The sequence below is a fragment of the Pontiella sulfatireligans genome (assembly GCF_900890705.1).
GTDB classification, from domain to species: domain Bacteria; phylum Verrucomicrobiota; class Kiritimatiellia; order Kiritimatiellales; family Pontiellaceae; genus Pontiella; species Pontiella sulfatireligans.
This window is the reverse complement of sequence record NZ_CAAHFH010000002.1, coordinates 57,672-115,342: the sequence shown is the minus strand read 5'-3', so window position 1 is coordinate 115,342 and position 57,671 is coordinate 57,672. Positions and strand designations below refer to the sequence as shown.

At 54.9% G+C, this 57,671-nt stretch carries 39 protein-coding genes and 1 tRNA gene (2 of these 40 cut by a window edge); 33 read left to right on the top strand and 7 right to left on the bottom strand.

Annotation, left to right across the window (positions count from 1 at the left end):
- Window positions 1–713, bottom strand: partial view of a transposase family protein gene (locus SCARR_RS13660; RefSeq protein ID WP_136062244.1) — the 5' portion only. The gene continues 4 nt to the left of window position 1, outside the view; the window shows 713 of its 717 coding nt (coding positions 1–713); it begins with the start codon at window positions 711–713; its stop codon lies off the left edge, out of view.
- A 51-nt stretch (window positions 714–764) separates the two neighbouring features.
- On the opposite strand from SCARR_RS13660, the gene SCARR_RS13655 reads away from it, so the two are divergent.
- From SCARR_RS13655 to miaB, 5 genes are all read left to right on the top strand, one after another.
- Window positions 765–1,046: a hypothetical protein gene (locus SCARR_RS13655; protein WP_136062243.1), complete on the top strand. Its 282-nt coding sequence runs from the start codon at window positions 765–767 to the stop codon at window positions 1,044–1,046.
- A 94-nt stretch (window positions 1,047–1,140) separates the two neighbouring features.
- Window positions 1,141–1,488 (top strand): hypothetical protein, encoded by a 348-nt coding sequence (locus SCARR_RS13650; protein ID WP_136062242.1) that lies wholly within the window; start codon window positions 1,141–1,143, stop codon window positions 1,486–1,488.
- 13 nt (window positions 1,489–1,501) lie between these two features.
- Window positions 1,502–2,722, top strand: coding sequence for an aminotransferase class I/II-fold pyridoxal phosphate-dependent enzyme (locus tag SCARR_RS13645; RefSeq protein WP_136062241.1), 1,221 nt, complete (start codon window positions 1,502–1,504; stop codon window positions 2,720–2,722).
- A 174-nt stretch (window positions 2,723–2,896) separates the two neighbouring features.
- On the top strand, window positions 2,897–3,562 hold the full coding sequence (locus tag SCARR_RS13640; RefSeq protein ID WP_168433300.1) for a ferredoxin--NADP reductase: 666 nt from the start codon (window positions 2,897–2,899) through the stop codon (window positions 3,560–3,562).
- Between the two features lie 87 nt (window positions 3,563–3,649).
- A complete protein-coding gene (gene miaB / locus SCARR_RS13635; protein WP_136062239.1) occupies window positions 3,650–4,987 on the top strand; it encodes a tRNA (N6-isopentenyl adenosine(37)-C2)-methylthiotransferase MiaB in 1,338 nt (445 codons plus the stop codon).
- 50 nt (window positions 4,988–5,037) lie between these two features.
- On the opposite strand, the gene SCARR_RS13630 is transcribed toward miaB, so the two are convergent.
- Window positions 5,038–5,430, bottom strand: coding sequence for a histone H1-like repetitive region-containing protein (locus SCARR_RS13630; protein ID WP_136062238.1), 393 nt, complete (start codon window positions 5,428–5,430; stop codon window positions 5,038–5,040).
- 197 nt (window positions 5,431–5,627) lie between these two features.
- On the opposite strand from SCARR_RS13630, the gene SCARR_RS13625 reads away from it, so the two are divergent.
- Together SCARR_RS13625 and SCARR_RS13620 are read left to right on the top strand one after the other, a co-directional pair.
- Complete coding sequence (locus SCARR_RS13625; protein WP_168433299.1) at window positions 5,628–6,293, top strand: CDP-alcohol phosphatidyltransferase family protein; 666 nt, start codon at window positions 5,628–5,630, stop codon at window positions 6,291–6,293.
- Complete coding sequence (locus SCARR_RS13620; RefSeq protein ID WP_136062236.1) at window positions 6,280–7,977, top strand: YiiX/YebB-like N1pC/P60 family cysteine hydrolase; 1,698 nt, start codon at window positions 6,280–6,282, stop codon at window positions 7,975–7,977. Before SCARR_RS13625 ends, SCARR_RS13620 begins: the two co-directional genes overlap by 14 nt.
- Window positions 7,978–8,045: 68 nt before the next feature.
- Here the strand turns inward: SCARR_RS13620 and SCARR_RS13615 are convergent, their stop codons facing one another.
- Window positions 8,046–8,603, bottom strand: a complete 558-nt coding sequence (locus SCARR_RS13615; RefSeq protein ID WP_136062235.1) for a hypothetical protein — start codon at window positions 8,601–8,603, stop codon at window positions 8,046–8,048.
- 544 nt (window positions 8,604–9,147) lie between these two features.
- Between SCARR_RS13615 and SCARR_RS13610 the strand changes: the two genes are divergently transcribed.
- Window positions 9,148–9,771, top strand: coding sequence for an RNA polymerase sigma factor (locus SCARR_RS13610; protein ID WP_168433298.1), 624 nt, complete (start codon window positions 9,148–9,150; stop codon window positions 9,769–9,771).
- Window positions 9,764–11,737 carry a serine/threonine-protein kinase gene (locus SCARR_RS13605; RefSeq protein ID WP_168433297.1) on the top strand — a complete coding sequence of 658 codons (1,974 nt, stop codon included), beginning with the start codon at window positions 9,764–9,766 and terminating at the stop codon, window positions 11,735–11,737. Before SCARR_RS13610 ends, SCARR_RS13605 begins: the two co-directional genes overlap by 8 nt.
- Window positions 11,738–11,830: 93 nt before the next feature.
- Here the strand turns inward: SCARR_RS13605 and SCARR_RS13600 are convergent, their stop codons facing one another.
- Window positions 11,831–12,718 (bottom strand): PEP-CTERM sorting domain-containing protein, encoded by an 888-nt coding sequence (locus tag SCARR_RS13600; protein ID WP_136062232.1) that lies wholly within the window; start codon window positions 12,716–12,718, stop codon window positions 11,831–11,833.
- A gap of 161 nt (window positions 12,719–12,879) precedes the next feature.
- Window positions 12,880–16,131, bottom strand: a complete 3,252-nt coding sequence (locus SCARR_RS13595; RefSeq protein ID WP_136062231.1) for a fibronectin type III domain-containing protein — start codon at window positions 16,129–16,131, stop codon at window positions 12,880–12,882.
- 233 nt (window positions 16,132–16,364) lie between these two features.
- On the opposite strand from SCARR_RS13595, the gene SCARR_RS13590 reads away from it, so the two are divergent.
- From SCARR_RS13590 to SCARR_RS13495, 20 genes are all read left to right on the top strand, one after another.
- Entirely contained in the window at window positions 16,365–20,198 is a 3,834-nt protein-coding gene (locus tag SCARR_RS13590) for a putative Ig domain-containing protein (protein WP_136062230.1), read from the top strand.
- Between the two features lie 173 nt (window positions 20,199–20,371).
- Window positions 20,372–21,877, top strand: coding sequence for a sulfatase (locus tag SCARR_RS13585; RefSeq protein WP_222846311.1), 1,506 nt, complete (start codon window positions 20,372–20,374; stop codon window positions 21,875–21,877).
- Window positions 21,874–23,517, top strand: coding sequence for a hypothetical protein (locus SCARR_RS13580; protein ID WP_136062229.1), 1,644 nt, complete (start codon window positions 21,874–21,876; stop codon window positions 23,515–23,517). Before SCARR_RS13585 ends, SCARR_RS13580 begins: the two co-directional genes overlap by 4 nt.
- A complete protein-coding gene (locus tag SCARR_RS13575) occupies window positions 23,514–24,320 on the top strand; it encodes a carboxylesterase family protein (protein ID WP_136062228.1) in 807 nt (268 codons plus the stop codon). Before SCARR_RS13580 ends, SCARR_RS13575 begins: the two co-directional genes overlap by 4 nt.
- Window positions 24,317–25,699, top strand: coding sequence for an arylsulfatase (locus SCARR_RS13570; RefSeq protein ID WP_136062227.1), 1,383 nt, complete (start codon window positions 24,317–24,319; stop codon window positions 25,697–25,699). The genes SCARR_RS13575 and SCARR_RS13570 overlap by 4 nt, the downstream gene beginning before the upstream one ends.
- Window positions 25,696–27,783, top strand: coding sequence for an alpha-galactosidase (locus SCARR_RS13565; protein ID WP_136062226.1), 2,088 nt, complete (start codon window positions 25,696–25,698; stop codon window positions 27,781–27,783). The genes SCARR_RS13570 and SCARR_RS13565 overlap by 4 nt, the downstream gene beginning before the upstream one ends.
- Entirely contained in the window at window positions 27,780–29,207 is a 1,428-nt protein-coding gene (locus SCARR_RS13560; protein ID WP_136062225.1) for a Gfo/Idh/MocA family protein, read from the top strand. The genes SCARR_RS13565 and SCARR_RS13560 overlap by 4 nt, the downstream gene beginning before the upstream one ends.
- Window positions 29,208–29,227: 20 nt before the next feature.
- Entirely contained in the window at window positions 29,228–30,277 is a 1,050-nt protein-coding gene (locus SCARR_RS13555; protein WP_168433296.1) for a 3-keto-disaccharide hydrolase, read from the top strand.
- 13 nt (window positions 30,278–30,290) lie between these two features.
- Window positions 30,291–33,776, top strand: coding sequence for a glycoside hydrolase family protein (locus tag SCARR_RS13550; protein ID WP_136062223.1), 3,486 nt, complete (start codon window positions 30,291–30,293; stop codon window positions 33,774–33,776).
- Window positions 33,769–35,151 (top strand): sulfatase family protein, encoded by a 1,383-nt coding sequence (locus SCARR_RS13545; RefSeq protein WP_246044495.1) that lies wholly within the window; start codon window positions 33,769–33,771, stop codon window positions 35,149–35,151. The genes SCARR_RS13550 and SCARR_RS13545 overlap by 8 nt, the downstream gene beginning before the upstream one ends.
- On the top strand, window positions 35,148–36,452 hold the full coding sequence (locus tag SCARR_RS13540) for a sulfatase-like hydrolase/transferase (protein ID WP_222846309.1): 1,305 nt from the start codon (window positions 35,148–35,150) through the stop codon (window positions 36,450–36,452). Before SCARR_RS13545 ends, SCARR_RS13540 begins: the two co-directional genes overlap by 4 nt.
- Before the next feature lie 165 nt (window positions 36,453–36,617).
- Complete coding sequence (locus SCARR_RS13535) at window positions 36,618–38,159, top strand: arylsulfatase (protein ID WP_136062222.1); 1,542 nt, start codon at window positions 36,618–36,620, stop codon at window positions 38,157–38,159.
- Entirely contained in the window at window positions 38,160–39,551 is a 1,392-nt protein-coding gene (locus SCARR_RS13530; protein WP_136062221.1) for a hypothetical protein, read from the top strand.
- 53 nt (window positions 39,552–39,604) lie between these two features.
- A complete protein-coding gene (locus tag SCARR_RS13525) occupies window positions 39,605–40,363 on the top strand; it encodes an SGNH/GDSL hydrolase family protein (protein WP_136062220.1) in 759 nt (252 codons plus the stop codon).
- Window positions 40,360–41,817 (top strand): sulfatase family protein, encoded by a 1,458-nt coding sequence (locus SCARR_RS13520; RefSeq protein ID WP_136062219.1) that lies wholly within the window; start codon window positions 40,360–40,362, stop codon window positions 41,815–41,817. The genes SCARR_RS13525 and SCARR_RS13520 overlap by 4 nt, the downstream gene beginning before the upstream one ends.
- A gap of 147 nt (window positions 41,818–41,964) precedes the next feature.
- Window positions 41,965–43,428, top strand: a complete 1,464-nt coding sequence (locus tag SCARR_RS13515; RefSeq protein ID WP_136062218.1) for an arylsulfatase — start codon at window positions 41,965–41,967, stop codon at window positions 43,426–43,428.
- Window positions 43,425–45,254, top strand: coding sequence for a glycoside hydrolase family 36 protein (locus SCARR_RS13510; RefSeq protein ID WP_136062217.1), 1,830 nt, complete (start codon window positions 43,425–43,427; stop codon window positions 45,252–45,254). The genes SCARR_RS13515 and SCARR_RS13510 overlap by 4 nt, the downstream gene beginning before the upstream one ends.
- Before the next feature lie 11 nt (window positions 45,255–45,265).
- Complete coding sequence (locus SCARR_RS13505; protein ID WP_136062216.1) at window positions 45,266–46,783, top strand: sulfatase family protein; 1,518 nt, start codon at window positions 45,266–45,268, stop codon at window positions 46,781–46,783.
- Between the two features lie 17 nt (window positions 46,784–46,800).
- On the top strand, window positions 46,801–47,877 hold the full coding sequence (locus SCARR_RS13500; RefSeq protein WP_222846308.1) for an aldose epimerase family protein: 1,077 nt from the start codon (window positions 46,801–46,803) through the stop codon (window positions 47,875–47,877).
- 18 nt (window positions 47,878–47,895) lie between these two features.
- Window positions 47,896–49,476 (top strand): sulfatase family protein, encoded by a 1,581-nt coding sequence (locus SCARR_RS13495; protein WP_136062214.1) that lies wholly within the window; start codon window positions 47,896–47,898, stop codon window positions 49,474–49,476.
- A 609-nt stretch (window positions 49,477–50,085) separates the two neighbouring features.
- On the opposite strand, the gene SCARR_RS13490 is transcribed toward SCARR_RS13495, so the two are convergent.
- Window positions 50,086–50,162, bottom strand: a tRNA-Pro gene (locus tag SCARR_RS13490).
- Between the two features lie 292 nt (window positions 50,163–50,454).
- Here SCARR_RS13490 and SCARR_RS13485 point away from each other — a divergent pair.
- Window positions 50,455–50,697 carry a hypothetical protein gene (locus SCARR_RS13485; RefSeq protein ID WP_136062213.1) on the top strand — a complete coding sequence of 81 codons (243 nt, stop codon included), beginning with the start codon at window positions 50,455–50,457 and terminating at the stop codon, window positions 50,695–50,697.
- 68 nt (window positions 50,698–50,765) lie between these two features.
- Here SCARR_RS13485 and SCARR_RS13480 read toward each other — a convergent pair whose 3' ends face one another.
- Complete coding sequence (locus SCARR_RS13480) at window positions 50,766–52,502, bottom strand: hypothetical protein (protein WP_136062212.1); 1,737 nt, start codon at window positions 52,500–52,502, stop codon at window positions 50,766–50,768.
- Window positions 52,503–53,050: 548 nt separating this feature from the next.
- Here SCARR_RS13480 and SCARR_RS13475 point away from each other — a divergent pair.
- The 3 genes from SCARR_RS13475 to SCARR_RS13465 form a co-directional block, all read left to right on the top strand.
- A complete protein-coding gene (locus SCARR_RS13475; RefSeq protein WP_136062211.1) occupies window positions 53,051–53,695 on the top strand; it encodes a hypothetical protein in 645 nt (214 codons plus the stop codon).
- Window positions 53,692–56,772, top strand: a complete 3,081-nt coding sequence (locus SCARR_RS13470) for a chondroitinase family polysaccharide lyase (RefSeq protein WP_136062210.1) — start codon at window positions 53,692–53,694, stop codon at window positions 56,770–56,772. The genes SCARR_RS13475 and SCARR_RS13470 overlap by 4 nt, the downstream gene beginning before the upstream one ends.
- Window positions 56,773–57,331: 559 nt before the next feature.
- Window positions 57,332–57,671 carry the 5' end (the start) of a glycoside hydrolase family 27 protein gene (locus tag SCARR_RS13465; RefSeq protein WP_136062209.1) on the top strand. 1,031 nt of this gene lie beyond the right edge of the window, so 340 of the gene's 1,371 nt are visible here — the first part of the coding sequence; the start codon lies at window positions 57,332–57,334; its stop codon lies beyond the right edge, outside the window.

Here is a 57,671-nt window from a genome sequence, read left to right as displayed (position 1 = left end):
CGCCCCGAAAAACCCGTTGGTTGTTGCCAGGCGGGCATTGGGCTGGTGGTCGATCCAATGCCGAGCCGGCGGCCGGTTTCCCCGCAAAAGGCGCTCACGAGCTGGAGCCCGCGCGACCCGTGCGGCGCCTCCTGCAGTTTTTCGGGGTCGGTTTTGCTCAGCAGACGGAAGAAGGAGGTTTCGCCGGGGGCAGGAATCTCGCCGGTCTTCCGGTCCGCCGGAACCCGAGCGCGCAACTGCCCCTGGCCCATGTCCCGAGCGTATTCGGCCAGATCACGCTGCCCGCTGCTCATTCCGGCGAGCGATGCGCAGAAGACCAGCGTGCACAACCCCGAGAGGGTGTATGGCCAGTTGTGCCCCTTGCGATCGTCCTCCATGCCCGCAAAGTGTTCGCGGATGGAGCGCGGTTCGGCCGCCTTGGCACGGCAGCGGAGCTTTTCCTCCAAGCTCGTCGCCGGCCCAGGGTTCGGGCATCTGTTCTGCACACAGAAGCCGGAGCGCGTCCGGACGGAGCGCCCGGACATAGAGCTGCTTGGAACTGTTGTGTTTGGTGTAGTATTCCCTGCGGGCTCGGGCATGCCCCTTGGTTGTCCCAGCGCCTTGTAGGCCGAGCCGCGGAAAAGCTGGGGATCGACGAAGTTTTCCGCAACGAGGATGCTGTGGCCATAGGCCTCGTTCCAGTCGTTGCCGAGTCGCTGAAGGCACCGTTTCATGGCGCGCCCGGCGGTCACGCCCTACCTTTGGTCTTTCAACGGGGCAACCGTTTGCGGCAGGTTTTTCGGCATGTTGCGCGGAATCATAGGTTTGGCGGTGATCCGCAACCCTTCGAAAACTCGCCGGTGGTGTATGTGCCGTGGCTGGCGGGCATGGCGCCGGACGGACACGGCGTCTGGCCGGGGTGGTGCCGGCGGCACGGCACCTCCGCCGAGGTCAATCCCGATGATGACAATTATCTGAGCTGGCAGGAGGCCATCTGCGGCACCGACCTGACCATCGGCCAAACGACCACCTCCGCCTTTTTCCGGGTGGAGGTCAGCCTTCCTTAGGGAATTATTCTGCCTTCTTGCCTTGACTCGATAGGCGGATTTCCAATGATTGGGCGTTTTGTTGAATTTTCAATTGTGGGACAAGGAGAATGCCATGCTGTCAGGCGGCGGAGTGATTAAATCGGCCATGAGCAAGCGGGGTTTCAAGCATCGGCGCACGGAGGATCAGTTTACGATCCGGGGCGAATATGCGCGGAACCTGCAGTTTGTTTATTCAAAGGAGTATAACACCAAGGGTGGCCTTGTGGTCGATCTGATCTATTTTGCAGTGGATGTTCTGGTGGGAAAGCTGGTGATCGGCCTCTATCGGGAAAACCCCGACATTGAGAATGGAATCTATGTGAATTCATCGCATGCGCTCGATCTGCAAAAGTTCAATGTTGAAGAGGTGAACCGCGCGCTCGAGAAGTTGATAACCCCTGTAAGAGACCGTTTTAAATAAGGAGAAATAACGAATGAATCATGAACAGCTTTTCGCCGACCGCATCGGCGGCGCGAAATTCGGCAAATCGACCGAAATCTACAAGTTTGAAAAGATCAAGCGCGCGAAAGCCAAGGCGCGCACGCTGCATCCCGATCTTGAGATCCTCGACTTCGGCGTGGGCGAGCCCGACCAGATTGCGCCGGCGCCGATCCGCGAAGCGCTGAAGGAGGAGGTCGACAAGGCCGGAAACCGCGGCTATGCCGACAACGGCATTCCCGAATTCAAACAGGCGGCCGCGACCTATATGAAGAAATTTTTCGGCGTTGAGCTGGATACGGCGACGGAAATCAACCACAGCATCGGAACCAAGCCGGCGCTGGCCATGCTGCCGCTCGCTTTCGTTAACCCGGGCGATGTGGTCTTCCAGACTGTGCCGGGCTATCCGGTGATGGCGACGCACTCGAAATATCTGGGTGCTGAAGTGGTCGATATTCCGTTGCTGGAGGAAAATGCATTTCTTCCTGACCTTGGGAAAATCGATCCGGCATTGGCCGACCGCTGCAAGCTGTTCTACATCAACTATCCGAACAACCCGACCGGTGCGGTTGCAACGCCCGAGTTTTACGACGAGCTGATCGCTTTCGCGAAGAAGCACAACATTCTGATTGTTCAGGATGCGCCGTATGCCACGCTGGTCTATGACGGCGAGCGCACCTCGCTGCTGCAGCGCCCGGGAGCAAAGGACTGCTGCATCGAGCTCCACTCGATGTCGAAGGCCTACAATATGACCGGATGGCGCTTGGCATTCTTCTGCGGCGCCGAGTGGGCGGTCAGCGCGTTGGCGATGATTAAAGACAACTGCGACAGCGGCCAGTTTAAAGCGATCCAGAAAGCCGCTTGCGCCGGCATTGCCGACGAAAGCCTGGCCGAAGGCATCCGCGTTCATTACGAAGTGCGCCTGCGCCGGCTTGTGGAAGTGCTCCGCGAAGTCGGGTTCGACGCCCGCATGCCGGGAGGAACCTTCTTCCTCTACACCAAGGCGCCGAAAGGGGCAGGGGACATCGTGTTCGCCAATGCCGAGGAAGCGTCGCTCTACCTGATTGAAAACTTCGGCATCTCCACTGTGCCGTGGGACAACACCGGCCCGTTCATCCGTTTCGGCGCGGTGTTCGAATCCGCCGGCGACGCCGACGACGAGCGCGTGCTCGGCGAACTGGCCAGCCGTCTGAAGACCGCGGGACTAAAGTTCTAGTTTTTCACGGCTGGAAAATGAAAAGGAGCGCTTCGCAAGAGGCGCTTTTTTCGTATAGGGTATTGAACGTCGAGTTCGGTTGACTTTCCATGGGCTGGAAATTATAAACCGATCCCTTTGCGAAGCAGACCGATTTGGTGCTGTATGCGTTAACGCTGAATGGATGGGCAAGTCATGGGTATTTTGAGTACGAAGAAAAAACGGAAAACCTGCAAAGTGCTGGAAGTGCGGAGGCTGACGGATTCAACGGCGGTGCTTCGTTTTGAACGTGCTGGACTGGAGTTTGAGCCGGGGCAGTACATTCGCGTCGGGTTGGACGGCGATCCGGAAATTCGCGACTACTCCGTTTATTCAGGCTCGAGTGTCGACTATGTCGAGGTGCTGGTGCGTCGCGTTGAGGACGGTTTGGTTTCCAAACAGTTGTGCGATGTTGAAGTCGGCGAAGAGGTGAGCATCGGCGGGCCCTACGGCCACTTTAAGCTGATCGAGGGGTTGCGCGGCAAGCCGTTGCTGTTCATTGCAACCGGAACCGGCATTTCGCCCTACCACAGTTTTGTGCAATCCTATCCTGAACTCGAATACCGCCTCATCCACGGCACCGCCAAGCTGGACGAAGCCTACGAGTTCGACTTCTACGGCGAAAACTTTTTCCACTGCGTTTCGCGCGAGGATGGCGGGGGCTTCAAGGGGCGCGTCACGGAATATCTCCAAACCTTGGATGTGCCTCCTGAAACCAACGCTTTTTTGTGCGGCAACTGCGATATGATCTATGAAGCCTTCGACATGCTGCAGGACAAAGGCCTGCCCACCGCGCAAATCCACACCGAAGTTTATTTTTGATGGCCACAAAAGAGCGCAAAGAAAGCTAAGGAATAGTCTTTGTGTTCTCTGCGTTCTTTCGTGGCTGATTCCCTGCTGGAGTTTTTTATGAAATGTTGCATTGTTACATTAGGATGCCAGATGAACCAGTCGGATTCCGAGCGGATCCGCAGCGTGATCGAGGGCATGGGCTTTGAAATGACTGAGATCGAAGAGGACGCCTCTTTGATCGGCGTCGTGGCTTGTTCGGTGCGCCAGAAGGCGATCGACAAGGTCTACAGCAAGATCCAGAAATGGAACCAGTGGAAGAATGAGAAACCACTCATCACGTTTGTGTCCGGCTGCATTCTGCCGGCCGACGAAGTGAAGTTTATCAAACTCTTCGATCTCGTTTTCCGCATGAATGAACTGCTCGAGCTTCCGGACATGCTGCACCAATCCGGCGTGGCCTCTGAGTTTTCGACGCGCCATCCGCTCAACGACATTGAACGCGAAGACGAGCGCACCGATTTCTGGCAGGTCGAACCGACCTATAGTTCCGACTTCGAAGCCTTTGTTCCCATCCAAAACGGGTGTGATAAATTCTGCTCCTATTGCGCTGTGCCGTTCACCCGCGGCCGCGAAGTGTCGCGCGCCAGCGCCGACATCCTCGCGGAGGTCGAACGGCTGATTGAAAACGACGTAAAGGCGATCACGCTGCTGGGACAGAACGTGAATTCCTATGGCCTTGATAAAAAGGGCGAGGAGCTTTCCTTTGCCGCGCTGCTGCGCGCCGTCGGCGAGATTGGCAGCAAGAGCGGCAAGGAGTTATGGGTCTACTTCACTTCGCCGCATCCGCGCGACATGACGCGCGACGTTATCGAAGCCATCGCCGACTATAAATGCCTCGCCAAGCAAATTCATTTGCCGGTGCAGAGCGGCGACGAAAAACTGTTGCGCCGCATGAATCGCAACTACAGCATTGAAGACTATCTCAAGATTGTCGACGACATCCGCGAACTGCTGCCGACCGCCACCATCTTCACCGACATCATCGTCGGCTTCAGCGGCGAGACCGACGAACAGTTGGAACGCTCGGCCGAGCTGATGGAGCAGGTGAAGTTTAATATGGCCTATGTTGCCAAATATTCCCCGCGCGCTGGCGCACGTGCATCGCGGTGGGAAGACGACATTACGCCGCAGCAAAAGAGCGAACGGTTGGCCAAGCTCAGCGAGGTGCTGAAGCGCACTTCGCTTGCGCACAACGAAGCGATGGTCGGCAAGACCTTCCGTGTGCTTGTTGAGCGGGCCGACAAGCGCATGGAAGGCGCGCTCGCCTCGCGGACCGAGGGCAAGCTTCCTGTGCGGGTCCTCGACGCTTCGAATGATTTAGTCGGCACCTTCCAAGATGTCGAAATCACCTCCGCCTCTGCGCTGTCGCTCGCCGGCAAGCTGGCCGGGGCATAAAAAAAGCCGTCCCTGAGGACGACCTTTTTAACGCTTCTCGTCTTGGGCGGTTAGCCTTTAACCATGGCGTTTATTTCTGCTTCAGCTTGACCCCAGTAAGATGTAGGATCTTTCTGGAAACCGTTGTTCACTGCCGCAAAGTAGGCCGCCTGCTCGATCATGTTATAAACCTGCTCGGCGGTGTATTTGGGTTTTGCAGCGGCTTTCTTTTTCGCCGGAGCTTTTTTGGCAACGGCTTTCTTGGCCGGAGCTTTTTTAGCGGGGGCTTTCTTCGCTACGGCTTTTTTCGCCGGAGCTTTCTTTGCAACAGCCTTCTTGGCCGGAGCTTTTTTAGCAACCGCTTTTTTGGCGGGGGCTTTCTTCGCTGCGGCTTTTTTCGCCGGAGCTTTTTTGGCAACGGCTTTCTTGGCCGGTGCTTTTTTTACAGTTTTTTTTGCTGCCATTTTTTAATCTCCTGGTTTCATCTTCCCACGTAGTTTCGAACGTGTTGCGGGTAGAAGTAGCCACTTCGTAGCGGCTTGTAAACACTTCCTTGAATAAATTTGCATGCAGGTTGGGAGACGTTGTTTAATAATAACGCTTGATTTATTAAAAAGCGGTTTGCTTTGGGCGATGGACGAATCGTGGAATGGGGGAAAGAATGGCGTTTCATGGAGACAAAAAAGAGGGCACTTGGCTACTGGCCACTGCAGAGAACCGACTGAAAGACTGGCTGGTTCCGAAAGTGCCGAAGGGGGTGGAAACCTACCATCTGACAATGACCACGCTGCTGTGGTGCGCGATGATTATTCTCTTCAGTTTTCTTGCCCGCCACTGGATCCATTTTCTTTGGGTGGTATCCTTTGCGATCATCGGCCAATACATCACCGATCTGCTCGACGGCGAGGTGGGGCGGCGGCGCAATACCGGTCTGGTCAAGTGGGGCTACTACATGGACCACTTTCTCGACTATCTATTTCTCTGTTCGATTCTTATCGGCTACGGCTTGATGGTGGAGGATCACAATAAATATCTGCTTTTCTACATCCTCGCGCTCTTTGGAGCGTTCATGGTCAATTCGTTCCTGTCGTTTGCTGCAACCGGCGCGTTCAAAATTGCCTACATGGGCATTGGCCCCACGGAAGTGCGTTTGATCTTCATTATTGCGAACACGTTGATCATTTTCTTTGACGGCAAGTTTGAGATCGCCCAGATGCTTCCGTTCGTGCTGGCCGGCGCCACCTTTGCGCTGTTCGTTACGGTCTACCAGACGCAGCAGATGCTGTGGAAAATCGACATGGAGAGCAAACGCAATGCTGAGAAATAAACGGCTCCTGCTCGTTACGCTTGTTCTGGTGCTGGCAGCGGTTGTCGTGCTCGGCATGAAGGTGGCCTATCCGCTGCATCGGCTGGCGGCCTTCATCCTTCTGGGGCTGGGCTGGATTCCGCTCATCGCATCCTACCGCATCAACCGCCGGCTGCTGCATGTGCAGAAGGCTATCATCAAAAAGAAGACGCGCCCGTTTTTGCCGCACGTCATTGTTGCGCTGATCCTGCTCGTCGCCTTCTACGTTACGTGGGCGCTTTTCCCGGTTGAAAAAAGCCCGCTCACGGACATGGCGCCGGACCAGCTGCGCAGCGAAATCATCTCGGATCTCGACAGCTACTTCATGTTGCGCAAGACCGCCGATGACCTGGTTGCTGCGTTTGTCGAAAATGGCTTGCTTGTCCGTAAGGTGGGCGACCTCTCGAAGGAGGAGCGCGGAACCATCCGGTCGCTTTGGCGCGACGGCGCGATGGCCTTTCTGGAATTTGATCTCCTCAAGGGAAAATACCGCGGCTTCTATCAGATCGACTATGTCGCCGAGCCAGCGCTGCACGCAGATGCCTTTCTGCTCGCCTACATGGCCTTTGTCACGCAGTACAACGCCTGCCTTCAGCTCGTCGGACTGCTCGATGGCGGCGAGTTCATGGGAACCCTGCTTAACGAAGAGGGCGAGGGGATTCCCCCCGACAGCTATTTTTTCATGAAGCAGCGCCTGACCCACCCGAACGTGGTGCTGCGCCTGAATGCGGCCGCGGCCTATTTCGAGCTCGTGAAAAAAGACATTACGCTTGATGCCGAAATCATCGCCGACTTTAAAGCGCGCCGGAAAACCTTCATTCAATCGTTGGGCGAGAATGCGGAGCTCTTCGTTGAAAATCCGCTCTCGATTCTGGAGCGCGCCGCCTTCGAGACCATGCTGCCGGTGCAGAAGAATGTGGCGGTTCAGATGAGCTGCATCCGCACCGCCAAGCGCGACTATCTGATCACGCCCGAAATCCTCGCCCGCCATCAGTCCAAGCTGGAACCCGGCGACATCCTGATCCAACGGCGCAACTGGCACATGACCAATATTGGAATTCCGGGCTTTTGGCCGCACGTGGCGCTTTATGTCGGAACTCCTGAAGAGCTGGATGCATACTTCAACGAGCTGGGATTCCAACCTCTGGAAACCATTAAGGCGCTGTATCCCGAGGTTTCTGGAATGATGGAGCAAAATGATCTGGATGGATTTCCGGTCCGGGTTATTGAAGCCATTCGCCCGGGCGTGGTTTTCCAATCATTGGAAACCAGCGCACGCTGCGATTATCTTGGAGTCATTCGGACGAACGTGACGAAGGCTGAAAAGTTCAAAGCGTTGATGGGGGCCTTCTCGCATTACGCCAAACCCTATGACCTTAACTTTGATTTCACCACCGACAACGCGCTGGTTTGCTCCGAGCTGGTTTATAAAGGCTACAAGGCTGCCGGCGGCCTTCCGCTGCATCCCGAAATCATCAACGGCCGGCGGCTGCTGCCTCCCAACCGGTTGGCGGAGCAGGCCGTTGAAGAGATGGGCGAGGGCGGGGCGTTTTCGTTTGTTCTGTTCCTCGATGCCATCGAAAAGTCCGACACCGTCGTCGAGCGCGGCGCCGATGCCTTCAAGGCCAGTTGGAAACGCCCGAAATGGGACGTGATGCAGGAGTAGCCTACGGGTTGCTGGTGCATGGCTCTTCATGGGCCGGTCGCGGCCGATGGAAGGGATGGATAACGGGGCTAGTCTTCGTCGGAAGTGATGGCCGATAGCGTTTCGCGGGCCGAACGGCTGAGGCGGCCCGTTTGGCAAAATTCTTCGATCACTTCAAAGGCGGCCTGAGCTTCTTCAAGCCGTTGGAAAAGTCCGTCGACATCCACCTTCTCCAAATCCGCAGGATCCATGATTTCGACGAGATGCCATCCTCCGAGCGCTTGATGCCCAACGTGGTTCATCAGCTTGCCGAGCATGGTTGAGGCGTAGCGTGTTTCATCATCCGGCAGCCGCGACAGCAGCTGGTCGCAAAAATAGATGTAGCAAATGGGCGGTCGTCCGTATTCCAGCGAGCATCCGTGCAGGTCGAGCCAGCCGTAGCGGTCGTCCATGTCGGCGGCTTTGACGCCTTGCCGTTCCAATAGCAGCGAAAGGAATGCGCTGCTGGTCGCCTCCTCGCAAATATCCGCCCGGCAGCAGCATGCCGTGCACATGCCGCATGCATCGCTGAACAGCTGCGCCATCAGCTGGCGGACGGCGCCCTCTAGCTCGGCATAGGGTTCGAGTAATTCGTTGATCTTTTGCATAGGGAAACAGAGTACACAGCAAGATGACGTTCCGCAATCCAAACGGCAGAGATGGCTTGGTCGCGCGGAATTGATCATCGCGGCTAACTTTGCGATTGAAAACCCGGAGTTTGGCACTTGACCTTAAACACCGCTGCTTTGGGGGAGCGCCTAAATAGGTCGGTTATGACCGACTATAAAGGGAAAAGAAAAGAGGGTCGGGGCGGAGAGATTTGAACTCCTGACCTATTGCTCCCCATCCGTCAACCCGGAAGCCCCATAGACCATATGGCTGTCGTGGGGGAAGTGTAAGTCGGCCTGTATCCCGAGAGTAAGTGCAGATTTTATCTGCCTATTGTTTAGACTGGCCTATCTGCATTCGTATTTATAGAAGCCACTTGAGAAAGTATTGGTGCATGCGTTCTTGCCGACGGGGATCAGGTATTCCGCTGCGATGTTAATATCTCTGTAGAGGAGTTCTCGGGAAAAGGGAACATGTAATCATGGCGGCGGTTGTTGAAACCGCCGCGGTTTGTTGTGCAAAAGGAGTGCGGATTTGTTAGAAATGATGGATCAATCAGGAGGTGCCGTGGGTGAAGAATGGAATACTCGAAAATCGTTGCTGAGGCGGGCAAAGGATCCGTCCGATGAGGAGGCGTGGACGGATTTTGTGGGCTACTATGAAAACTTTATCTACCACATTCTGCGACGGATGGAGCTGAATACGGAAGAGTGCGATGATTTGGTGCAGGACATCCTGCTCAAGCTTTGGAAAAACCTGAAAACCTACGATGCGGAAAAGGGTCGTTTTCGAACCTGGTTGGGCCGGGTGGTGCGACATGCGGCGTATGACTATTTTGATAAGGTAAAAACCCGGCGCAAACTATTGGAAGAAGAACGCGCCATGGTCGAAATCATTCGTGCCACCCCGGCCTCGGATGTGGAACGGTTGATTGAAGAAGAGTGGATGCAGTATATGACCAGTTTTGCCCTCGAACGGCTGCACAATATCTTTTCCGGGGAAGCCATTAATGTTTTTTCACTGAGCCTCGATGGACTGCCTGCGGATGAGATTGCGAAACAATTGAACCTGACACGAGACTCGGTTTATACGCTGAAGAACCGGGTGAAAGCCCGTTTCATCAAGGAAGTGCGCGCGGTGATGGATGAGGTGGAATACAATGGCTGAAAACGATCATCCTGAAGTTCCGATTGATCCGCGGGTGAAGGAATTCTACCGGCTGGCGGAGGAATATGACCAGGTCGATGCCAGGGAGCTGAATCCGTCTTTGCATAGTTTGAAAATGGTTTCCCAGCGGTATCAGACGGCTGAGCTGATTGCCGAGGGCGGCATGAAGGAAATCTTCAAGGTGTATGATGCGCGTGCAAAACGCCATCTGGCCATGGCGATGCTGCGCAGCGATGCACCGGAGGATCTTTTCGATCCGTTTATTCATGAAGCCTGGTTGACGGCCTTGCTGGCGCACCCGAACATCATCACCATTCACGACATCGGGGTGAATGCGCAGGGGAAACCGTATTTCACGATGGATCTGAAAGAGGGCGACTCGTTAAGGGAGCTGATTGAGAAGCTGCATCGTGGCGACCGGGAGACGCTTAAGCGCTATCCATTGGAAGCCCTGCTGCAGATTTTTATCAAGATTTGTGATGCCATTTCGTACGCTCATTCCATCAATGTGCTGCATCTGGATCTGAAGCCGGCCAATATCCAGATTGGGGATTTTGGTCAGGTGTTGGTCTGCGACTGGGGCATGGGCAAGGTTTTGGGTAAAACGGGGGAGCTTGAACTGGATCGCCAGTTGCTGAACCCGGATCTGCTCAGTTCGGTTACGCTCTATGGCGAATTGAAGGGTACGCCCGGCAACATGGCACCCGAGCAGGTGTTGAACCAGCAAGAACTCGATGTCCGCACGGATGTTTATGGATTGGGTTGCATTCTCTATTCGCTGTTGACCTATTTGCGCCCGCTGTCCGGAACTACCGAGGAAATCCTGCAAAAAACGAAAGATGGCGCAATTGTTCCGCCGGACAAGCGGACGCCGGAACGCGTGATTCCCAAGGCGCTGGATGCAGTGGCCATGAAGGCGCTGGCAACAGATCCGGCCAAGCGCTATGCATCCGTTGCGGCACTGCGCAAGGAAGTGCACCGCTATCTCACCGGCTTTGCCACCGAGGCGGAAAATGCAGGGGTATTCACACAAATGAACCTGTTTTACCGCCGGAACAAACGCTTCTGCATCACCGTTTCATGCTTGGTTCTCATAGGCTTGGCAGGCGCAGTCTGGGCGTTCATTCAATTGAGTCATAAGGAGCAGGCGGCCACTGGCGCGCGTCTCGATGCTGAGCGGATGCTGGCGCTCTACGAGGCAGGACAGGATGAGCTTAATGTGCTGGGTTCACGCTATGATGATTCGGTAACAACCATCGTCCGCCGCTATCAGCAGGCCGGCAATTTTATGCAGGCTGAAAAGGTTCTGCGTGTCGCGTTGGACGAAGATGCTGATAATCCTACCTACTTATATGAAATGGGGCTTCACTTTTTCACCATGCAGCGGTTTAACGCCGCACGGGCTTATTTCAACCGTTCGGGTATCGAGGATGATGTGGTCGAGGTGACTAGGGAATATGCCGCACTCAAGGCGGATGCTGAGTTGCTTACGCCGGAACAGCTGGTTGCCGTTTTCCCGCGTTTGACGCTTAACATTCCACTGGAGCTCAGGATGGTGCTCTACGATCAGCGCGAGCGCTTAAACCTGTCGGGCCGTGCGAAAATTGTGAAGGGCTATCTACAGGTTTTGAATCCCGATTGGACCGATCCTGTGTTTGAATATGATCCCGAAAAAGGTTCACTTAAACTGGGCGGTTCCGGACTCCAGAAAGTCGGCTCCACCAGTAGTGTGCTGGCTGGACTTCAACCGCGTTATCTGGATTTGAGCGGCACCGAAATTGAGAATCTGCAGTTCGAGTCAGGGTATCCGATCGAAGTGCTGGACATCAGCCATACCCGGTTTAAAAACAAAAGGTCGCTGCGACGCATGATCCACCTCCGGGAGTTGACGGTTTCCCGCGAGCAATACGATAACATGAATCTTTCTCAGTTCTCTGACCGGATCAGGATCATCGTGAAAGACTAGGTTCGGGCTTGAACCGGGCAATAATACGGATCTTCTAAAAGAAAACCCCGCCACATGGACGGGGTTCAAAAGGCCTTTCATGAAGCTCGAAGACTAGATCAGGAAGCGTCTGCGGATAATCAAGGCCACCGCGCCGGCAAAGCCGATTAAACCCAGCGTCGCCGGTTCCGGAATCGTTTGGTTGACCCAAACCGTGGTATCGCTTCCATCGAAATCGGTATGGAGATAGGATCCGCTTCCGTTGTCCCAGGTCTTTAGGCCAACCGCTGTGTCTACCATGTCTCCGTTGGCCCAGGTGATATTACCGGCCGCAATGCCTGCGTTAATGTCGGCCCAGTCGTCTCCGCTAAGCATCATAACCGCATCGTTTTCGATGTTCAGCGTGTCGGTGGTATTCCCAAAAATCAACGAACCATCAACGGACAGGCTGCCGCCAAGTAGATCCACTGAACTTGCAGCTAAACCGACGGCTCCCACAAGCAGATTGCCCGCTGCTGAAACGGTTCCACCGTTGATTGCCAAAATGGCCCAATCTTGAGCACCGACCTTAATCGCGCCGTCCACAGTTAATCCGCCACTATTCACGGTAACAGAACTTCCTCCGAAGCCTGCTTTGGTGCCAATGTTCATTACGTTGCCGTTGGCGGTAGTCAGGCTTCCTCCGTTCAACACCAAATGTCCGCGATTATTCCCGCCGATGGTGGCGCTTCCATAAAGAAGTTTTAGAAAACCTCCAGAGTTTATCGTCAAGGTTGTTTCAGCGCCGCGGCCTGTCTGCAACCCACCGGTATCCCCTACAACGGAATTGATCGATACGTCATGCTTTAGACGCGCATTGCTGTTCGTATCCGGTTGGCCATCTCCCGGCCACACGCCGGCGGCGGTCCAGTTTCCGGCTTCAACTGTGTCGAAGTTATCCAATGCCTGGGTCATTGTTGTTGCCATCGCCATGGCGAGGCTGATTGCTATTCCCTTTTTCATGCTGTTTTCCCTTTGGTTAATAACATTACAAAGAAAGGTACGGCCCGTTTGGGTTGATCTAAACAGGGGGAGCCGTTTTTTTTCGGATTGATTATTTTTGTATACTAACCCAAAAAAACCCCGCCGGTGAGACGGGGTTTTCGTGGGTAGCGGATTAAGGATTACTCAATATTGAGCTTGATGAACTTCACGGCGTCTGCGGTCGGGATCATGTTGGTCACGATCTCGAGGTTGGGCTTGTTGGTCCAGGTACCGCCCGCCGTAATGGTGTAGTCACCTTCCTTATCGGTGAAGTCCGGCAGGTAGAGTAGATTCGCATCTTCCGTCAGGAAGTAGTCCGGCCGGTCGGCGGATTTCAGGCGCGGATAGATGTAGACCAGGTTTGTGCCGACAACCTGAACGTCGTCATAATCCCGCACGCCCTGAATGTTGGGGAGGATCGGGTTCCCGTCGAAACCCCATTCCCAGACGTTGTTTCTGCCGTCGTGGTCATAGTCGTTGGTCCGGGCCGCATCGGCATTATAGATGCCGAAGCCGTCTGTCCAAAGATCATACTTGCTAGGCGCTGAACCCGTCTTCACAACCACGGTCAGCGGACGGTGGTTTATGCTGCCGTTGTCGAGGAAAAGACCGACTGCGTCCACACTGGTAAAGGACGGCGTAACGATCGGATTGTCTGTTCCGCTCATCAGGTTGGTGGAGGAGAGCGTCGCCAACGTCAGCTCGCGCCAGTCAACCGCGGTCATGTCCTCGATGAAGAGCTCAGTGATGTTGCCATCGAGCCCGTCGCTCACATACCATTTTCCGCTGACACTGTCGCGGAAGGCTGCACGATATTGATTATTAACGGCAGCGGTCATCTCATACTGATATTCCGCGGCTGTCATGTCGATCGGTGCGGCTGCTTTCATATACAGCAACTGGGAGCTGGGACCAACAGGCGTGCCGTTGGCATTAATCCGGTTGTCGAAGTATGCCGGCCGCATGCGCAGTGTTTTAAAGGCCGGTGTAACGCCCTCTACGTCAGACTTCTTCTGGATAATCCCGTAGATCGCGGTGCCGCTGTAGTCGCCGGGGCCTTCTGACGGAGCCAGAATAGCGCCGTCCGTGTAGGTTCCGAGTACATTCAGGATGCCGTTGGTGACCTGGATGCTGGTTAACGGGATGTTGGCATCGGACGAAACCACACCCACACTGTTCCATGACAGTACTTCGGAAAAACCGAGTGAGCGGATAATCAATTGATCAGATGCTGCGCTGTCGCCTATGCCGTCATACTTGGCCACAACGGCATAGAAGTAGGTTCGCAGATCGGTCAGGCCGGTATCCTCGTAGCTGTTGCCCACAACATTGTCCAGGAAGGTCAATGAATCGGCATCCGTATCGGACCGGTAGATGTCGAAGCTGTCGGCTTCGAACCCGCCCAGCCATTCAAGGGTCACAGAAAGGTCACCCAAAGTGCCGGTCAGATCGTAGGGGGGAGCTGTCGGCGTTTGGCTGGCATTGGTGTGCGTGACAGAAAGGGCGTCCACATTGACATGGATGATGCCGTTGGTGGCTCCGCCAGCGGCCGTGATCCCGTCGGCTTCTTTGCTGTGGCCCATGCCGAAACGCACGCTTTCTGCAATATAGGCTTCGGTCGGCTGATTGTTATCCGAGGAGTCGGTGTACTGATAGATGCCACTGTAGGTGTTTGTTCCGATGGTGGCACTTACAACCGCCGAATAGGTGTTGGCGATAGCGGTTTTGCGGATGCTCCAGTTCAGCGTGATCCATTCGGTATTGAAAACCGGTGCGTTGGATTCATTTGCATTGTTCCATTCCGGATCCCATCCAAGAACCGAGCGTTTAAGCTCTAGCATCGTATTCTGGGTTGAGTTGTATCCGTTAAGGCCGAAGTCGATATCTGCGTCACCTTGCATGCGCACGTCGATTAATACGTCCTTAAGACCATTCGGATCAAGGGTGGTCGATGAGTCCGAAGTCAGACCGAAGTCGAAGATCTGACCACGGTCAATCACCGCAACCGTCTGGATGTTCGTGACGGCACCGACGATGTTGGTCTCGTAGAGCCCGTCGTTCGGCGTGGCTTCAAGTCGGAACTGGACGGTGCCGCTCCATTGGTTGGCCGCTCCGTTTTCGGTCAGTTTATTGTAGTACACCTGTCTGTCCAGGGCGTTGGAAAACTCATTGGAGTAGGTTTTCGTTTCGGCAAATCCATCGCCCGAAGAGATGACGTTGAAGGCCTTTTCGCCGGTGTCGGCAATGGCTTTCCAGCGGTCCTGTCCGGCCAGATCGCCATCGGTGTAGCCATCTGCCGTGTCAAAGGTGGTATCGAGGAAGAGGCCGGTGACCGGGGCGTCGGGTTCCGCCAATACGGGATCCGAGTCGGCGGTAATCCCTCCGTTGATCGAGGTAACCTTATAATAGTAAACATTTCCGTTGATGACCGTGGCGTCCGCGAAACCGTTGGTGGTAATGCCGGAGCCACCTGCGACTGCGCTGTAGGTGCCGTCAATGGTATCGGAACGTTTGACATCGTAGCTGCTGGCTTCAACGACATCAGCCCAGCTGAGGTTGACGACGGCGTCGCCGGCTTCGGATGTTACGGGAGTGGGATACAGCTTTACGGGCTGCGAGCTGGATTTAATGACGCTGAGGTCATCGATGGTGATGTTGATGGAGTTTGTTCCGCCGAACTCGGCAAACTGGGGACGACCCATAACCGTGTGGAGGCCTGAGCTAGCATAGGCTTCCGTTTTGACCATGGAGACGCCCGAGCCGGTAAAGTTGGTTGGGTTGTCTAGGTTTTCCATGGAGCAGGTCATGGTATAGGTGTCGCTGACGGTGGTTTTGCGCAGCTTCCACGAGAGGCGCCATTGATCGGTCACGAGGTTGGTCGCGGCGGGATTCCATCCCAAAGTGGCGGCATCGATGGTCAGCATGGAGTCTCCATCTGCATCGTTAATCGAAATATCGCCTGAATTGCTCGTGTTAAAGCGCAACGGAAGATCTCCGGCACCCGTGCCGAGACCGTTGGTAGAAGAGGTTGAGAGACCGATGCGGAATGCATCCCCGGATCCGATGTCAGGGACGGGCACGCTGAGGGTAAAGTCCATCACGCCGTCCCACTCATCACTGGTCGCATTGCCGAGACCGGTTGTGCTGCGGTAGACATAGTTGCCGCCGTTGGTGCTGAGCGTTGTTGAAACCGTATCGGCAAAGCCGCTTCCGGCTGCATCGGTCACATCAAACGCATTGACTCCCGTATTGGGCATCGCGATCCAGCTTTGCTGGCCCGCAAGGTCGCCGTCGGTGTAGGGGGTTGTGAAGCCCGTATTCACGATGGTCTGCGCCATCGATACGGACAGTGAAGCTGCCAGAGCCAGCAGCATGAATAGTCTCTTTTTCATGGTGTTTTCCTCCATAATCCAGCAGTTGCTACCCTAATGGATGCCATGAATGGCACACCGATCTTCTCCGTAAATCGGTTCGCTTTTGCTGAAGGGTTGATAACAGGTACGGATACATAAGAGGCTTCTAAACAGCAGTTGATTTTTTTTATATGTGGAGGTGGAGAATCAGGGTGTTTAGATTCAACGAAACGGGCCGTATGGTTACTAAATACACAAACAAGAGGCGATGTATGCGATTTGTTCTTAATTCAACTGTATATCTGATCATTTGCGTTTTTGTGACGCTGAAAGCGGAGGGCGAACTGGGGCTGGCAAGGGAATCCTATGGCGTTTGGGATCGGTCGGCGGCGTTCACGGTTGCTGAATATCCGTTCACCCGTGGGCGGGAATATTCGGCGAACTGGGTTGATATTAACCCGGCACGGAGCAACTTTACCTGGTCGGCGCTGGATGTCGTGCTGCAGGAGGCCTACGACCAGAACCAAAAGTTTTTCATCAAGATACAGCCGATTGCAGGATCGACGGGAACCAGCATGCCGCCCTGGATGCTGGACCCGCTGGGCCCATTGCCCTCGGGTTACGACCCGAACGTCGTGGACGGAACCGTTCCTTCCTGTACCGACGGGCAATTTATCTATGGCTATTATCTGGATGCGGACCTTCAAATCTATTTGAGCGAGATGGTGCAGAGTCTGGCCGACCATGTCCGCAACGACATCCCGCCGCACCTGCAGGATATCATTGGCTTTGTGCGCGTGGATACGGCGCATACCGGCGATGAAGCGCCCTATGAAGAGCCGCAGATCATCGCCGCTGACTATCCTGACTATGTAATTTCCGATTCGCAGTGGCTGACCTACCGGACGAACATTTTCGAAGCGTACCGCGCGGCGTTTCAGGACGGGCCGGGGCCTAAGATTCCGTTGCTTTTCCAGGATATTGAGGTCAGCAAATTTCCGAACGAGTGGAATTGGGTAACCAATAATGTGACGGCGGGTTTCGGCGCAAAATATGCCGGTCTGGTGCGCGGGCATCATTTGTCGCGTTCGCAGGATGTAACGGATACGTTCAAGGAGCACGCCGTGGATTCCGATTTGGGACTGTTTTCCCGGAACGAGATGGACGGAACCTGGGACTGGCCCTTTTTCCAGCTCAATTACCGGTTGAGCATGTACTGGTGCGCTGTCGAGCAGCTGCATCCCGGCCTGAGCGTCTGGGATGTGACCAAGAACTGCCTCGAAACGGCGTATACCAGCAACATTGTCTTTGCTTTTGAATTCTTCAACACCTGGGCGGCGGAGCTCGATCCGCCGACGGCCCGCGGCGGATTCTGCATTCTGCATGAAGGGCTCGATTCATCCGATATCGTTAAATTTCCCGAAGGGATTTATGGCAATGCCAGTCAGAGCAACACCAACCGCTACATTGCAATTTGCGCCTCCAATGCCGCGCATGGCGCGCAAATGGACGATCCGTATGCAGCCACGCGCGGACAGGTTTGGCAGCGCCCCAATCAAACCGGTTTCAACGATTCCGGATGGGAAATCGTGTCGGGCAACTATGAACGCTTCATCACCCAGATTGATCCGGACGCTACCAGCATCGGCCGTTTCCGAATCAACGGGCCGCTGACGACGGCTTCGCATCCCTACGACCGCTTTGCCCGCAGCTTTGACTCCGCGAATGGGAAAAACACGATGTATTTCGACCTTCATGATGAATTGCTGCCCAACCCGGGGCAACGCCTGCAGCTCTCGGTGATCTATCTCGACCGCGGCACCGGCCAGTTTGAGCTGCAATACGATGCCGTCGGCGACAGCGGAAAGACCGCCTTCACGGTTACCAAGACCGGTTCCAACACCTGGAAGACTAATTCGGTGATCGTGACCGATTGGGTCTGCGGAAACAATGGTCCAAACGGGGCCGACCTGATGCTGCTGAATGTGGATGCCGACGACGATATTTTCCACATGTTGGAAGTGGTTAAGCTCGCCTATGTAAACATCGGCACCGTGGGGCAGGGAACCGTCAGCGCCCGCAATGACGGCATGGTCTATTCCGACCCGGTCAGCACGACCCTTTCGGAAGGCCTGATGCTTGAACTGAAGCCCTCCCCGGCCCTCGGCTGGGAATTCACCGGCTGGAGCGGCGACCTGAGCGGAACAAACAATCGCCCGTTCCTGTTCCCGACTGAAGATACCCGCGTTACCGCGAATTTTGCCTTTGTACCCGGCTCCGCTTCTGCAACCGATGATTTTGAATCCGGGGACTGGAACGGGGGAAGCGGCTGGGACGGCGACTGGACCGCTGTTCCCACAGCGACACCCGGATCCATTGTTCAGTTGAACGTTGCTGGCTCGATCACCCGTTCGCTCGACAGCCCGCTTACCAACGCGACCCTCTCGTTTGATTGGGATGTCGACCGGATTGTAACCGGTGAAGCGGGTCAGGCCTGGGTCTTCAACGGCACATGGCACCTGGTCTGGAGCGAAAACATCAAGGGGGGCGACTCCGGAAGCAGCCCGGAACTGGCATCAACGAATATTAACCTGAGTGCCTATGGCAGCATATCGCAAGTCCGTTTTGAGTTAACTGGAAATCAGACGACCGACCGGTTCTGGATCGATAATGTGCAGGTGACCGGAGCCGTAGACGTCGGGGCGAATCAACCCATGTTCAGCAGCGATCCGATAACCAATTCCGCGGCATCCATCGGGGATTCCTGCTCCGGCTCCGTGGCCGATCAGGCCAGTGATCCGAATAGCGATCCAATGATCTTCTCGATTGTTTCCGGCGCGGCGTGGCTGAACATGGCTACCAACGGGACACTCTCCGGCACACCGGGTCCTGGGGATTCAGGCCTGAACAATTGGATTATACAGGTTGCCGATGACGTGGACGGCTCCGACAGCGCCATTCTGCTGATTGATGTAGGCTCGAGCGGAAGTTCCAGCAACACGGCGCCGTATTTTACCACGGACCCCATCAACACACCAAACGCCGAAGACAATGCGGCCTATAGCGGCACGCTCGCCGGTGCCGCGAAAGACGATGATGTCGGGGATATGCTTTCTTATTCCAGAATTTCCGGACCGGACTGGTTGGTCGTGGCAGCGGATGGCGCGCTTTCCGGGACTCCGGATAGGACTGATGTCGGCACGAATACCTTTATGATCAAAGTGGAGGACAATGCTCTGGCATCCGACACCGCGACGCTGAAAATCATGGTAGATCCGACGGCAGGGGGCGGGCTGGCCAGCGACGATTTTGAGTCGGGAACGTGGACCGGCGGAACCGGTTGGGCCGTTGGCTGGAGCACCAATGGAGGTGCGGTGGTGGAAACAGACAACGACTTGAACAGTATTGCGGCGCATCTGACCAAGAATGGCCAGATCACGCGCACGCTGGATCCGCCGCAGGTCGACAGCAGGCTGACGTTTGATTGGAAGCTGAAGAGCCTGGACAACCCAAGTGAATATGCGCAGGCAGAAGTCTACGATGGTGCATGGCATATCGTCTGGACCAATACCAGTGTCGTTTTGATGCTGGGGGCTGAGGACATCGATCTGGGCTCCTATGGGGCGGTTTCACAAGTCCGCTTCACGGTGTTTGCCGGAGGCGTAGCCGACCATTTCCACATCGATAATTTGGTGGTTTCCGGATCTGCGCCCGCCCCGTATTCCGTCTGGTCGAACCAGTACAGCCTCGTTCAGGGGCCGGCAGGGAACGATGACGGCGATGCGCTCAACAACCTCTATGAATTCGGACTCGGCGGCAATCCAACCAATCCTTCCGACCTCGGTTATCTTCCAACCCTTGGAAAAATGAGCGGGGGAGGGAGCAACTGGTTTGAATATATCCATGTCCGGCAAACCGACCCCGACAGCGGCCTGCTCTACTATCTTGAGCTTTCCGACAACCTCGCTTCCAATCTCTGGACAACCAACGGCTACACCGTCGTTGGCAGCGGCTCGTTCACCAACGGTTTTGATGCTGTAACGAACCGCATCTCGACGGAGACCAAGGATGAGCAATTTATTCGGCTGATCATTGAATCGCTATAAATCAGGCATTCGACCCCTACTGATTACGCCCGGTTGGGGATAGTTTGAACGTTGGGCTCATATCTCTTGCACTTATTAAAAACTGAGGCGTTTAGATATGCCCGCCAGAACCGTACTTCTTATCCGGAGACAGACTTTTTTCCGCAGTTTTCTTTTAACGAGTGAGGTTTTGTATGAATCGGCGCAGTTTTTTATCCACCATGATGGTGTCCAGCGCGGGGGTGGCGCTGGCGCAGCAATTGAAGAGCAAGGGTTATAATATTCTGTTTATCGCCATCGACGACCTGAACGACTGGGTGGGTTGCCTGGGCGGCAACCCCCAGGCCATCACCCCTAATCTCGACCGCTATGCCAGGGAGCACGGCATGGTAATGAACAAAGCCTATTGCCCGGCGACCGTTTGCGGCCCAACACGCTCGGCCCTGTTGACCGGTAAACACGCCACGCATACCGGTGTTTATGGCAACGGCCAGAACTTGAGACATGCACCGAAGGCGAAGGATCTGGAAACGCTGCCGGAATATTTCGGAAACCGTGGCTATCATACGCTTTCCTCCGGCAAGATTTTCCATAAGCACGGCGATAAAGATGGCCTGGATGAAGGGCAGTGGGCGTTCCATGAACACATTCATGCGGGCGGCTCGAATGGTAAAACCCTGTGGGAAGAGAAACCCGAGGTTGAAGGAATCAAGGCGGGCGGCTCTCCATTCGCGTGGGGGGCGGTCGAGGGGCCGACGGAGAAAACCAAGGACTATGTCACGTGCAAGTGGGCCGCGGATCAGCTGGAGCGCGATTTTGACGGAAAGCCCTTCTTTTTGGCGGTGGGGGTTTCCAAGCCGCATCTGGCGTGGTATGTGCCCCAAGAGTTTTTCGATCTCTATCCGCTCGATAAAATCGAGCAGGTGCCGCTGAAGTATGACGATCTGGACGATATCGTGCGGGCGGACGGCAGTCCGATCTTCAAGCCGGGCGGCCGCTTCCTGCTGGCCGAGAAAACGGGCATGCATAAAAACGCCCAGCGCGCCTATCTCGCCTGCGTCAGCTATGCGGATCATTGCCTCGGCGTACTCTTCGATGCCCTCGCAAAAAGCAAGTATGCCGACAACACCATCGTGATGATCTGGGGCGACCACGGCTGGCACCTCAGCGAAAAAAGCCATTACGGCAAAACGGAACTCTGGGAGGAATCCTGCCGCGTTCCCTTCATTGTCAACGTTCCGGGACTGACGCCTGCGAACGTCAAATGTGAGGGCGTTGTGAACCTGATCGACATGTATCCGACGCTCATCGAACTCTGCGGGCTGTCGCCGAACAAGGAGAACGATGGCCGCAGCTTTGCAAAACTGTTGGCGAATCCGTCCATGGGGTGGAACGAGCCGACCCTGACCACCTATCAATATAAAAACCATTCGCTCACCGACGGACGCTATCGCTACACCTGGTATGGCGGAAAAGCGGACGGAGCGGAAGAACTCTACGATCACTCCACGGATCCGATGGAACACACCAATCTGGCCTCTAATCCGGAGTATAAGGAAGTCATCGAACGTCTTAAAAAATATCTGCCTACGCATCATGAGCCCGACAGTCCGAAGAATCCGGATAACGATCTGAAAAAGGGTCCGAAAAAATCGAAGGAAGAGAAGCGGGCTGAAAGAAAGAAGCAAAAGGCATCATGAAACATTCGTTCCTCATTTTGCTAGGTCTGTCGGTCTCCATGGTCGCGGCGCACGCAAGGGAAGGTCTCGGCATTTCCAGCTGGGCCGGGTGGAAACCGGGGCAGATTTCGCGGGCGGACTGCCCCGAGCTGCGCAGCGTGCCCCTGATTCTTAAATGGAATGAGCTGGAGCCGAAGCCGGGGAAATATAAGTTCGATAAACAGCTCGGTGAGCCGCTCATGGTGGCGAAGGCAGACGATCTGTATATAACCCTCATGATCTGGGTGGGGCCGGCCTGCCCGGATTGGATCTATGAACAAGGCGTACCGCTGGTCATTACCGATCGCAAAGTCAATGCGCTGGGTCAAAAGACCGACGGGCAGAAAACATATCCATACTACCTTCATCCGGAATACAAGAACCGCTTCATGGGGCTGATCGATGCCTTCGGGGAGTATGTGAATGATCTTTCCCCGGAGTTGCGCGAGCGCATTGTGTTTGTGCAGTGTGCCGAAGGTTCCACCGGCGACGGCCAGCCCTACAAGGGCAATGCGCTCGAAGCGAAATATGATATCTCCAAGGACGTTTGGAACGACTTCCGGCTCGAGACCTGGAAGCGCTACCGGAATGCCGTTCCGGGCATTCCCGTTCTGGTTAATTCGGACGCCAACGGCGGTCTTGAAACGGAATGGCTGCTGGAAAACATGGACGTGATCGCCCTCAAGCACGGGATGTTCAGTCACGGCTATCATGTGAGCGACAACGTCGAGCGGCTCGCAAACTTCCAAACCTTGGAAGGCGCTGTGAAGGAGCGCGGAAAGTCAGTGCTGACACGCGGGGAGATGGATGGCGAGCTCTTTGTGATGGGCTGGTCGAAAGGCAATATTCCGCGGGCGCTCTACTGGTCGGGGTTGTTCGCTTCGCACTGCCGTCTCGATATCTGGAATGTTCCGCGCGAGGCATTGAAAGATCCGGCCAATTGGCCGGCATGCAAAATATTCAATAAATATGCAGGCCACACCGACCCGGCCACCGCACCCGCCGCTTTCTGTGCGTTGCGCGACGGATTGGATGCGTCGGATTTTGCGCGTTTTCCGGCTGAGCAGTTTGGGGGCAAGCCCGGCAAAAAAAGTGATCAGGAACGCTATCTGAAAATTGCCGAAGCCTATTCCAAACAGGGTGCCCGCATGGACGATCCGGAAAAGGCGACCGGCGGCGGCATGCTCAACCGCAAGCGCAGCGGATCGAACGACGTAGGCTGGGGCATTTGGCCGGGCAACTATTGCCGCTTCCTGACGCAGGTTGAGCCGGGCTCCGGCGACGTCGGCCGCTGGAACATTGATGATTCTATCTATGGCCGCTTTGCCCGCGCCTTCGACCACAAAGCCGGAAAGACACAAATGCGGTTCATGCTCGATAACGCCTTTAATGCAGCGTCCGCCAACGTGAAGGTAACCTATCTGGACAAGGGGTGCGGGGAATGGTCACTGCTCGCAGGTCAAAAAAATGCGTTAAACGTCCAGAACACAGACAGTGGCTTGTGGAAAGAAGTACTGGTTACGGTTTCCGGACCCGAGCTGAGCAAAGCAAATCTGAAGCTGCGCCATGAAAAAGGCGACGACACCACGTTCCATATGATTGAGATTGAGAGGATAAAATGAAAACACGATTTAAACTGTTTGTGGCAGCGGGGCTGTTGCCGATTTTTTTTGGAGGGGGACAGGGTGCGTTCGCCGAAAAAACGGAGATCGAATCCTGGGCCATCGAATTGCATGAGGCGCATACGTTCAAAGAGCTGTCGTACCGATTGCTGAAGCCGCTAAATTTCGACGCGTCCCAGCACTATCCGGTCATCGTTTCGCTGCATGGGGGCGGGGGCAGAGGATCGGATAATGTAAAGCAGCTTCGCAAATGGAATCAGTTTCTGGCGGAAGAGCAGACGCGCAAAGACTACCCCTGCTATGTGCTGGCCCCTCAATCATCAGCACACTGGGATGCGCCGGAGTTCGCTAAGATCAAAGCCATCATTGCCGGCCTGCCGTCGGTTGATATGGATCGGATCTACATTCTGGGGCACTCGATGGGCGGGCATGGCACGTATAAGCTGACTCAGCTCGATCCCGCATATTTTGCCGCGGCGGCCCCGTCGGCCGGCAGCGGTTTGGCGACGACGCCGCGCTTTGTGGATGTCGAAAAGATTAAGGATATGCCGTTCTGGATCTTCCACGGGGACAAGGACCCGAAATGTCCCATCGAATTCGATCGAAAAATATTTGCCGAGATGAAAGCCATCGGCGGAAATATGAAATTCACCACCTGGCATGGCGACAAGCATGGTGGGCCGATCGCGCTCAAGATGGTGACCGGCAGCGATAATGGAACCACCCAGATGAGCAGCGACCGCTGCGACCCTGAACCGGTGTTCATGAAGTGGCTGTTCGCCCAGAAGCGGAGTGCCAAGTGAAAAAAAGATTTTTGATTATTCTGGGGCTGATTGGAGTGGTTGCCGCATCAAACGGCAAACCCAACATAATTTATATTCTTGCGGACGATCTCGGTATCGGAGACCTGGGATGTTACGGGCAAAAAATCATCCAGACGCCGAACATTGACCGTCTGGCGGCGGAAGGCATGTTGTTTACACAGCACTATTCCGGGAGCACGGTGTGCGGCCCGTCGCGCTGTTCGCTGCTGACCGGCCTGCATACCGGGCATTCGGTTGTTCGCGATAATGGTCCGGTTAAACCGGCCGGTCAGTTCCCGTTGCCGGAAGGAACAGCAACGGTGGCCTCTCAGCTCAAGTCGGCAGGCTATGCGACGGCTTGCATCGGAAAGTGGGGGCTCGGGTATACCGGAAATTCCGGAGATCCTGTATTACAGGGCTTTGATTATTTTTATGGGTTCAAGTGCCAAAAGAATGCGCACAGTTATTATCCGGAGTTTGTCTGGCGCAACGATGAGCAGGTCATGCTCAATGGCGAAAAATATGTGCATGATGAATTTATGGCCGAGGCGTATCAGTATGTGGAACAGAAAAAAGATGAGCCGTTTTTCCTCTATCTGGCCCTGACGATTCCCCATGCCGATCTCGATGTGCCGGAAGATTCCATGGAACCGTATGCTCACCTCGAACCGGGGAAACCTTATCGGGGTGAAAAAGGTTCGTATAAACATCAGGAGCAGCCGCGCAAGGCGTTTGCCGGGATGATTTCGCGCATGGATCGGGATATCGGCCGGCTGATGGAGCGGCTTAAAGAACTGGGTTTGGATGAGAATACACTGGTCATGTTTACGAGCGATAACGGCGCTCACCTCGAAGGCGGGGCAGACCCGGACTTTTTCGATAGTAATGGGATCTACACAGGCTACAAGCGCGACCTGACCGATGGCGGCATCCATGTGCCTTTCATTGCGCGTTTGCCGGGGCGTATCACCTCAGGCTCAACGAATAAGCATGTTAGCGCCATGTGGGATATTATGCCGACGCTTTGTGAACTTGCAGAGGCTCCTGTCCCCGAGGATATCGATGGCATTTCAATGAAGCCGTCCCTGTTGGGACAAGCAGGCCAGCGGGAACACGATGCGCTCTATTGGGAGTTTTCATCGAGAAACGGCATGCAGGCCATCCGTATGGGCGACTGGAAGCTCGTGAAGACGAACCTTCAAAAACCGGAGGATGCCCGGGCAATGCTGTTTAATCTGAAGAAAGATCCCTCCGAACAAGACAATCTTGCCGATAGTAACCCTGAAACCGTCGAGCGACTGGAAAAGAAAATGGACGCCATGCGCTTCGACTCTTCTGTATTTCCTCTATTCGAAAAAAAGAAGGCAGCAAAGAAATGAGTGCTTTTATACGAACACTTTTGATTGCAGTTTGCATGGTCACTTCGGGTTGGGCCGTTGCTCCTGCAGTCGATCAGGACGGGGCATCCTATACCTTGGCTTGGGATAACGGAATAACCCTGTCGGATTCCACCTTTGCGGTGCAGGTTAGTGGGGAGTGGGTGTATGGCGATGCTTTTCCGCAGCATGCATGGGCCTTTGAAAGCGGGGTGCATACGCTGACTTGTTCAGGGCTGGATCCATTGGAAAATGTGGTGCTGAAGATAGAGACACAAGCCGACCGACAGTATGCCGTGGTCTCCGCCTCGCTCACTGCATCGGAGGAATTCGAGCTGGGCGGCGTGCGGGTGCTCACGAAAAAAGATGAGTCGCAAAACCTTTCAATCGGTGAAAGTTCCAAAGGTTGGAACGTCTTTGTAGAGGCGATCCAGGCGCCGAAAACGGGCAGCATCTACTGGCTCCATCAGTTGGCGGAACTTAAAGCCGGCAAGAAAGGTGAGGATCCACGCGACGGCTTCTGGTTGACGACTCTGCAGAACGATGAATTGAACCAAATGTTTGTCTGTGCCGCACTGAAGGGCGAACTATGGCCTACTTCGTTTCAATGGCGCAATGTGACAGACAGCGCGGCTCATTTGTCGATCCGAAGCGGCAGCCCGAAGGGTTTGGAAAAAGTGAAGGTGTTGGCCGGAACAACCATCACGGTTGATCCGGTGCTGGTGGGATTCTGGAACGACCGTCGTCCGACACAGGTACTTTCGGAAGTGGGTCGCATTATGGGCGAGAGCGTACGGCAGGGCCGGCCGATGCGTATGATTGAGCCGGGCTGGAGCACCTGGCATTCCTACAGCCGCACCATTTCAGCGGAGGCCATGTTGACGGCGGCGCGCTGCATGAAGGACGAGCTGTATGATGCGGGCTATCGCTATATCCAGCTCGATGGTGGTTGGTGGGCCAAGCCGGGTTCGTATTATGTGAATGAGGAGTTTCCTCTTGGTATCCGCGATGTCGCTAACCAGATTAATGCCATGGGGCTGAAGTTCGGCCTGCATATCAGCCCGCTGCGCGTCAATCCGACCGATCCCTACTGGAAGGACCATGCCGATTGGTTGCTTTCGCCTTATGGAAAAGATCCCATCGATCCGAACGATGACGAAATGATGACCACGCTGGGAATGATGTATCTCGACGGCAGCCACCCATCTGTGCCGCCGTATCTCGCCAGCCAGTTTAAGCAGATGGTGGAGGACTATAAACCGACCTTCATGAAGTGGGACCACCATTACGGAAGCCTGGAAGAAGGAGACCGATTTGATTCAACCATGACCGGCCTGCAGGCACATAACAAGGCGGTGCGCGCGATCCGTGCCGCGTTGCCGGACGAACTGGTGGTGACGCGCAGCATGGGTTGGCTCTATGGTGCGATTGAATGCTACGACGCTGTTCGTATCGGCAATGACATCAACCATCCCGGCGTCCGCAGCGAGGAAGAGCCCTATGCAAACATTACCTACGGGAAAACCAGCGGCACCATCGAGGATGTTTTAGTTGGCAAGGAGTACAAGGGATTGATCCGTTTTGCCCGCTCCGCGGCGCAGAACTATTACATCCATAACCACATTGCCATCTGCGATCCGGATGCCTTTTTCACGTCTCCGCAATACACGCTCGAAGAAGCGCGATGCCATATTACCCTGCAGGCGCTAATGGGTGGTTTTCTATTTGGTGGCGACCGCATCGAATCATTGCCGAAAGACCGGCTGGATCTCTACAAGCACAAGCCGTTGATTGACGTGTGGAGCAATCATCAACACGCCGTTCCGCTTGATCTCTTTTCCGGGGTGGATGTTCCGCGCATCTGGAAGCTGGAGCTCGACAACCGCATCGTGTTTGGCTTCTTTAACTGGATAGATGAAACCAGCGAAACGACATGGTCGTTCGACGATCTGGAAATCGATGCCGGTAAATACCGGCTGACGGGTATTTGGAGCGGGAAGCCGGTTGCGCTCAACCAAAACGGGTTGACCCTTTCGATGGAGCCTCATAGCGTCAGGTTGATTGAGTTTACTAAAGGAACAAGATGATAAAAGGACACCATTTCTCTCGTCGGGATTCCATCAGGAAGTCAGCGGCGGCGACTTTAGGATTCAGCATTATTCCGGCATATCTCACTTCAGCTCGGGCAGAGAATAATCCCAGGCTGCCGCCCAGTCGGCGCATTAACCTGGGCTGCATTGGTGTCGGAGGCAGAGCCGCCGGCGTCATACCGAGCCTGACCCGTGATGGGGCGGCCGTCCCGGTTGCCTTTTGTGATGTCGATTTCTCGACCTCGAATAAACGAGCGGAAAATCTGGAGAGCTGGCCCGACGTACCTCGTTTCAATGACTTCCGCGTCATGCTCGATAAGATGGGAAATGATATTGATGCCGTGAGCGTCGTGACGCCCGATCATACCCATTTCACGGCGGCGATTCATGCTATGTCGATGGGCAAGCATGTCTATGTTGAAAAGCCGCTGACCCATACCTTCCAGGAGTCGGAAATCCTCATGCGCGCAGAGAAGAAATTCAAGGTGGTGACCCAGATGGGCAACCAGGGGCATACCTCCTCCGGTGCGGCCCAGTTCAGGCAGATGCGTGATGCGGGGTTGATGGAAGACGTATATAAAATTGAGGCATGGAAGGATCCGTCCCTCTGGTTTATGAAAAAGAAGCACCGTATATCCGCCTATCCACCCGAGGAAAGGCCGCCGGAATCACTTCATGATTGGAACCAATGGTGCGGTCCGCAGGAAGTGATGCCGTTTAACTCCAAATATCATCCCGGAGGATGGCGCGCATTTCATAAATATGGCTGTGGTATGTTTGGGGATTGGGGCTGCCACATCATTGATTTTGTTCATGATTATTTAAAGCTGGGTCTGCCGACGGAAATCTCTCCGCTCCGGCTGGATGATTATAATCAGGTTATTTTCCCTCTCTCTTCCCATATACGTTTCCGGTTTCCGGAACGCGGTCCCCGTTTTCCGTCCGTGGAGCTGATGTGGAGGGCGGGGGCGGACTGCAACCCTGTTTTCGACGCAAAGTATGGCGACCCCCAGGAGGATGGATCGGTCAGAATTCCCGACTTTGGAAACGCAGGAACGCTCTTGCATCGTAAACAAGGCGACTACGTGATCATGCGGGGGCACCATGGCGATGCCTCCCGAATTTATCCGCGGGTGAAGATGATGGAGCATATGGATGCCATGAAGGCGCCGAAGCCGGAATATTCGCATGGAACAAGCTTCATTCAGGCGTGTATGGGCAACACCACAACCACGTCGCCCTTCAGTGTGAGTGGTGAACTGACGCAGGTTCTGAATCTGGGAATGATTGCCGAATACCTGAACGTAGACCTTAAATTTGATCCGGAGAACAAACAGTTCGTCGGCAACGACGAGGCGAACGTTCTTCTCAAGGGCGCCACGCCGCGCCCTGAATGGGCCCAGTACTACAAATTAGCGTAACTTCAGTTCAGGTTCTTATCATGATGAATCAAATCCATGCTGCTTCTCTCTCGATGTTCCTGTTCCTCGTTCCCGTTTTACATGCCGCTGAATTCGGAGTCGTCCCGGATCCGTATACCGGTAACTGGGAAGGAATCATGACGGCCGGTACCGGGGAAAAGGGGGTGCATGCCACTGCGATAAAATACAAGAAGCAGTATGAGGTCACTTTTCGGGCTTCACCGGATCCGCGGGAAAAGGCGATCGTGATTATCAACGGCACGGTGCAGGAGGATAAATTGATTCTGGAACCGGTCCTCGGTCCGGATCTATCTGATGGGGCAGAAGGGCAGACCAAGACGGTGCAATGGAACGGAGTGGCCAAGGACAATGAACTGAACGGAACCTTTACCGGCCGCGAAACCGGCACCTTCTCCCTGCAGAAAACACCCTTTCAACCATCGTCCACATTGGGAGAAACGGCACCCTCCGAAGCTACTGTCCTCTTTGACGGAGCCGATCTTCAGGCCTGGGAACCCAGAAAGATTCCAGCGGATCCGATCCAGTGGACGATCACGGATTCGGGAGCCCTTAAGGTTGTATCCCAGCGTGATGGGAAAAAGAATAAGCAGGATCTGAAAACGAAAGAGTTGTTTGGCGACTATCGGCTGCATCTGGAATTCAACCTCGCCTACAAACCGGAAGCAAAAGGGCAGGGGCGGTCCAACAGCGGCATAATCCATCTTGGGATGTATGAGACGCAGGTCCTGGACAGCTTCGGTCTCTATGGCCACAACAACGAGTGCGGCGGTATTTACAAGATCCGCGAACCGGATCGCAATGCCGGCTATCCCGCCGGACTCTGGCAAACGTATGACATCGAGGTGAAGGCGCCCCGTTTTGGTGCAAAGGGAAATAAGACCACCGATGCCCGGATGACGGTTCGGCTGAACGGGATACTGATTCACGATGATGTGATTGTGCCCAAACCCACCGCCGGAGGAAAGGAAGCGGCCAGGGGCCCGATCGTTTTGCAAGACCACGGGAGTCCGGTTCAATTTAGAAATATATGGGTTGTTAAATTTGATTAGGAGTTGGGTGAAGATGAAAAACATAATTTTGAGTTTAACAGGTGTAGTGCTGTTCGGGGTTTCCACGCAGGCGGCGGTGAAAATCTACTCCGCGCCCGAGGGCGTTGATCGCAGCGCCGACTTTGCCGTTACGGTAGACGGGAAAGATGCTTTTGTTTTCTATGTGGCGGGGAACGAGCTTAGAGAAAAATATCTCCCCGGCGCGGATTATGAATTCAGAGGCGAAAAAAAGGTCATTGTCAGAAATGTGGTTCATGACCCGGGCAACAAGGTGATCCGTAAGGCGCGCGAATCGTGGGTCTCTTTTGAGACCGACTCGAGCGCGCTTATCCGTCTCGGACAGCTGACCGACCCGCTTCCGTTGAAAGATGTGCTGCTGATCGATGAGCTCGGCCATGCGGTCGAATATAAAATGATGGGGAAAACGATCTCGTTTACGGTCGCCGCCGGACACAAGTATGTATTGGTTCTCAACAACGACCTTTCGCGACGCCTGACGATTTTCGCCGAAACCCCCGAGACGGATGTGCCGGACATAAAGGCTGCGGATACCTTTTTAATCCGGCCCGGCACCCCCCGCGCGGACTACGAAAATACAGCAAAGAAGACGCTTTATTTTGCGCCCGGGCTGCATGAGATGGGCGATCAGTTTCCACTGAAACCGGGGCTCCAGATCTATCTGGCGCCGGGGGCGTATGTGCGCGGCTTCTTTACGTGTCCGCCGGATGCGGATACCGCCGGCGCATCAGGGGTTAAGATCTTTGGACGGGGAATTCTCTCAAGCGAGTACAACCAGATCACCAATGGGCCGAACAATAATTTTCTGCCCCGCCCGTTGCGATTCTGGAGCAACTCGATTTATCTGGGCGGCTTTAACCGCGAGCCTGCCGACAACCAGATTGTACAGGGCATCACGATCATCTATCCCACGCAGCAGCCGATCATGGGCAATGGCACGAAAACGCTCATCGAGAACGTGAAGGTCATTAATTTTGAAAAAGGATTCGGAGGCATCTGTGTCGGCTCGCAGTCGACGGTGAAGGATTGCTACGTTTCGACCGATGTCCGGGCCCTTACGACATTTGGCTCGGACACCACCTTCAGCCGCAATCTGATTATCGGATTTGAGGGGGGGACTCCGTTTTTTATGGGGAGTCGCATTCTCGACGATCTCAAGAATATCACGTTCGAGGATTCAACTGTTGTCGGCGACTGGGACGATCTGATCGCCTTGAAACAGGCGCACTTCGGCAATCTCAGCAATTTTAACTTTAGAAACATCAAGGCTTTTTACACCGGCGACAAACCCAAGGTGTCGCTGTTAAGTCTGGGGGTCGGTTTCTCGCCCTACCGTCGCGGCGATTACCAGGGCGGTATCAGTGATGTGAAGGTCAGCGACATTAAGATAACCGCATTAAACTCGTCGCCTAAAATCATGGTTGATGCCTTTGGTTTCAGTGAACAGGCGGCGGTGCGCAATGTCAGCGTGCAGGACATCACGGTCAACGGCGAGGCGGCCGACTTACTGCCGAAAATCGAGCAGTGCGCCTGTAGTATTACCGTTGGCGACAAGATCATTAAGGAGGGAACACGTCCGGAACCCAAAGATATGAGTCTAAAATACCCACCCGTCGCGGCGGTAAATAACCCAGCGAAAGCCTATCCGCGCCACGACGAAGACGGCGACACCTATGGCGACACCTATGGCCGGAACATCGCCCACCAGATCGCCTATCCCTCCGCGAAGCAAAAAGCCGATTCGGCTTTCCCGAAAAGCCTGTCGGCCGCGTTTGGCAACAACGCCACCGGCGCGAGCCTCAAGGGGATCAAGACCGTTTTCGCGCCGAAGGGAGATTTTTTGCAGACCTACGCGGTCGTCAACGACCCGCGCATGCATGCACTGCATTCGCCGGATTACGAGGTATTCGTCGCCCAGAAAAGCAGCCGCTCCCCGGAGGCGAGTGTGCCGGTCTACGAAAACGTCGGAACCATGAACAGCACTGGTAACGGCCTGTCTGTCCCGCCGCCGTTGCCGACGGAGCATTTTGCCAATTTCTCCCACCGCGGACCGGTGGAGGTTACGGTGCGTATGAAAGATCGCGCGCCGGCGGTGAAGGACGCGTTGATTATGCCCTCGAAATTGAAGATTCAGCCAACCTACGCCGCCGACGGGCGTAGCTTTTCATTCACGCTGCCCGGCCCGCAATATCTGGTGATTATCGTCAACGGCGACTGGTTGCGTCCGCTGTTTGTGTTCGCTAATCCGCCGGAGGACCCCGTGCCTGATCCGCGCGATCCGGCGGTGCTGACGATTAAAACCGCCGACGACTACAGGACGCTTGCAAACCGCAAAAAACTCGCCGACTACCGGGTGATCTATTTTGCTCCGGGCTATCACGATATCGGCCTGTTCTTTCCCGTTTTCGGCGACCAGACGATTTATATTCCCGGCGATGCGTATGTTGCCGGCACGATTCTTGGAATCAACCGCGACAACGCGGACAATAGTGCCTACGGAACCAGGATCATCACCAAAAACAAAGACATCTTCGACTATCCTGCATTCAAGCACGGCTACCAAAATGCCGACGATTACATAGTTATGGGTTCCCCCGAAAGGTTTCTCGGTGCGATTGAAAACTTTACGATCCGTGGGCGCGGCATTCTTTCCGCCGAGAAGATGGACTGGTTCAAAGGGCAGGAGACCGTGCCCAGCTATATTATACTGGTTGACCGCGCCGGCCAAAACGGCGTGCTGGAAGGGCTGACCTTCACCGGCAGACACTTTCACTCGGCAAACTTTTTCGGCACCCCTGCGTTGTTGTCCAACGTCAAAACCTTGTACGGCTTCCACGGCAACACCGACGCCTCGCAGTGGGGTATGGTGCGGCGCAACCTTTTCAGTATTGAAATGGACGACGGGACGTACATCAAGAACGGGCTGGACATCGACGGCTGGTTCGCCTGGCAGCAGAATAATGCCAACGTCTTCTGCTTCACCCGGGCCATGCCCCGGGACGGCAACACTCTCGGGCACTCGATCATTCGCAATGCAACGGTGATCGACGGGCGTTACGGTGCGGCCGGAGTGAGCAATCTGGCCGGGACTGAATACAACCCGATGCGCGGCGGGTTCTGGCTCGGGATCAATCACGATAAGAAAGGCGCCAATTTCGGCTATGTCGCCGATATCGTCATGCAGAACATAACGTTTGAGACCACCGTCAATCCGCTCTTTCAGTTCGCGCCGATGACCGGCACGCGCTACAACAAAATGATCGGCGTCGAGGACATTACCTTTGACAATATCCAGGTCCCCATGGGGCAAAACTGGAAGAGCATCTTTGGTGGCCGACCTCAAGCCCCAGATGATTTCATGCGCGGTATAGTGATTAAGGATTTAATGATCGGCGATAAAAAGATCGCCGACTTCGACGAGTTCGCCCGGACAAGAAGCGAGGGGCGCAATTTGGGGGTGAAAATTGAAACGAATGAATGAGTCGAAGACCATACAGATCGGTTGCATGCTTCTCGCCATGCTTCATGTTGCTGTGGCTGCCCAACCCAATGTGGTGATTTTATTATCCGACGATCTCGGCTATCAGGATATCGGCTGCTACGACGGCCCGGTGAAAACCCCGGCGCTGAATGGATTGGCCGCGCAGGGCGTCCGCTTTACCGATTTCTATTCCGGTTGCGCGGTCTGCTCTCCATCGCGGGCAACCCTGCTGACCGGGCGACATCATATCCGCGCCGGCGTCTACAGCTGGATCGAAAACAAAAGCAACCGCTCGCATCTGCTGGAGCGCGAAATTACATTGGCGGAAGTTTTGAAGGCGCAGGGGTATTCCACGGCGCATGTTGGCAAGTGGCATCTCGGCCTGCCGAACAAGACGATGAACAAACCGACGCCGGCGGATCATGGCTTTGACTATTGGTTCGCCACGGAAAACAATGCCCAGCCTAGCCACCGCAACCCTGTAAACTTTATCCGCAACGGCGAGGCCGTCGGTGAGCTCGAAGGCTATTCCTGCCAGCTCGTGGTCGATGAGGCCATCCAATGGTTGGAAAATCATCGCGATCCCGACCAAGCCTTTTTCCTGAATGTCTGGTTCCATGAACCGCATAACCCACTCGGTTCGCCGGAGGAACTGACAGCCGTTTATGGCGGCCCCGATGTGGACGGTGCCGTCTATTCCGGCACCATCGACAATACCGACCGGGCGATTGCTCGCTTGCTTGAAAAGTTGCGGACCCTAGGCGCCCCGGAAGACACCCTGATCATTTATGGATCGGATAACGGCAGCCTACGGCAGGAGCGGGTTGGCGGTCTGCGTGGCAAAAAAGGCTCTAATTACGAGGGCGGGATCCGGGTTCCCGGAATCTTCTGCTGGCCGGGCCATATTACCTCGGGCCGGGTGGAGTCGACGCCGGCCGGATTGGTGGATGTGTTGCCGACGGTGTGCGGCCTGCTGGGCCTGGCACCCCCGAACGTCCATCTCGATGGCTCCAATCTTTCCGGCTTGCTCACCGGTAAACCGGAAGCATTTGTGCGCCACCAGCCGCTGTTCTGGCATCTTCAGAAATCCCGGCCGATCGTGGCGATGCGCGATGGAAACTGGGCGCTGGTGGCCGATCCGGACTATGAGCTATCCACCAAAAACAAGTTTGATGAGCAGTGGATTCCCGCGATCAAACAGGGAGGCTACAAAAACTACCAGCTGTTCAATCTGAAAACCGATCCTGCCCAGCAGCACGACCGGTCCGGCGAACTGCCGGAGCGGCTGGAGCGCATGAAAAAACAGCTGCTCGAAATCAATGCCAGCATCATGGCCGCCGGTACCGATTGGCATAAAAAGGAAAGCGGTAAATGAAGAAAAGAGGCTGGGTTGTCTTATGCTTGGCGATGGGGATGACCACGCTGGTTCAAGCGCAGCCGAACATTATCCTGATCATGGCGGATGATCTCGGTTATGAATGCATCGGTGCCAACGGCGATTCGGAATATTCGACGCCGGTCCTCGACGGCCTGGCCGAGAATGGCATGCGCTTTGAACATTGCTATTCCCAGCCGCTCTGCACGCCGTCGCGCGTGAAAATCATGACCGGGATTTCCAATGTTCGGAACTATATCGAATTCGCCCTGCTGGATCCCAATGCGACCACGTTCGGTAATTTGATGAAACAGGCGGGCTACACAACGGCCATCGCCGGCAAGTGGCAGTTGGGAACCGATCCGGCCCAACCCGAAAAATTCGGTTTCGACGAGTATTGCCTCTGGCATTTGCCGAAGAAGAACAGTCGCTATAATAATCTGGGCAGCCTGCTGCTGAACACCGGAGAGGTGTTATCCGGCGGGTATGGTCCGGACAAGTTGAATGCGTTCGTACTCGATTTCATCACCCGCCACAAGGACGGCCCGTTTTTCTGTTACTATCCCATGCTGCTGACCCACGCCCCGTTTGAACCTACGCCCGACAGCAAGACCCGCGATGGCAGCGCCCATGAAAACTTTGCCGACATGGTCACTTATATGGACAAGATGGTCGGGCAGGTGATCGACCGCCTTGATGAACTGGGCTTGCGCGAAAATACGCTCGTCCTGTTCACCGGCGACAATGGTACCCATAGGAGTCTCACCACGCAATTCAACGGAAAACCCTATAAAGGCGGAAAAGGCTCGATGCCGAATGCCGGAACACACGTTCCGCTCATCGCCAATTGGCCGGGAACCGTGCCGTCTAGCAAGGTCAGTCAGGATCTTATCGAATTCAGCGATTTTCTGCCGACCCTCTGCGAGGCCGCCGGCGCCACGGTTCCGGCAGGACTGCAGATCGACGGGAAAAGCTTCTTTGCGCAACTGAAGGGCGAGCGGGGGAACCCGCGCAAGTGGACACATTGCTGGTATTCGAGCGAAGGCACCGAACCGTCGGAGGAGTGGGTGCGCAATCAGCGCTACAAGTTCTACCGCGACGGAAAATTTTATGATGTGCAGAACGATGCGCTGGAAAAGAAGCCGCTGCAGATCAACCAGTTGTCCGAGCAGGCCATGACCGTCCATGCGATGCTGCAAAAGGCGTTGGGTCGTTATGCCGGTGCACGACCGCAAGAGCTGATCAAGACGCTGGATCAGCTCGACACGAAGCGGGCAAAGAAGAAACAGAAGAACAGATAGGCAGGACATAGCAGGAATCCCGCTGCGGCTCGCTGTTCCAGCCATTGGAAAACCGCTACACTCAAGTAAAGAGTGAGGCGTACGATTTTATTCGCTAAGCTTTGCTTCCTCCTGTTTAGAACGGGCGTTGGCATCCGTATTCATTTAACAGTGGAGATATTGAATATGATGATTAAACGAACTTTTGTTATGGGGCTCGTAGCGGTGGGGTTTGCCGCAGCCGCCGTGGCGGCGCAACCGCCCAACATTCTGCTGATTCTGGCAGACGACATGGGCTATTCGGATCTGGGCTGCATGGGGTCTGAAATCAACACCCCGAATCTGGATCGGCTGTCGAATAAGGGCATTCTTTTCACGCAGGCGTATAACACCGCCAAGTGCTATCCCTCCCGCGCGTGCCTGGTGAACGGGGTCTATTATCAGCAGACCGATGATCAATGGAATGATACGACCACGCTGGGCGAAATGTTGAAGCCGGCAGGCTATAACACCTTCTGGTCGGGCAAGCATCATGCGGGCTTTGATCCGCGTACGCGCGGCTTTGATCGGTTCTACGGTTTCCTGGGCGGCGCGATCAATTTTTGGAATCCCGGCGACACGGCCGTACCGGGCGGCAAACAACCGGCCTACATCGGGGCCTATAAATGGGTGCTGGACGAACCGGGAATTGTCAAAAGTTTTGTTCCGGATCGCGCGGACTGGTATTCGACCGATGTCTTCACCGACAAAGGCGTCCAATGGTTGGAAGAAACGAAGGACGACGATAAACCCTTTCTTCTCTACATGGCCTACAACGCACCGCACTGGCCGCTGCAGGCTCCGCAAAAACACATTGACCGTTGCAAAGGCCGCTACGATGCCGGATACGATGCGATCCGCAACGCGCGCTATCAGCGCCAGATTGAACTGGGAGTGGTCGATCCCGAAGTTGCAAAGCTTTCCGAGCCCGAATATGACCAACCGTGGGAGGAGCTGTCCCCGAAGCAGCGTGAGCGCCGCATCGAGCAGATGGAAGTCTATGCCGCCATGATTGAAAATATGGACGACAATATTGGCCGTCTGCTAGACCTGTTGCAAAAACAGGGACGGCTGGACAATACGCTGGTGCTCTTCCTTGCCGACAACGGCGCCTGTGCGGAAACGCCGACCAAGCGCGTTAAAAACTATTCGGACGAAGTGCCGATCGGAGGCGTTGAAAGCTATGAATCGTACGGGCAGGGATGGGCCGCCGTGGGCAATACGCCGTTGCGCAAGTTTAAGCAACAAAGCCATGAAGGGGGCATCGGCACCGCCATGATTGCGCATTGGCCGAAGGGTCTCGCCGCGCCCGGCCGCATCAACCGCGATCGGGTACACTTGATCGATATCATGCCGACGATCGCCGCGCTTTCCGGCGCAAAGACGCCCGGAAACGCGCAAGGCATTTCCATCGTGCCGGCACTTCAAAACAAGCCGCTGAAACGGGACAAGGATATGTATTGGGAGTTTGGGTCGGGGCAGGCCATTCGCCGCGGCGATATGAAGCTTGTCACAAAAAATCAAAAACCGTGGGAGCTTTACAACCTGGCCATCGATCGGTCGGAAACCCGGAACCTGGCGAGTCAAATGCCGGAGCTGGTACAGGAACTATCAACGTCGTGGAACACGTGGTGGATGGAGTGCACCGGTTCTCCATACACTGGAAAAAAGAAAAAGGTGAAAGACTAAATGAACTATCAAGGGTTGATGGGATTAGTTTTGATGGCCGGAGTATCCGGTTGTGTGGCGATGGAACACCCTGCTCGTTTTATCTATGAGCAGGAACCGCTGGTGATGACGGCGGATGCCCTGCGGGATGCCAACGGGGCGTTCACGCTCGCTCAGCTGCCGCAACCGCGTTGCCAGGTTAAGCTCAAGGGCGAGGTGACACCGCTCACAGAGCGCATGTGGGCGATCGCGCTGGACGATGTGGAGCGCAACCTGGTGACGAATGAGGCGGGCGTTGTCTATTTTGGTGCAGGCACGCGGTATGGCGACCGCGTCTATACCCGCGACCTTTCCATTGCGGGCGTACTCGGGGTGAACCAGCTTTATCCAAAACAAATGTTGTCGTCACTCAAGCTGACCCGTGAGGTCCGCCGGGGATTGGGCTACAGGGTTTCGGCCGGGCATGACATTCGTGAGATTGACGCGCCGTGGGAGGTGATTGCGGAAATCGATCGGGAGATCATGCTGAAATATAAGACCAACTCCTACACCCGCCGCACCGACGATGTGGTCTGGCTCTGGGCCGCTGATGATCTCTTTACCCTTCACCCGGAAATTGCGGATTGGAAATGGATGCTCGAAAACGGCGAAGAATTTTTCAAGGTGTTCTATGAACCGTGGTTTGATGCCAAGGATGGCCTCTACCGCGGTCAGGCGCTCTATCATGATATTCAGCATTCCTGCTATCCCAAAGGCTACAGCAAGGCCGATTGCGTCCTGCTGAAAGCGCTGTCGACCAACTGCCTCTATTATCGCGCCATGCTCGCGATGGCCAACGCCTGTGAAAAGGCGGGGCGCCCGGCCGCTGAAAAGCAGGCATGGCTCGAACGCGCCGCTACGCTGAAATTGGCTATTCAGACCGAACTGACCAATCCGGACGGAACGACGGCCTACTTTAAAGATCGGCACGGCGTCCTGATGCCGAACCGGCCCATCCTCGGAACGGCCTTTGCGGTACTCTTCGGTGTGATCGAAGGCGACGCGGCGAAGGTGGCCTATGAAGGGTATCCGACAACGGATAAGGGCATCCCGTTGTTCTTCCCGTTCCTCGATAATAAGGGCGATCATAATCAGGCTAGCTGGCCGTTTTGCAGCACCTTCTTTTTGCACGGTAAAACCATAGCGACCGGCGAAGATACGCTGGATTATAATGCGGCGTTGCTTGCGCGTTCGCTGGGAACGGCCATCAAACCGCCGAAAAAAATTCCAGCGGGTGAGGAATGGGACGCCGGCTTTGGTTCCTTCCACGAAAAGATTTCACTGCCGGACGGGCTCATCGGGGGTTCCGGCCATCAGCTCTGGTCCGCCGCCGCCTATTTGGATGTGTGCATTCGTGCTGAACTCATTGAATGAAAGATTAAGCAGATATAGAATCTGAAAACAGAGTATTAGCGTGGGATAAGACGATGACGGGCATGGCTACAATGAGAAAAATGGTGATGGGTCTTTGCATAACGTTCGCCCTGACTTCAATGCATATACCTGTATGCGCGCAGGAATCCGGATCGGATGGCGGCCAGACCTACAGAAGTCCCGAGCGCTTTGAAAAAGCGATTCAAAGCTTCGAAGCCACCGACGAAAAACAACCGCCACCACAGGGAGCGATCGTTTGTGTCGGCAGTTCAAGCATGCGGAAATGGGAAACCCTTCAAAATGATTTGACTCCGCTGACTGTTATTCCTCGCGGTTTCGGTGGGAGCAATATGAACGATGCGCTTCATTATGCCGATCGAATCGTGCTTCCTTACAAGCCGCGCGCAATCGTCCTCTATGAGGGGGATAATGATATTGGCCAGGGGATTTCTCCGTTAGTCATTGCGGACACGTTCCGCAAGTTCGTTGAAAAGGTGCTTGGCGAGTTACCGGAATGCCGCATTTACGTCCTGTCGATAAAACCCAGCATCAAGCGATGGCAGCTCTGGCCCAAGATGCAGGAGGCCAACCACCTCATCGAAGCAGAATGCGATAAGGACGCTAGACTTACCTATGTGGATATTGCATCCGGCATGATGGATGACAAAGGGAAGCCACTGAAAAATCTCTTCGAGGAAGATGACCTGCACATGACCCGCGACGGCTATGTGATTTGGAGAGATAAATTAAGCCCGATCCTCATGAAAACAGAGCTTCAATATGAATCACGCAAATCTTCCGGGGAGGAATGATGAAAACTTTTTTTGCTAACATGATGGTCATTACGCAGCTGTTCACGGTTTCGGTGATGGCAGAGCGACCGAATATTCTGTTGGTTCTTTCCGACGACCATAGTGTTCCGCATCTTGGCGCTTACGGGGATGTAAACTGTACGCGGCTGAACCTTACCCCGAACCTGGACGACTTTGCGGAGCAAAGTATGCGGTTCACCCGCGCCTATACGGCGGCACCTCAATGCGCTCCGTCACGCATCTCGATTTTTGCCGGTCGCTCGCCGGTGGGGATTTCCTCAACCCGGTTCGCTCAGCCGGCCCGTCCGGGAACGCCGTTTGTGACCGACCTGCTGCGCGCCGCCGGATATTGGGTGGGTCTGGATGGACGTCATCAGCATCTGGACGGGCAGAACAAGGATGCGCCACATGTCACGGAGACGCTGGAGCAACTGGGCATGCGCGGTCCGCTTTTTGAATCGCGGTTCGATCATTTTGTGCGGGGCGCCAAAACCAAAGGCGAGTATTTGAAGAACGTGCCCGGCATGTTCGGGGCGGTGCTCGATGAAGTGCCGGCGGACAAGCCGTTCTTTCTTTATTTCGGCTTCAACCAGCCTCACCGTAAATGGGGCGACGATCACGAAGGGATCGATCCGGCCGAACTGAAGCTCCCCGGGGACTGGCCGGACCTTCCGGAAGTGCGGCTCGACTATTCCCGCTACTTGGCCGAAGTCCGCGATCTGGACATCGGATTCGGTATGATAATGAAAGTGCTCGCAGAGCGAGGACTGGATAAGAACACGCTGGTCTTCTTTATGGGCGACAATGGCGAAGCCCTGTTGCGCGGCAAGGGCACGCTCTTCTCCCGCGGGTTGAATGTCCCGTTGATGGTGCGCTGGCCGGGCAAGGTTCAACCTGGGAGTGTGAGCGATGTCCTGATTAGCGGTATTGATCTCGCGCCGACGATGCTCAGCGCGGCGGGGGTTGCGCCCGACGAGGGTATGACGGGACAGGATTTTAAACCACTTTTGCTGGACCAAGCGTTCGAAGGGCAGGAGCAGATCTTTGGTGAGCGAAGTTGGCACTTTGGACCGATTACCCGTACCGATGGGTTTGATCTGTCGCGCTCGGTCGTCACGAAGCGCTACAACTTTATTTATAACGGGATTCCCGAGCGCAGCTATACTCCGGTTGATATGGCGAAAAAAAACGTGGCGTGGGAGGCCATCAAGGCCGCACATCAGGAGGGGCATCTTGAAGGGGTACACGAAAGGATCTTTTTCCAGAATCCCCGCCCCATCTTCGAACTTTACGATCTGGAGAAGGACCCGTTCGAACTGAACAACCTGGCAGGGCAGGCCGCTGTTGCGGACGTCGAGGTGGCGATGCGCGAAAAATTGGATTGCTGGATGGTGCGGGAAGGCGATTATATGCCGCTTCCCGCCCATGCCTTCAAAAACATGGAAAGAGACTGAATACATTGATCTCTCCGCAGGGGTGTTCGCGTTGATTCTTTAAAGTGGCTGTTTAGGTTTCGTCTGTGCATCCGTATATATTTATGAATAGCATCCTTTTTGATGCCGATGCGGAGTGCCCGTTATATTACGAAAACCGAGGATGAGATGAAAAAACTTATAATACTGGCGGCTGTCGGTACGTTGCACCTTTGCCATGCAGCCACTAAACCCAACGTAATCTATATTCTGGCGGACGACCTCGGCTATGGCGATTTGAGCTGCTACGGGCAGACCCATTTCCAGACGCCGAATATCGATGCGCTGGCGGCGAAGGGTATGAAATTTACCCAACACTATTCCGGCAGCACAGTCTGCGCGCCGTCTCGTTGTACGTTGATGACGGGGCAGCATACGGGGCATGCGCCGGTGCGGGGGAATGCCTTGGTGATGCCGGAGGGGCAGAAACCGATGCCGGAGGGTACGTTTACGATGGCGCATCTGTTTAAGAATTCCGGCTATGCTACCGGGATTTTCGGTAAGTGGGGATTGGGCGCGCCGGGCACGCACAGTGAGCCGTTGGAGATGGGATTTGACCGTTTCTATGGCTATAACTGCCAGCGACAGGCGCATCATTATTATCCCTACTTCCTGTCGGATGATCGCGGTCGCGAAATTCAGTGGGGCAACTTTGGTATGGAGCGGGGCGAATATGCGCCGGATAAGATTCAGGAGCAGACGCTGGCCTTTGTGGAGGCGAATAAGGATCAGCCGTTCTTTATTTATTATGCGCTCGTTCAGCCGCATGCTGAAATGTTTGCGCCGGAGGAATACATCGCGAAATATCGTGGAAAGTTTCTGCCCGAAAGTTCCTATGAAGGAACCGACGGCGGTCCTAACTTCCGCAAGTTCGCCTATGGTTCGCAACCGGAAGGACACGCCGCCTTTGCCGCTATGGTGAATGTCATGGACGACGACATCGGCGAGCTGGTTGCAAAACTTGAAGAGCTGGGCCTTGCTGAAAATACACTGATTCTATTCAGTTCCGATAATGGTCCGCACGAGGAGGGCGGACACGATCCCGCCTATTTCAATTCCAATGGTTCGCAGCGCGGGTTCAAACGCGATCTATATGAAGGCGGTGTGCATGTACCCATGATCGCTGCGTGGCCGGGCAAAATTGCGTTCGGAACCGAAACGGCCCAGCTTTCCGCCTTCTGGGATGTGCTTCCGACCATGGCCGAGTTGACCCGTCAACCGGTTCCTGAAAATGTCGACGGCGTTTCATTCCTGCCTACATTGCTGGGTAAAGACGGACAAGAGGAACACGACTATCTCTACTGGGAGTTCCACGAAAAGAAGGGCCGCGTCGCGATTCGGCAGGGCATGTGGAAAGCCGTTCGCTACGACGTAGCCTCTGATCCCGATTCAGCATTGGAACTCTACAATCTCTCCGCAGACCCGAAGGAGACGACCAATGTGGCCGAGCAGTATCCGGAGATGGTGGCCAAGCTGGATACACTCATCAAAAGTGCTCGCACAGCATCACCTGAACCGGATTTCAATTTCCCCATCAAGCGCAAGTTCTCGCAGGCGGCGATGGCACACGAAATAGACAAGGATAAAAAATGAAACAAATTGTACTCGGACTGATTATCGGGGCGAATGTGTTTGCCGGAGCAAGGGCGCCGTCAGAATGGAACGGTATCACGGTCGATGTAGCGGCCGACCACCCCGTAGAGGCATCGCAGAAACTGAAGAAGGGAAAGGACGGTTTCCAACGTCTGGAAATCATGCTCTCGAACAAAGGCAGCGAAACGCTTACCATTGAAAGCATCGAGGTTCGTATTCCGGTGGCCGCTCCGATTGCAGACGACATGGATCTGGTTTACGGCAGCAGCTGCATGGGCCGGCGGCCGATGCTGCGCCACAAGGTGGGCGAGCCTCAGAAAAAGAGCGAGAGCTTTATGTATACGATGGTTCAGCTGGCGGCGGATCAATATGTTTTTGCGGGTTCGCTGAGCTGGCGCATCTTCCTGCCGGTATTCACGCTGGAGGACAACGCGTTCGTGGTTCGTTCGGACGGCGAGGGCAAGCAACTCAAACCGGGCGAGAGCATTCAATATGAGCAGATTGTTCTGAACCGTTCTGTAAACTGGCTTGCACTGCTCGATACGTTTGGTGAAGCCATTGCACAGGAAAACGGCATCAGGAAACTGAAGGATGTTGAATTCAAGGGCTGGGCGACGTGGGACTACTACGGCCGGATTTTTTCCAAGGAGGATATCTTTGGAAACATGGACGAACTGAACAAGCTTGATCCAGAGTGCAACCTGATTCAGATCGACGGCGGCTGGTGGACCGAGCGCGGCGACTACACCAGTGTGCGTGACGGTTTGCCCGGCGGGATCAAGGCCATCGTCGACCGCATCGTTGCCGACGGGAAAATTCCGGGCCTGCACTTTGACGGGTTCCGCGGCGATGCCGCTTCCAAAGTCTGCAAGACCCATCCTGAATATTTCCTGCATGACCAGGATGGCAAAATGATTGTACACACCAAGAAACTGCCCGATCGCGAAATGAACTATACCTTCTTCGACTATTCGCATCCGGGTGCGCGCGCCCACATTGCCGAATGTGTCCGCACGATGAAGGAAGAGTGGGGCGTCCGCTATTTCAAGGTCGACTTTATGCGTTATGGCTTGGAAACCGATTTTAAGGAGGAACTCAACGTCAAAAAAGTGGTGGCACATGATCCGTCACTAACCGGTGTGGAGCGTTTCCGACTGGGCATGCAGACGATTCGTGATGCGATCGGGCAGGAAAACTATTTCCTCGGATGCTCCGCCGTCTTCGGTCCCTGCATCGGCTTTGTCGACGGTATGCGTACCGGTGGCGATGTCCATCCGCGTTATGAAGCTTTTCCGGAACGCTGCCAGGCCAATACCGGCAACTTCTACCTCGCAGGCAAAGTCTACAATGGCGACTGCGACTATCTGGTCTTCCGCGAGGCCGCCGATGAAGATGACAAGGTATTCAAAGCCAAACACAAGTTTGGGGGCAGCATGTCGATGAACGAGGCGCAGATGTGGGCCAATTACAACAAGCTCTATGGAAACTGCCGCCTTGCAAGCGACAACCTCATGACCTTGCGCCCCGAGCGAAAGGCGTTGGTGAAAGAGGTGTTCGATTCACCGGCCATGGACGAAACCGTTCCGCTCGATTTCTGGCAGCATGGCAAGGATAAGACCGATGGCTACGAGCTGTTGCTGGGTCGCCGCGGCGAAGAAATCTTCTTCGGTATGTTCAACTGGAGCGACGAAGCAAAGGCATATGATCTTCCGGCCTTTGGAAACGGCGGCGTCCAGACATTGGAGGCCCACCACTCATTAGTGCTTCCCTACGAGGGAAATCTTTCATTCGATGAGCTGTGCAACAGCATGATTGAAAGCCTATAGTTGTCCTATCCATGAATAGAAGAACTGCATTGGGAATGGTATTTGGCGCAGGGTTGCTTGTCGCAACTGGATGGGCCTCCAAAATTGAGCGGCCGAATATCCTGTTCTGCATCGCGGACGACGCGTCGATGAAAAGTTTCGGGGCCTACGGCTGCACGTATATCAAAACGCCTGCCGTCGATCGGCTGGCGCGGGAGGGCGTGGTTTTCAACAACGCCTACAACTGCAACCCGAAGTGTGCGCCGGCCCGTGCGTGTTTGGTGACGGGTAAATACAGCTGGCAACTGAAGGAGGCAGCCAACCACTGGCCGCATTTCCCTCCCGAGTTCAGGTTTTACCCACATCTGCTGATGGAGGCGGGCTATCACGTCGGTTTGACCGGCAAGGGCTGGGGACCGGGCACGTACGACACGGAGCACAATCCGGCGGGGCCGATGTATGGCAAAATCAAGCTGAAAGCACCGTACAAGGGAATGAGTAACATTGACTACGCCGCCAACTTCGAGGCCTTTTTGGAAGAGAAGAAGGATGGGACGCCATTCTGCTTTTGGCTGGGCACCAAGGAACCGCACCGTGCCTATGAAAAGGATTCGTGGAAAAAAGCCGGTCGCAACCTGGCGGATGCCGAGGTGCCTGAATTTTATCCCGACAACGATACCATTCGCGGTGATCTGCTCGACTATGCCCTCGAGGTCGAATGGTACGACACGCATATTGGCCGCGCCATCCAGGCATTGGAAGAAAAAGGGCTGATGGACAATACCCTGATTGTGGTGACCTCCGATCACGGCATGCCGTTCCCGCGCGTAAAGGGGCAGATCTACGAAGAAGGATTTCATGTTCCGATGGTGGCCTATTGGAAGGGCGTCATCCAACCCGGCCGCGTGGTCGATGACTTTGTCAGCTTCCCCGATGTCGCTCCAACCTTCATGGAGGCCGCCGGCCTCAAGCCGCATGAACAGATGACTGGCTCCAGCTTCCTCGATGTGCTGTGCTCGCCGAAGTCGGGTCAGGTCGATCCCGCACGCGACCATGTGCTGCTCGGCAAGGAACGGCACGATACCGGGCGGTCGAACGAGGACGGTACTGATCTGGCCTATCCCGTACGCGCCATCCGCACGAAGGAGTTTCTCTACGCACACAATATCAAGCCCGAGCGCTGGCCGGTGGGCAATCCGGAGTTCGGCCTGCGCAACTGCGACGGTTCGCCGACGAAAAGTTATTTGACTAATCTGAAACCCGGCGAAGAAGAGTACCGCTACTATGAAATGAGCTTTGGTCTGCGCCCGGAAGAAGAGCTCTACCAGATCGTAAAAGATCCCGACTGTATTAACAATCTGGCCGGCAATCCCGAATATGCCACGCTCAAGAAACAGTTGCGCGAGCAGATGGAGTCCGAGTTGACCGTCCAGGGCGATCCACGCATGCTGGGGCAGGGCGATGTGTTCGATCGATATAAATACGAAGGCAAGGTCTTCGATTACACCACGGGGAAAGTCGGCTCGCTTCGAGGCAAGAAGCAACCATGAATAAAGGAAGGTTTCCAATGGTTGGAAAAATAGGATTGTTAATTTTAGCGGGGTTACTGGCAGGATGTTCGTCGGCAACCGTTTCGGAGCCCAGCTCCGATGGCCAGTACACGTTGAAAAACCGAAACGGGATGGAAGTGCGATTGGCCACCTATGGCGCCCGCATCACCTCCATCAAGGTGCCGGACCGCGACGGGAATTTTTCCGATGTTGTGCTGGGTTATGACGAAATAGAGTCGTATAAAACCGCTTTCAAAAAACCGTATTTCGGCTGTGTGCTGGGGCGTAATGCCGGTCGAATTGACAAGGGACATTTTTCTTTGGATGGGGTCGACTATCAGCTTGCTGTTAATAATGGTCCCAACCACAACCACGGCGGCATGATCGGGTTCGACAAGGTCGAGTGGGCGGCGGAATCGCTGAAGAACGGCATGCGCTTCAGCCGGCGTTCGCCGGATGGCGAAGAGGGCTATCCCGGTAATCTGGATGTTTCGGTAACCTATACGCTATCCGATAACAACGACCTGAAAATCGACTATCGCGCCACCACCGATAAAGCAACGCCCGTGAACCTATCCAACCACTCCTATTTCAACCTGGCAGGCGAGGGGGCGCAGACGGTGCTGGATCATGAATTAATGATTGTGGCCAAATCCATTTTGGAAATCGATAAAACCTCGGTGCCGACCGGGATAAAACTTCCAGTGGCTGGAACACCGTTTGACTTCCGTGCGGCCAAAGCGGTGGGGCGTGATATCGGCGAGGGGCATGAGCAACTTTCCTACGGTAGCGGATATGACCATAATTTTGTGCTGAACGATGGATCAACCATCGCTGCGGAGCTGTATGATCCGTCCAGTGGCCGCCTCATGCAGGTCGTTACCGATCAGCCGGGCATTCAGCTCTACACAGCTAACTTTCTCAATGGCGGGCTCACGGGCAAATCGGGACGACCCTATCAACGTCGCAGTGCGCTGTGCCTCGAAACGCAGCACTTTCCCGACAGTCCTAACCAGCCGATCTTTCCGAACACCATTTTGCGCCCCGGCGAAGAATACAAAACCACAACCATCTATCGTTTTTCTGTCCGTTAAAAACAAAGGAGACTTTCCATGAAGTGTAAACTATTGATCGGCGCTTTCGCCGCCCTGGCCTTCGTCGCGTCTGCGGCTGAACAACCCAACATCATTTTTATCTACGGCGATGATATCGGCTATGGCGACTTCAGTTGCTACGGCGGCGAGGTGGATACGGCTAACATCGATACGCTGGCCGAAGAGGGTGTCCGCTTTACCGGCGGTTATTGTACGGCTGCCACCTGCACACCCTCGCGTTATTCCCTGCTGACCGGTGAATATGCCTTCCGCAACAAAGGGGCCCAAATTCTGCCGGGCAATGCGCCGCTGATCATTGATCCGGCCCGTCCGACCATCGCCGCGTTCCTGCGCGACAACGGATACAAGACCGCACTCTCCGGCAAGTGGCATCTCGGCCTTGGTTCGGCGAGCGAGCCACTCGACTGGAACGGGCAGATTAAGCCCGGCCCGAAAGAAGTCGGTTTTGAATATTCCTTCCACATGGCCGCCACCGCCGACCGCGTGCCATCGGTTTACATCAAAAACGGGCGTGTTGTGAATCTGGACGCCTCTGATCCCATTCAGGTTAATTATCAGGAGCTGGTTGGAAACGATCCTACGGGAATTTCCCATCCGCATCTGCTGAAACTGCAGGCCGACGAACAGCATGGTAAAACCATTGTCAACGGTGTCAGCCGCATCGGCTGGATGAGCGGAGGGAACAGCGCTCGCTTCAAAGATGAAGACATGGCCGATACCTATCTCAACAAAGCGGTCAATTTCATCATTGAGAACTCCAAACCCCAAACTTCAAACCCCAAACCATTTTTCCTCTACTTTGCCCCGAACGAAAACCATGTCCCGCGTGTGGTGCATCCGCGTTTCCAGGGTTCAACCAGCCTCGGTCCGCGCGGCGATGCGCTGGCGGTGTTCGACTGGTGTGTCGGCCGTCTGGTTCAGACGCTCAAGGAAACCGGGCAGTATGAAAACACCCTCATCGTGATTACGTCCGACAACGGCCCCGTCCTTTTTGACGGCTACTGGGAAGCGGCGATCGAGCGTCAGGGCACGCACGACGCGTCCGGTCCCTGGCGCGGCGGAAAATACAGCCGGTGGGAAGGCGGAACCCGCGTTCCGTTCATCGTCACCTGGCCGGGAAAATCCAAGCCGGGCATCTCCGATGCCATCGTCAGTCAGGTGGATCTATATGCGTCCGTGGCCGCCCTGATCGGAAAACCGGTTCCGGAAAATGCCGGGCAGGACGGCGAAAACCTTCTGCCAACGCTGCTGGGCGACTCTCTGGATGGCCGCGAATATGTCATTCAGGAGGCGCTGACCCAGATTGCGGTTCGCAAAGGGAACTGGAAATATATTCCTCCGGGCAGTGTGACCGAGCGCTTGGGCATCATGACCTGGGAAGAAGGGAGCGGCTGGAAAAAAACCAATGTGGCCGAACCCGGCCTGCTTTTCCATCTGTCCGAAGATCCAACCGAAGAGCATGATCTCGCTGCGAAGTATCCGAACCGCGTTCAGGAAATGCGCGACATCATCATGCAGGTCGCCCCCGAAAAGGCCACAGGGCAGAAGCAACTCGATAAAAAACAACTCGGCTTCTGAGGTTTGAGCCGATGTGAATAAAGTGCAGGCTCCCGCGCTTGTTCAATCTTTCACGGAGACTCGAAAACTGAGGTTTCCCTCCTCTTTTCCTCTGATGTCGATGTCTTCGTGGTTTTTATTGGTATGGTGCATCCTCGGCCACAACCTTTGGAAGCTCGCCACGATGGCCGCGCAGAAGCGCGCCGAACTCGACGCCGAACCTGCCATGGCGGCATAGCCTGTCTCATCTTGATCCAAGCCCGCCCCTCAAAAGACAAGGTGTGCCCAAAAGCAGCGAGAACCAGCTTGGCCTGGCCCAATCGAGCCTCTCCTGCGCTAAAAACCCACCCCGACAGGCGATCTTGAAAAGATCAAAACCGAAGTGTCCGTGACTTTCTCGTATATGGGAAGGGCGCTAAATAGGTCGGTCATGGCCTTCGCGTATCTATGCAACGTAAAATGTGCGAAGGCCGGACCATGCAGTTTGTCGTGGCGTTCTATTCCTCCGGTTTAAAGAGGATTCGTATCCTTCAACTCCGTGGAGTAATTCAATCGAATAGAACTGTTCTGTTAACTATGCCCACGATTCATGGTCGTGCTATGACCGACTATAAAGGGAAAAGAAAAAAATGGTCGGGGCGGAGAGATTCGAACTCCCGACCTATTGCTCCCAAAGCAACCGCGCTACCAGACTGCGCTACGCCCCGTTTCCAAGGTTTGGATGTTTCCATATTCGGAAAATACCATGTGGTGGAAAGCGCGAGAATATCGGGTATTCAAAACGGAATGGCAACCCCCTTTTTGAATATTCGTACAAAATCGCTGTTGGCGCAGGTTGGTTTGAGGAGAAACGGTGGCGAATGGAGTGCTAAAACAGTCCCGTATTAGGGTGGACAGAGGGGAATACGGGAGATATAAGAGCCGCCTTTGATTCAAGTTTCTGATTTGAAACCGAAGAAAAACGGGCGAAATGCCCGGTAACCCAAGGAGGAGAAACTCATGTTTATAGAAGTGTATGCAATTCCGATAAGCGATTATAACAAAGATACCGGCGATGCCGTTCGTCCGGAAAACCGCCGTCTGGTTGAAATGACCGGCGCCCGCATTAGAACTTCAGTGAAGTTTGACGACCGCGCTGAAATTGTTCTGTCTAATAATGAAATCCTGCTCGCCGCCGGAAGCTATGATGATCTGGTGGGCCGTTTGCTGAAGGTGCAGGCCGGACAGATTGCCCGTGCTTAATGTGTAGTTTAGCAACTCGATAAAGGCCAGCCGTTGCGGCTGGCCTTTTTTTGTCTTCGGAGAGGGCGCTAAAGCGACAGGGTTTTGTTCAGCCCTTTGCTGGACTCAAAGCGGAGTTCTTTTTCTCCAAACTTTAGAATGGCTTCATTCGGAGAGGCGGACAGTTCGATCCCGGTTTCGGGATGCCGGCTTTTCCAGGCATTGGCCAGAGCGATGGCGCACTCTAGGCCGTCGCCTCGCTGGAAGTTCCAGACTTCGTCGGGCTGCGCGACGCGGGTTCCGTTGTAGATCGATTCATTGGGCATGTTTTGCATCGTTTGGATCAACTCATCATCGGAGAGTTGTTTGGTGGCTTCGATGACGACAGGGTTGCGCTCGAGGGCGGCTTTGAGGAAGGGGCTCCAATGGGTGGCGGCTAGATCGCGGCTGGCATAGAAGGCGAGGTCCGCGATGCGGTGGCTCGTACGCAGGGTTTCGAGATATTGGATGATTTCGCCGCGCGGCATGCCGGGCTTGATTTCAATCGGACCGGGGCCGTTGAATTGCTTGCTCTTGATGTCAGGAAGTTCGGGGTCGAGGTGGATGAAGTCCACCAGCCCTTCGATGACGGACATTTTGCGGTCCATGTCGCCGGTACAGTCGATTTTCTTGGCGAGCCCGCGCATGCTCTCTTCGTCGAAATGGGAGATCGGGTTGTTCTTGAGATAGTCGGAAAGCTTGTTGAGCTGAATGCGGCCTTCGATGGGATCGGTGTAGAAGTCGTATTCGTCGATCTGGTCGAGCAGCTTGTCGCGTGTGGCGTTGTCGGACACCTTGTAGGGCGATCCGTGTTCGTAGCCGTAGGCGCGCTCGATGGGGAGGTATTGCTCTTTGCCGTGCCGGACGTATTGGATCTGGAAACATTTTTGGAATTCGGAGCGGTCGCGCAGGAAGTTGGCGATCATCTCGAAGGTGATATCGGTGGTGGTGAAGGCGTCGAGCTTTTGGCGAAACAGCTCAAAGCTTTCGGGGGCGATGGTGGCCTCGGGGTAGACGGCGTGGATGTAGCCGGTGTTGTTGGCGACGATCGTGACCTGCTCGTTGCGCAGGGCCCGCTGGGCCCGCGCGGTGAGATCGGTGCCGTTGAACCACATGTTCTTGGTCACGAGCCGGCGGTTGTTCGTGAGCACGCCGTCGTTGACGTTGATGAAGTTCTGCGAGTGGAGCGGGGTGGCGATGAGGAAAATGTCTTCCAGCGGAATGTCGCAAATGATGAACAGCGCGGCGGCATAGAGCGTGGAGAGCGAGACGCATTCGCCGGCGCCGATGCGGTAGTCGTCCTTGTATTTGAAGGCATCCATGGCCTCCAGGGTTTCGGTTTTCCAGAAGGGGATGATGTTGGAGGTGTATTTATCGAGGCCGAAGTGCTTGCGGATATCGAGCGAGAAATAGTGTTTGTCGCCCTCGTAGCCAAACAGGGCGTTGCTTTGGCCGATGGTCTTTTCGTCCATGAAGGGGGCGAAGCGCGCTATCTCCGATTCCTTGGTGGTCAGTCCCCAGGTGTCGAGGTCGAGGTTGAACTCATAGTGGTCGATGATGAACTGCTTGAGCCGTTGGATCTTCTTGTACGGCTTCATGGTGTCGAGTTTGCGGAACCAATCGTGGTTCTTCCATTCCCAGATGCGCGGCGACATGATGTTGGCCAGCACTAAGCTGTAGAGCAGCTCCGGAAATACAAAGATTTCCATATCCGAGAGGGAGATGGCGGCGGAATATTTTTCAAGGTCTTCGGGGGCGATTGCTGGATGATTGTTCATGACGCGCATTTTAGAGTTCCGATGCGCATTTAAAAGAAAACAGTGGGAGATTCTCCGCGCTGCCGTCAGCGGAATGGGTTCTACGTATATTTTTATGATGATACAGACGATTTCAAGAGCCTCCGTCGCGCACGATGGAAATTAATCAGCAACGAATGTATGAAAAGCAACGGATCAAGCGGGCAGGAATAGGTGCTGTTTTCTCCAGAAATGCCAAAGCATAGGGATCGCATTGATTGGTGCAAAATATTCCCGTATCTGCGGCAGCCCACTTCTTCAGAATATTCGTTGGTTGCCGCTTCGCTGCCGTCGCTTCGCGCCAGCCTCACTCCGTGTTTCATACCTTCGTTGCCACTAAAATCCATGAAGAACAAAATAATGGTTTAATATTGTACTCTCGATGTATTGTGAAAGCGGTTTGTTTCAGCAACACTGTGATGCATGTAACCGGAATGCCGAATTATGAGGTGAAGGATCCGCTTTTCGAGGATTTGGAGGACGGCCGTTCCTTAAGCCTGATCGAACTCTGGCTGGTGCAGGATACAAAGGAATAGAAGATGAAGCTACCGAATATGAGCAATGCCTCCTATGGGAGTCTGGGGTTTGAAGCCGCCCGCCATCCCGGTTTTGGGCCCGCCTATGCGTTTTCCTACAGCACGGATCGCGAGGGGGAACCGCTGGAGGGCGCAAGCGTCCGCTTTGCATGGGACGAGTCCGGCTTATTTGTTTTGGCGGAGTTGGAGGATTCCTGTTTGATTCAGAAAAACCGGACCGATGAACAACTGCATTATGAATCCGGCGATCTTTTCGAGTTGTTTGTGAAACCGCTCAACGAACCCTACAAGTGGGAGATGTATGCAACTCCCTTCGGCAACAAATCGACCCTCTTTTTCCCCAGCTGGCCAACGGAGTTGACGCCGGAGGAAGGGCTGACGCAGCATGAATTCCACGGGTTGGACGTTTCGGTCGAGCAAACGCCCAACGGTTGGAATGCGCGCATGTTTGTTCCGGTCACGCAGCTCACGGCGCTCGGCGCGGGGTGGGGCGACGGTACGGAATGGACGGTCTTCTGCGGCCGCTACAATTGCAATTCAGAAGATCTCGCCGACCCCGAACTCTCCATGGCGCCTCCGCTTTCCGCCACCAACTACCACTTAATCAATGAATATGCTCGGTTGGTATTGAGCGGAGGACACGCATGAACCACCAGTCCATCATGTGTCGAACCGCATTAATGTTCACCCTTTTTGCCGCATCTGCATTGCAGATCCAGGCCGGCGCGGCTCAGGGAACGATTAAGGAGCCGGATGCCGAAATCCTCAGTTTCGAAACGCAGGCCAACATCGATTCCGTCCGCGCCACACAATCGACCTTTCGCCAAAGCGATACGCTTTCGATGCTGGGCCGTCAAAGCCTCCAGTGGGATTGGAAGGCCGGCGCCAGCCTCGACCTGCCGCTGCTCAACTACTACTCTCTGAAAACAAAACTCTCCCCCTTTGCTAAGAACCAGTGTCTCGTGCTCTGGATCTACAACGAAACACCGAGCGCCGGACACTTGACCCTTTCGCTGGGCAACGAAAGCGGCTTCACGCTTTCCTGCCCGTTCTATCTCGACTACACCGGTTGGCGAACCGCGCACATTCCGCTTTCGCAAATGCAGGGCGACGCCCCGCAAATGGGTGACTATACCGAGTTTAATCAGCTCCGGTTTTTGGTTCCGGAAGATCATCCCGAAAACGGCGGCCGCTTCTTTATCGACGATGTCTATACCTCCGTTATCGACGCGCGCCACCCTTCGGCCGATTACCAGGCGCCCTACGTCCGTTGCTTCTTCAACGGTTCCGCACATGTCACACAATGGGCGAATCAGAAAACGTTGCCCGCAAAGACTGATTTGCGGATCAAACAGATTCCGGTTTCAGCCGGCGACCTCGCGGCTTTTTCCAGATTATATGAAATGGAGCTGCGCAAGACGGTCGCCCCGTTCGAGGGCCAGGGCCTTTCCGCGAAAAAGTTCGAGTCGGCATTAAAGGCGTTTGAAAAAACGGGCGTTAAGGAAGTTCAGCATGAAGGAAAAACCTATCTGCAAGGGCCTTACATCGCCTTGGCGGGACAGGGGCTTCCACAAAACCTTTTTGAAGAGGGGAAGGAACAGGGCCGGATCATTCAGCTGAGTTCCTATCAGAACGTACTGTATTCTCTGGCTCAGTCCTTCCATCAGAGTACCGATGCCGCTCAGCGGGAAGCGTTGAAACAAAAATTTATGATGGCAACACGTGCCTACCTGCAGTCCGGTTGGGCTGCCGGCAGCAACATGGGCGCCTTGCATCATCTGGGTTACAACAATCGGAAGATTGCACCCGCCTTTTTCATGATGAAGAAAGAACTGGCGGAAGCGGGACTGCTGCCGGCTGTCTCCGACAGCCTGAACTGGTTTACCGTCGCCCACGTCGTTAATGATGAAATGCATACCGATCCGGATCTCGACCTCTTCAATACGGTTTTATATTCGCACTATCTGGCCACCATGATGCGTCCGGACGAGCGCGACAGTGCCCGGCATGTTAAGCTGTTCGCCCAATGGCTCTCCCGCACCTATGCCGATGACACCAAGCGTGGCGGTTTCCGCAATGACGGCACGGCCTGGCACCACTGGGGGCATTATCCGGCCTACACCGGCGGCGCGATCGATAACGCCGTCAAGGTGGCCAACAATTTGACGTTGGCCGGTTTCCCGCTCGATCCGGAAGGGCATGCAGGGCTCCAGCGCGCCGTGAAAACCATTATGCTTTATCAGCAGGGCGACCGCTATCCGCGCAGCCTGTGCGGCCGCCATCCGTTGAGCGGCAGTCATTTGAAGTTCATTGAATCCGACTACACAAAGACCTTCGTCGATTTGCCGCCCATCGATGCCGAATTAAAAGCGTTGCACGAATATCACACGGCCGACGGAGCGGTTTCCGGCAATTGGACGCTTCCTTATTCCGCTCTCAGCCTGCATCGCCGCGGCGACTGGCTGGCCGGTGTGCGGGGATTCAGCATCTATACGTGGGGCAGCGAAATCTATAACTTCAACCGCTTCGGGCGCTATCAGTCGTACGGCACGCTCGATATTCTCTATAAAAATGATCCGGCGTTGGCCTACGAAGGCTACGACTGGAATCTCAATCCCGGAACCACTGTCACCTATCTTCCGCTGGAGGAGCTGGAGTCGCCCATTCCAATCTGGATGGTGGTCGGTTCAACGCGCTTCGCCAACGGCGTCCACGATGCCGAGCACCGCAACGGAGCCCACGGATTTGATCTGGACGATGCCATGCTCACCAATATCGACCCAGGTTACGAAGAAATCTTCACCAAGGAAAAACTCACCGCCCGCAAGTCCACCTTCTTCATGGACGATATGATCCTGTGTTTGGGTACGGGTATTTCAGGCAAGCATCCGACAGCGCCGGTCTATACTGTCCTCACGCAACGGGGCATTGATCCTTCCGAAATCGCGGTGCTAATCAACGGTGAAAAAGCGGCCTTTCCGTGCCGGGAACAGCTGACAGGTTCCTTTGCCCTGTTTGATGGCCGTAAGACGGGCTATCTCGTGCCGGGTGATAACGCGCAAATCATTGTTTCCATGAAAGAGCAAATCAGCCGTGGTGATGAATGCACGTTCGACGAGGTGCGCAAGCCGCTGCGCGGCATGAAAAACGGCAAGGTTAACCGCCGGCGCGAGCCGGAAACGCGCGGCAATTTCCTCGCAGCATGCATCGATCACGGCGTCGCTCCATCGGACGATCGCTATAAATACATCGTTTTTCCATCGGTTGGCAAAGACGACTTCCTTGAAAAGGCCGATCGCGTGCAAAAGAACCCGGAACTGTTCTACAGGGTGATTTCCAGCAAGAGCACGCTGCACGCCGTACGCGATGTGCGCAACGGCGCCGACACCTATATTTGCTACGAAGCGCAGGATATGATCCCGCATGCCGCCCTGCACTCCGTGTCCGAGCCGAGCCTGCTGATCCTGAAAGACGAGGCCGACGGCTATGCCGTCAGCGCCGCCCTCCCGGATCTGCACCAGCCTGCCTTTTCGAGAGAGCACAACCACAAGCGTTATTTCAGCCAGCCCCGTGCGTTCGACATCGTCTTTGAAGGCTCTTGGACTTTGGATGCCGCCGATGAAGCGGTCTCCGTCAAACCGGTCAACGGGCAAACGGTGATAACCATCCGGGCGCAGCACGGCACCTCGAAGCACTTCCGCTTGAGCAGGGCTCCGGCGCAATAATCGTTCTTTAACTCTAAAGCTTGGATGGATATTTCCCGCGTTGTGCATGGCCTGCAGGGCGGCAACAACGGCGGGCTTGTCTTCGGGATAGGTTGCCCCGAACCATTTTCCATCAGAACAGAGCACCTTGCCGCGGGGCTGCCCGCGGGCAATCATTTCATAGACAAAGGAGCCGCTTGCAAAACCTCCCGGTTTTGAGCGGCAGTTATCAGTTAATTGTTATTAGTTATCGGTGTTATACACTGCAGACGAATGGGTTTTGCCTAATAACGAATAACTGAAAACCAGTAGCCGGAACGGCAAAGCCAGAGGTTTTGCAAGTTCCTCAAAGGAAGTGATATGCCATTCGGACTTAAATCCAATTAGCGTCTCGTCCCAGCCTGTCAGCAGCAAGATCATGGATTTCGGCTCTCCCCAAGGGCTCTGGAAAAGAAAACCCTCGCTATCAGTGCTGGCAGCGGGGCAATAGATTTTCATCTAGTCAATTGTCACTGTTTAGAAACGACAGAGCTTTGTCGTATATATAGATTCACAGTAATAAACGACGAAACGAGGATCTATGAAGACCAGAATTATATCAGTACTTAGTTGTGTGGCGATGGTTGGCGGCGCTTTGGCGATGGGGAACCGTATACGGGAGCCGTTGGCGCCGACCCCGCCGATGGGGTGGAACAGCTATGATTCGTATGGCACCTACGCCCACGAGCAGGCGTGTTTTGACAACTTGAAGACGTTCGTCGAAACCTTTAAGCCGCTGGGCTATGACTATTTCGTGATCGATGGGGGTTGGTACATCGAATACGAGCTCCAGCCCGGAACTCTGTTCCCGACCACGGATAAAGGGTTTGGCATCAACATGAACGAAGACGGCTATTTTATCCCGTCGAAAACCTATTTCC

Bases quoted from the DNA above. Each gene is read 5' to 3' on its own strand.
- SCARR_RS13535 (WP_136062222.1), top strand. From the start codon at position 36,618: ATGATGATTAAACGAACTTTTGTTATGGGGCTCGTAGCGGTGGGGTTT.
- SCARR_RS13605 (WP_168433297.1), top strand. From the start codon at position 9,764: ATGGCTGAAAACGATCATCCTGAAGTTCCGATTGATCCGCGGGTGAAG.
- SCARR_RS13520 (WP_136062219.1), top strand. From the start codon at position 40,360: ATGATGAAAACTTTTTTTGCTAACATGATGGTCATTACGCAGCTGTTC.
- SCARR_RS13495 (WP_136062214.1), top strand. From the start codon at position 47,896: ATGAAGTGTAAACTATTGATCGGCGCTTTCGCCGCCCTGGCCTTCGTC.
- SCARR_RS13500 (WP_222846308.1), top strand. From the start codon at position 46,801: ATGGTTGGAAAAATAGGATTGTTAATTTTAGCGGGGTTACTGGCAGGA.
- SCARR_RS13530 (WP_136062221.1), top strand. From the start codon at position 38,160: ATGAACTATCAAGGGTTGATGGGATTAGTTTTGATGGCCGGAGTATCC.
- SCARR_RS13630 (WP_136062238.1), bottom strand. From the start codon at position 5,430: ATGGCAGCAAAAAAAACTGTAAAAAAAGCACCGGCCAAGAAAGCCGTT.
- SCARR_RS13560 (WP_136062225.1), top strand. From the start codon at position 27,780: ATGATAAAAGGACACCATTTCTCTCGTCGGGATTCCATCAGGAAGTCA.
- SCARR_RS13525 (WP_136062220.1), top strand. From the start codon at position 39,605: ATGACGGGCATGGCTACAATGAGAAAAATGGTGATGGGTCTTTGCATA.
- SCARR_RS13615 (WP_136062235.1), bottom strand. From the start codon at position 8,603: ATGCAAAAGATCAACGAATTACTCGAACCCTATGCCGAGCTAGAGGGC.
- SCARR_RS13590 (WP_136062230.1), top strand. From the start codon at position 16,365: ATGCGATTTGTTCTTAATTCAACTGTATATCTGATCATTTGCGTTTTT.
- SCARR_RS13645 (WP_136062241.1), top strand. From the start codon at position 1,502: ATGAATCATGAACAGCTTTTCGCCGACCGCATCGGCGGCGCGAAATTC.
- SCARR_RS13625 (WP_168433299.1), top strand. From the start codon at position 5,628: ATGGCGTTTCATGGAGACAAAAAAGAGGGCACTTGGCTACTGGCCACT.
- SCARR_RS13540 (WP_222846309.1), top strand. From the start codon at position 35,148: ATGAAGAAAAGAGGCTGGGTTGTCTTATGCTTGGCGATGGGGATGACC.
- SCARR_RS13575 (WP_136062228.1), top strand. From the start codon at position 23,514: ATGAAAACACGATTTAAACTGTTTGTGGCAGCGGGGCTGTTGCCGATT.
- SCARR_RS13475 (WP_136062211.1), top strand. From the start codon at position 53,051: ATGAAGCTACCGAATATGAGCAATGCCTCCTATGGGAGTCTGGGGTTT.
- SCARR_RS13470 (WP_136062210.1), top strand. From the start codon at position 53,692: ATGAACCACCAGTCCATCATGTGTCGAACCGCATTAATGTTCACCCTT.
- SCARR_RS13565 (WP_136062226.1), top strand. From the start codon at position 25,696: ATGAGTGCTTTTATACGAACACTTTTGATTGCAGTTTGCATGGTCACT.
- SCARR_RS13610 (WP_168433298.1), top strand. From the start codon at position 9,148: ATGATGGATCAATCAGGAGGTGCCGTGGGTGAAGAATGGAATACTCGA.
- SCARR_RS13600 (WP_136062232.1), bottom strand. From the start codon at position 12,718: ATGAAAAAGGGAATAGCAATCAGCCTCGCCATGGCGATGGCAACAACA.
- miaB (WP_136062239.1), top strand. From the start codon at position 3,650: ATGAAATGTTGCATTGTTACATTAGGATGCCAGATGAACCAGTCGGAT.
- SCARR_RS13550 (WP_136062223.1), top strand. From the start codon at position 30,291: ATGAAAAACATAATTTTGAGTTTAACAGGTGTAGTGCTGTTCGGGGTT.
- SCARR_RS13580 (WP_136062229.1), top strand. From the start codon at position 21,874: ATGAAACATTCGTTCCTCATTTTGCTAGGTCTGTCGGTCTCCATGGTC.
- SCARR_RS13485 (WP_136062213.1), top strand. From the start codon at position 50,455: ATGTTTATAGAAGTGTATGCAATTCCGATAAGCGATTATAACAAAGAT.
- SCARR_RS13510 (WP_136062217.1), top strand. From the start codon at position 43,425: ATGAAACAAATTGTACTCGGACTGATTATCGGGGCGAATGTGTTTGCC.
- SCARR_RS13505 (WP_136062216.1), top strand. From the start codon at position 45,266: ATGAATAGAAGAACTGCATTGGGAATGGTATTTGGCGCAGGGTTGCTT.
- SCARR_RS13545 (WP_246044495.1), top strand. From the start codon at position 33,769: ATGAATGAGTCGAAGACCATACAGATCGGTTGCATGCTTCTCGCCATG.
- SCARR_RS13595 (WP_136062231.1), bottom strand. From the start codon at position 16,131: ATGAAAAAGAGACTATTCATGCTGCTGGCTCTGGCAGCTTCACTGTCC.
- SCARR_RS13620 (WP_136062236.1), top strand. From the start codon at position 6,280: ATGCTGAGAAATAAACGGCTCCTGCTCGTTACGCTTGTTCTGGTGCTG.
- SCARR_RS13585 (WP_222846311.1), top strand. From the start codon at position 20,372: ATGAATCGGCGCAGTTTTTTATCCACCATGATGGTGTCCAGCGCGGGG.
- SCARR_RS13650 (WP_136062242.1), top strand. From the start codon at position 1,141: ATGCTGTCAGGCGGCGGAGTGATTAAATCGGCCATGAGCAAGCGGGGT.
- SCARR_RS13640 (WP_168433300.1), top strand. From the start codon at position 2,897: ATGGGTATTTTGAGTACGAAGAAAAAACGGAAAACCTGCAAAGTGCTG.
- SCARR_RS13480 (WP_136062212.1), bottom strand. From the start codon at position 52,502: ATGCGCGTCATGAACAATCATCCAGCAATCGCCCCCGAAGACCTTGAA.
- SCARR_RS13515 (WP_136062218.1), top strand. From the start codon at position 41,965: ATGAAAAAACTTATAATACTGGCGGCTGTCGGTACGTTGCACCTTTGC.
- SCARR_RS13555 (WP_168433296.1), top strand. From the start codon at position 29,228: ATGATGAATCAAATCCATGCTGCTTCTCTCTCGATGTTCCTGTTCCTC.